General features: G+C 47.0%; 44 protein-coding genes and 2 pseudogenes (1 of these 46 running past the window's edge). 22 read left to right on the forward strand and 24 right to left on the reverse strand.

Annotated elements, in window-relative coordinates:
* A pseudogene (locus H579_RS29405) lies at positions 1 to 188 on the forward strand (IS110 family RNA-guided transposase); the annotation flags it as partial.
* Positions 189 to 354: 166 nt separating this feature from the next.
* Here the strand turns inward: H579_RS29405 and H579_RS0109450 are convergent.
* The 7 genes from H579_RS0109450 to H579_RS0109480 form a co-directional block, all read right to left on the reverse strand.
* Positions 355 to 1,710, reverse strand: coding sequence for an HlyD family type I secretion periplasmic adaptor subunit (locus tag H579_RS0109450; RefSeq protein ID WP_028300471.1), 1,356 nt, complete (start codon positions 1,708 to 1,710; stop codon positions 355 to 357).
* Positions 1,710 to 5,597 (reverse strand): ATP-binding cassette domain-containing protein, encoded by a 3,888-nt coding sequence (locus H579_RS0109455; RefSeq protein WP_028300472.1) that lies wholly within the window; start codon positions 5,595 to 5,597, stop codon positions 1,710 to 1,712. Before H579_RS0109455 ends, H579_RS0109450 begins: the two co-directional genes overlap by 1 nt.
* 4 nt (positions 5,598 to 5,601) lie before the next feature.
* Complete coding sequence (locus H579_RS27815; protein WP_028300473.1) at positions 5,602 to 7,233, reverse strand: LuxR C-terminal-related transcriptional regulator; 1,632 nt, start codon at positions 7,231 to 7,233, stop codon at positions 5,602 to 5,604.
* Between the two features lie 19 nt (positions 7,234 to 7,252).
* Positions 7,253 to 9,667 (reverse strand): TolC family protein, encoded by a 2,415-nt coding sequence (locus H579_RS0109465; RefSeq protein WP_169449701.1) that lies wholly within the window; start codon positions 9,665 to 9,667, stop codon positions 7,253 to 7,255.
* 268 nt (positions 9,668 to 9,935) lie between these two features.
* Positions 9,936 to 10,388, reverse strand: coding sequence for a PaaI family thioesterase (locus H579_RS0109470; RefSeq protein ID WP_028300475.1), 453 nt, complete (start codon positions 10,386 to 10,388; stop codon positions 9,936 to 9,938).
* A complete protein-coding gene (locus tag H579_RS25070; protein WP_051227496.1) occupies positions 10,385 to 10,861 on the reverse strand; it encodes a PaaI family thioesterase in 477 nt (158 codons plus the stop codon). Before H579_RS25070 ends, H579_RS0109470 begins: the two co-directional genes overlap by 4 nt.
* Before the next feature lie 82 nt (positions 10,862 to 10,943).
* Positions 10,944 to 11,999, reverse strand: coding sequence for a coiled-coil domain-containing protein (locus H579_RS0109480; RefSeq protein WP_028300476.1), 1,056 nt, complete (start codon positions 11,997 to 11,999; stop codon positions 10,944 to 10,946).
* 453 nt (positions 12,000 to 12,452) lie between these two features.
* Between H579_RS0109480 and H579_RS0109485 the strand changes: the two genes are divergently transcribed.
* From H579_RS0109485 to H579_RS0109505, 5 genes are all read left to right on the forward strand, one after another.
* Positions 12,453 to 13,037, forward strand: a complete 585-nt coding sequence (locus H579_RS0109485) for a superoxide dismutase (protein WP_028300477.1) — start codon at positions 12,453 to 12,455, stop codon at positions 13,035 to 13,037.
* 182 nt (positions 13,038 to 13,219) lie between these two features.
* A complete protein-coding gene (locus H579_RS0109490) occupies positions 13,220 to 13,729 on the forward strand; it encodes a putative pterin-binding protein (RefSeq protein ID WP_051227497.1) in 510 nt (169 codons plus the stop codon).
* A gap of 6 nt (positions 13,730 to 13,735) precedes the next feature.
* Positions 13,736 to 15,649: an ATP-binding protein gene (locus H579_RS25075; RefSeq protein ID WP_028300479.1), complete on the forward strand. Its 1,914-nt coding sequence runs from the start codon at positions 13,736 to 13,738 to the stop codon at positions 15,647 to 15,649.
* Between the two features lie 150 nt (positions 15,650 to 15,799).
* Positions 15,800 to 16,417, forward strand: coding sequence for a peptide-methionine (S)-S-oxide reductase MsrA (gene msrA / locus H579_RS0109500; RefSeq protein ID WP_028300480.1), 618 nt, complete (start codon positions 15,800 to 15,802; stop codon positions 16,415 to 16,417).
* Positions 16,418 to 16,495: 78 nt separating this feature from the next.
* Positions 16,496 to 17,770: an NAD(P)/FAD-dependent oxidoreductase gene (locus H579_RS0109505; protein ID WP_028300481.1), complete on the forward strand. Its 1,275-nt coding sequence runs from the start codon at positions 16,496 to 16,498 to the stop codon at positions 17,768 to 17,770.
* A gap of 219 nt (positions 17,771 to 17,989) precedes the next feature.
* Here H579_RS0109505 and H579_RS25080 read toward each other — a convergent pair whose 3' ends face one another.
* The 3 genes from H579_RS25080 to H579_RS0109525 all read right to left on the reverse strand — a co-directional run bounded on the left by H579_RS25080 (position 17,990) and on the right by H579_RS0109525 (position 21,283).
* Positions 17,990 to 20,275 (reverse strand): heavy metal translocating P-type ATPase, encoded by a 2,286-nt coding sequence (locus H579_RS25080; protein ID WP_051227498.1) that lies wholly within the window; start codon positions 20,273 to 20,275, stop codon positions 17,990 to 17,992.
* Between the two features lie 147 nt (positions 20,276 to 20,422).
* Positions 20,423 to 20,626: a cation transporter gene (locus tag H579_RS29410; RefSeq protein WP_028300482.1), complete on the reverse strand. Its 204-nt coding sequence runs from the start codon at positions 20,624 to 20,626 to the stop codon at positions 20,423 to 20,425.
* A gap of 180 nt (positions 20,627 to 20,806) precedes the next feature.
* Entirely contained in the window at positions 20,807 to 21,283 is a 477-nt protein-coding gene (locus H579_RS0109525; RefSeq protein WP_028300483.1) for a c-type cytochrome, read from the reverse strand.
* A 926-nt stretch (positions 21,284 to 22,209) separates the two neighbouring features.
* Between H579_RS0109525 and ygfZ the strand changes: the two genes are divergently transcribed.
* Positions 22,210 to 23,166, forward strand: coding sequence for a CAF17-like 4Fe-4S cluster assembly/insertion protein YgfZ (gene ygfZ, locus H579_RS0109530; protein ID WP_028300484.1), 957 nt, complete (start codon positions 22,210 to 22,212; stop codon positions 23,164 to 23,166).
* Between the two features lie 185 nt (positions 23,167 to 23,351).
* Positions 23,352 to 24,689 (forward strand): sensor histidine kinase, encoded by a 1,338-nt coding sequence (locus tag H579_RS25085; protein ID WP_051227499.1) that lies wholly within the window; start codon positions 23,352 to 23,354, stop codon positions 24,687 to 24,689.
* Positions 24,690 to 24,755: 66 nt separating this feature from the next.
* Here the strand turns inward: H579_RS25085 and ung are convergent, their stop codons facing one another.
* The 7 genes from ung to H579_RS0109570 form a co-directional block, all read right to left on the reverse strand.
* Positions 24,756 to 25,442: a uracil-DNA glycosylase gene (gene ung / locus H579_RS0109540; protein ID WP_028300485.1), complete on the reverse strand. Its 687-nt coding sequence runs from the start codon at positions 25,440 to 25,442 to the stop codon at positions 24,756 to 24,758.
* A 140-nt stretch (positions 25,443 to 25,582) separates the two neighbouring features.
* Positions 25,583 to 26,131: an adenine phosphoribosyltransferase gene (locus H579_RS0109545; RefSeq protein ID WP_028300486.1), complete on the reverse strand. Its 549-nt coding sequence runs from the start codon at positions 26,129 to 26,131 to the stop codon at positions 25,583 to 25,585.
* Between the two features lie 3 nt (positions 26,132 to 26,134).
* Positions 26,135 to 27,430, reverse strand: a complete 1,296-nt coding sequence (locus tag H579_RS0109550; RefSeq protein WP_028300487.1) for an NCS2 family permease — start codon at positions 27,428 to 27,430, stop codon at positions 26,135 to 26,137.
* 257 nt (positions 27,431 to 27,687) lie between these two features.
* Positions 27,688 to 28,299 (reverse strand): riboflavin synthase, encoded by a 612-nt coding sequence (locus tag H579_RS0109555; RefSeq protein ID WP_028300488.1) that lies wholly within the window; start codon positions 28,297 to 28,299, stop codon positions 27,688 to 27,690.
* Between the two features lie 727 nt (positions 28,300 to 29,026).
* The gene (locus H579_RS0109560) at positions 29,027 to 29,491 is read right to left on the reverse strand and encodes a YaaR family protein (RefSeq protein WP_028300489.1); all 465 of its coding nucleotides are present in this window, start codon (positions 29,489 to 29,491) and stop codon (positions 29,027 to 29,029) included.
* Between the two features lie 4 nt (positions 29,492 to 29,495).
* The gene (locus H579_RS0109565) at positions 29,496 to 29,942 is read right to left on the reverse strand and encodes a DUF2489 domain-containing protein (protein WP_028300490.1); all 447 of its coding nucleotides are present in this window, start codon (positions 29,940 to 29,942) and stop codon (positions 29,496 to 29,498) included.
* A gap of 107 nt (positions 29,943 to 30,049) precedes the next feature.
* Entirely contained in the window at positions 30,050 to 32,452 is a 2,403-nt protein-coding gene (locus H579_RS0109570) for a Lon protease family protein (RefSeq protein WP_028300491.1), read from the reverse strand.
* A gap of 363 nt (positions 32,453 to 32,815) precedes the next feature.
* Between H579_RS0109570 and H579_RS0109580 the strand changes: the two genes are divergently transcribed.
* The 3 genes from H579_RS0109580 to H579_RS0109590 all read left to right on the forward strand — a co-directional run bounded on the left by H579_RS0109580 (position 32,816) and on the right by H579_RS0109590 (position 36,993).
* A complete protein-coding gene (locus H579_RS0109580) occupies positions 32,816 to 34,453 on the forward strand; it encodes a methyl-accepting chemotaxis protein (RefSeq protein ID WP_028300493.1) in 1,638 nt (545 codons plus the stop codon).
* Positions 34,454 to 34,856: 403 nt separating this feature from the next.
* Positions 34,857 to 36,455 carry a methyl-accepting chemotaxis protein gene (locus tag H579_RS0109585; RefSeq protein WP_028300494.1) on the forward strand — a complete coding sequence of 533 codons (1,599 nt, stop codon included), beginning with the start codon at positions 34,857 to 34,859 and terminating at the stop codon, positions 36,453 to 36,455.
* Positions 36,456 to 36,723: 268 nt separating this feature from the next.
* Positions 36,724 to 36,993, forward strand: coding sequence for a hypothetical protein (locus tag H579_RS0109590; RefSeq protein ID WP_028300495.1), 270 nt, complete (start codon positions 36,724 to 36,726; stop codon positions 36,991 to 36,993).
* A 158-nt stretch (positions 36,994 to 37,151) separates the two neighbouring features.
* On the opposite strand, the pseudogene H579_RS0109595 reads toward H579_RS0109590, so the two are convergent.
* Together H579_RS0109595 and H579_RS25090 are read right to left on the reverse strand one after the other, a co-directional pair.
* Positions 37,152 to 38,043, reverse strand: a pseudogene (locus tag H579_RS0109595) (ISAs1 family transposase).
* A gap of 110 nt (positions 38,044 to 38,153) precedes the next feature.
* Positions 38,154 to 38,957 (reverse strand): DUF3360 family protein, encoded by an 804-nt coding sequence (locus H579_RS25090; RefSeq protein WP_051227500.1) that lies wholly within the window; start codon positions 38,955 to 38,957, stop codon positions 38,154 to 38,156.
* Between the two features lie 363 nt (positions 38,958 to 39,320).
* On the opposite strand from H579_RS25090, the gene H579_RS0109605 reads away from it, so the two are divergent.
* From H579_RS0109605 to H579_RS0109625, 5 genes are all read left to right on the forward strand, one after another.
* Positions 39,321 to 39,884: a Crp/Fnr family transcriptional regulator gene (locus H579_RS0109605; RefSeq protein WP_051227501.1), complete on the forward strand. Its 564-nt coding sequence runs from the start codon at positions 39,321 to 39,323 to the stop codon at positions 39,882 to 39,884.
* An 89-nt stretch (positions 39,885 to 39,973) separates the two neighbouring features.
* A complete protein-coding gene (locus H579_RS0109610) occupies positions 39,974 to 40,489 on the forward strand; it encodes a GNAT family N-acetyltransferase (RefSeq protein WP_028300498.1) in 516 nt (171 codons plus the stop codon).
* Positions 40,489 to 41,442 carry a DMT family transporter gene (locus tag H579_RS0109615; RefSeq protein WP_051227502.1) on the forward strand — a complete coding sequence of 318 codons (954 nt, stop codon included), beginning with the start codon at positions 40,489 to 40,491 and terminating at the stop codon, positions 41,440 to 41,442. Before H579_RS0109610 ends, H579_RS0109615 begins: the two co-directional genes overlap by 1 nt.
* Positions 41,443 to 41,617: 175 nt before the next feature.
* Entirely contained in the window at positions 41,618 to 42,634 is a 1,017-nt protein-coding gene (locus tag H579_RS0109620; RefSeq protein ID WP_028300500.1) for an adenosine deaminase, read from the forward strand.
* A 201-nt stretch (positions 42,635 to 42,835) separates the two neighbouring features.
* Positions 42,836 to 43,948 carry a helix-turn-helix domain-containing protein gene (locus H579_RS0109625; protein WP_028300501.1) on the forward strand — a complete coding sequence of 371 codons (1,113 nt, stop codon included), beginning with the start codon at positions 42,836 to 42,838 and terminating at the stop codon, positions 43,946 to 43,948.
* Between the two features lie 174 nt (positions 43,949 to 44,122).
* Here the strand turns inward: H579_RS0109625 and H579_RS0109630 are convergent, their stop codons facing one another.
* Positions 44,123 to 45,250, reverse strand: a complete 1,128-nt coding sequence (locus H579_RS0109630; RefSeq protein WP_028300502.1) for an alpha/beta hydrolase family protein — start codon at positions 45,248 to 45,250, stop codon at positions 44,123 to 44,125.
* Positions 45,251 to 45,892: 642 nt separating this feature from the next.
* On the opposite strand from H579_RS0109630, the gene H579_RS25095 reads away from it, so the two are divergent.
* The 5 genes from H579_RS25095 (at position 45,893) to mgtE (ending at position 54,688) form a co-directional block, all read left to right on the forward strand.
* The gene (locus tag H579_RS25095) at positions 45,893 to 49,519 is read left to right on the forward strand and encodes a Dyp-type peroxidase (protein WP_051227503.1); all 3,627 of its coding nucleotides are present in this window, start codon (positions 45,893 to 45,895) and stop codon (positions 49,517 to 49,519) included.
* A gap of 92 nt (positions 49,520 to 49,611) precedes the next feature.
* Positions 49,612 to 50,751, forward strand: a complete 1,140-nt coding sequence (locus H579_RS0109640; RefSeq protein ID WP_157834589.1) for a DUF2608 domain-containing protein — start codon at positions 49,612 to 49,614, stop codon at positions 50,749 to 50,751.
* A 352-nt stretch (positions 50,752 to 51,103) separates the two neighbouring features.
* Complete coding sequence (locus H579_RS0109645; protein ID WP_028300504.1) at positions 51,104 to 51,781, forward strand: response regulator transcription factor; 678 nt, start codon at positions 51,104 to 51,106, stop codon at positions 51,779 to 51,781.
* On the forward strand, positions 51,781 to 53,130 hold the full coding sequence (locus H579_RS25100; protein WP_245583244.1) for a sensor histidine kinase: 1,350 nt from the start codon (positions 51,781 to 51,783) through the stop codon (positions 53,128 to 53,130). Before H579_RS0109645 ends, H579_RS25100 begins: the two co-directional genes overlap by 1 nt.
* A gap of 124 nt (positions 53,131 to 53,254) precedes the next feature.
* On the forward strand, positions 53,255 to 54,688 hold the full coding sequence (gene mgtE, locus H579_RS0109655; protein WP_028300505.1) for a magnesium transporter: 1,434 nt from the start codon (positions 53,255 to 53,257) through the stop codon (positions 54,686 to 54,688).
* Between the two features lie 12 nt (positions 54,689 to 54,700).
* On the opposite strand, the gene arfB is transcribed toward mgtE, so the two are convergent.
* The 4 genes from arfB to H579_RS0109680 all read right to left on the reverse strand — a co-directional run bounded on the left by arfB (position 54,701) and on the right by H579_RS0109680 (position 57,098).
* Positions 54,701 to 55,114 carry an alternative ribosome rescue aminoacyl-tRNA hydrolase ArfB gene (gene arfB / locus H579_RS0109660; protein ID WP_028300506.1) on the reverse strand — a complete coding sequence of 138 codons (414 nt, stop codon included), beginning with the start codon at positions 55,112 to 55,114 and terminating at the stop codon, positions 54,701 to 54,703.
* Positions 55,115 to 55,523: 409 nt separating this feature from the next.
* Positions 55,524 to 55,874: a hypothetical protein gene (locus H579_RS0109670; RefSeq protein WP_028300508.1), complete on the reverse strand. Its 351-nt coding sequence runs from the start codon at positions 55,872 to 55,874 to the stop codon at positions 55,524 to 55,526.
* Between the two features lie 144 nt (positions 55,875 to 56,018).
* Positions 56,019 to 56,126, reverse strand: a complete 108-nt coding sequence (ccoM, locus tag H579_RS29870; RefSeq protein WP_028300509.1) for a cytochrome c oxidase subunit CcoM — start codon at positions 56,124 to 56,126, stop codon at positions 56,019 to 56,021.
* A gap of 282 nt (positions 56,127 to 56,408) precedes the next feature.
* Positions 56,409 to 57,098 (reverse strand): alpha/beta hydrolase, encoded by a 690-nt coding sequence (locus H579_RS0109680; protein ID WP_051227504.1) that lies wholly within the window; start codon positions 57,096 to 57,098, stop codon positions 56,409 to 56,411.
* Positions 57,099 to 57,344: 246 nt separating this feature from the next.
* Here H579_RS0109680 and H579_RS0109685 point away from each other — a divergent pair, with 246 nt between their 5' ends.
* A protein-coding gene (locus H579_RS0109685) for a M23 family metallopeptidase (RefSeq protein ID WP_169449702.1) crosses the window boundary here: on the forward strand, positions 57,345 to 57,671 show its 5' end (the start). The gene runs 498 nt beyond the window's last position; only the first 327 of its 825 coding nucleotides appear in the window; it begins with the start codon at positions 57,345 to 57,347; the stop codon falls past the right edge of the window.

Below are 57,671 nucleotides of genomic sequence, written 5' to 3' on the forward strand. Positions count from 1 at the left end.
GAGCAAAGCTCTATATGGCAGCAGTCAGTTGTTTACAACATAACCCAGATATTCGACATCAATTTAAGCGTTTAGTAGAGAAGGGTAAAAGTAAAATGCAGGCCCTGTGCGCAGGTATGCGCAAGCTTGTTCAAATTTGTTTTGGTGTTGTAAAGCATCAAAGCGAATATCACCCTCAATCAGCCTAAAAGAGCTGTTGAAGGTGATTTGGAGAGATGGTATCTACAACAACTTATCTGGAACAAAAAAGCCGCACGCTCTGATCTGTAATCAAATCAATGCGTGCGGCTTTTTAATTTCAATCTGGTTGCTAATCCATGGCTAATCCAAATGAGTGCCACTAGCCCTGATTGATTAACGCTCTCTAAAGCCTTGCGACAGGGCTTTAGTCACAGGATCAGACAGATAAGCCAGCAGAGTTTTATAACCGGTCAAAACCTCTGCGGTTACTGTCATACCCGGCAGAATCGGATAACGCTTATCGCCTTTAGTCAGATAGGTTTTTTCCAGGCTCACCCAACCTTTAAAGTAAGGGTTCCCTCTGTCATCTAACGTGCTGAAAGCCGATACCCGGACTAGCTCACCCGTTGCAAAGCCATAACGGGCAAAGTCATAACTGGTCACTTTTACATTAACTTCCTGTCCAACCTGCACATAACCGATATCTTCGGGAGGGATGCGTACTTCGGCCTCCAATTCAACATCTTCAGGTACAATCTGCATCAAAACAGAGCCTGGCTGAACAACCTGCCCCGCGTTATTCACTTCTAAATTAAACACTAAGCCATCTGCTGGTGACCTCACCCACAGATCACCCAAACGGGAGTTGATTTTCTTCAGCTCTTCTTCTGTTTCTGCAATTTCACCTTCCAGGATATCCAGTTGATCCAGAGGAGCTTGCAGGATCTGATTACGCGCTTCAAAGAAGCGACTCTTCGCTTCTGCCAATTCGCGATTGGTCAGGTCGATCTCTTTGCGAATTCTTTCCTCTTCGCCCTGTGCGGCTACAGCTGCACGCTGGGTTTCAAGTAGGGTAATACGTGTCACCAGACGTTTTTCAAACATCTTCTCACGCATTTCAAACATCTCAGAAGTCAGCTCTTTCTGCTTAATCGCTGCGGCCAGAGACTCTTCCAACTGAGCCAGACGGGATTCACGCTGCCTAATTTGCTGCCGAACCACATCAAGCGTGGACCTGCGCACAGAGAGCTGGTTCACCAGCTGCTGCTTCTGCACACTCACCATCACCGGATACTCTTGTTCAAACTCAGAAAAATCCGGTTCGCGATCAGATACAAACGCCTCCTGACGCTCAGAGCGCATTTTCAGAGATGCCAGGCGTGACTGTATCTGACGTAAGTCTGACAGGTTTCTCTCATCATCCAACTTCAGCAGCATATCGCCTTTCTTCACCGGCATACGCTCCTGAACCAAAACCTCAGACACTGTACCGCCATTCAGGTGCTGTACAATTTTGATTTGGCCAGATGGCACGATCTCACCGGGAGCAGAAGTGACCTCCGCTAACTCAGTCACCGATGCCCAGATCGCAAAACTGATCATCATTATCGCAACCAGATATAAAATCGGTCGTGCATAGACAGGAATCAGTTCGTCTTCAATCTGTACCGTCTCGGATAACAATCTGCGCTGACGTCTGCCCAGGGTGACTCCAGAGTCAGTGTTTTTATCGACTTTTTGCTTAGACATCAGCTCAAACCTGCCATAATTTTATTTTCAACATCAGCATAAGGACCTCTAGCAGTCACAGCCCCACCTTCCATATAAAGAATATGATCCGCCATTTTCAAATGACTCGGTCGAGGAGTGACGACAATCAGAGTCACTCGACCTCTGAACCAATTAATACAACGCACTAGAGCCTCTTCGCCCGCATCATCCATACCATTGCCCGGCTCATCCAGCAGCACAATAGAGGCCGGTTTTAGAATGGTTCTTGCCAGGGATAGACGCTGACGGAAACCATTCGATAGCTGATCAGCACCACTATTAGAGATCCGGGTTCTGAAACCATCTTCCAACTGTTCAATATCTTTCAGGATACCCGCCATCTCTGCAGCCCATCTCAACTCCTCATCCGTTGCCCCCGGATGAACCAAGCGCAGGTTCTGGGCCACGGTGCCGTAGAAAATGTCACACTTCTGAGGCATATAACTCACAATAGACCGTAAGTGGTTAGCCGAAATTTGACGCGTATCGATCGTATCAATTCGAATTGAACCGGCCTGAGGCGAATACAAACGACTGATCAGGGTCAATAATGTTGACTTACCAGCACCATCAGGCCCGGTAATGCCCAGAAATTTACCTGGTGGTGCATTAAAGGAGATACCCAGCAACGCCGGATCCAAATTCGCGGCATAGCGGAAAGAAACCCGTGAGAATGAAATATCACCATTGGAGACAAAACGGTTCGCCTGGCTAGTGGTGCCATCAGACTCAATACCCAGTTTCATTAACTGATTCACCTGATGGATATTGGTCGAAATTCGCGACCAACTACTCAAAGCCGTAAATAGGTTTTGTAATGGGCCGATAACTCTCCAGGTTAAAATCATTGTCGCCATGATAGTACCTGGGGTGATCTGTCCTAAAATCACCAGATAGGCCGATAAAGCCATTACCAGAATCCCGGTCATGCTACCAATTAGATGAGCAATACTGCCGACTTTCATTTGTGATTGTTGTTCATGGAAACCTGCCACAGCTGCTTCGCCACTCAAGTTTCTAAAACGACGCAACCAGACGTTTTTAGCCCCTACTGAGCGCAGCGCCTTCATTGTAGTCAAGGTTTCATCAATCAATTCAGAACGGCGGCCGACTTTGTCAGAAGAGTTATCTGAAGCACGATCTGTCAGGGGGCGCGTGATATATAGAAGAATAGCGAAGGCCACAACCGCTCCTGTCAACAATGCCCCTGCCCACGGGTTCAGGATATAGATCACGGTTAACAGAATAATACTGGCTGGCAGGTCGAAGATCAGCAGCACCAAGGGGCCTAAGAACAGGTCTCTTAAGCGCTCCAGGCTTTTAATCCGTCCAATCTGGCGACTAACCGATACTCCATTCAGAGAAGTGGTTGGCAGACGTATCACCCGATCAAAAATGCCGTTACCCAGGACATACTCAACACGCCCTCCAATATAGGCCAACAAGCGACTACGCAAAGTATTCAGGAACCAACCTAACATAATCGCTATTACTGCCCCGGCGAGGAGATGCCCACCCATCAGGGCATCCCCGGTCGGTAAGACAGAGTCAAACACGGAACGCACAAACAGGGAGGGCGCAATCGCAAGAATAGTACTGATAACGGTAGTAAAGAAAATCAGCATAATGTGCTTTCTAAACTTCCAGAATAACTCCGTTACCCATTTTTTCTTATTCTGCTGCGGATCAGCTTTGATCTCCTGGAAGACATAGATATCTCCCTTATCTTTTAAGGAGTAAAGCACCTCTTCTTCGTTCGTTTCGCTATTAAATGAGCGATAGCCACCGTCAGGTAACTGCTCAATAATAACGACAGCAGGCTTATTATCCGGCACTAGAATACACGGCAATAAGCGATTGTCGAAGTTTTTAAAGCTATTGCCAAAATAGCGCGAACGGTAACCTAAGTTTGCCAGCGTGCTGAAGTAGTAGGAAATATCGACATGGTCAGCCAGGTGCGGTAACGCCTCTGCCAGATCACGGGGTGAACCGGACCAGCCCAATTTATTCAATACAGGAACTAATGCGCGGGACAGATCAGACTTATTAAAAACACGAGTCGCAATGATCGATTCAAAGTCAGTATCAACCTCGGGCCTTTCGATGAGCACAATATCCTTGTTATCAGCAAAGTAGCGGCGATCCTGCTCATCTTCAACCAGATCACCATCCTGAATTTTGTAAACCTTATCCGCCAGACGAGTTAGGGATGGGCGGTTAGCCACCAGCACCATGGTCAGTTCACCCTTTCGGTTTTCCAGGAACTGACGCAATTTTTTATCACCTTCGAAGTCGAGGGAGTTATTGGCTTCATCAAAGAGAATCACATCCGGGTCGTGCACCAGGGCCCGAACGATCGTGATCATCTGTTTTACCCCCATAGGTAAAACTTCACTGGCGTTCTCACCCAGAGGTGTTTGATAACCCTGCTTCATGCCCGCTACAACCAGATCAAGCCCCAACTCTTCTGACAGCTCTAATGCCCGCTTTTCCAGCTCAGGCTCAAACATGGTCAGGTTATCCAGAATGGAGCCAACAAAAACCGTGCCCACTTGCGGCAATAAGGCGATTTTTCTACGAACCGAATCACCATCAAACTCAGTCAAAGGCGTACCATCAATAAGTACAACACCTTCGCTGGGTTGCTCCAAACCATTTAACAGGGATAACAAACTGCTTTTACCACTACCGCTGTCACCGCGAATCGCAATACAGGTGCCCGCAGGCAAGGACAGGTTCAGGTTACTGAATACAGCACTAAAGCCTTCATGGGTCGCATACCCCAGGGTCACATTCTTCAGGGACACAGAGTGAGAGATCGCTTCAAGCTCTGGCTTATTGCCTTCATCCACTATTGGCATATTCATAATGGATTCAACGCGCTTATTACCAGCAATAAACGACTGATAACGCAACCAGGTGCCTAAGCCTTTTCTTAAAGGTTGCAGAGAACGGACAGAGAGCAACATACAGGCAGCCAGTGCACCGGATGTAATTTCACCATCAATGGTTTTGATCGCTCCAAAGAAAATAACCAAAACGATCATCACCTGGGACATAGCACCGCCCAGGCTGTTAGCGAAAGCACTGCCAAAGAACAGGCTTTCGCCCTGCGTGGCACTGGCTTCTTTCAAACGCTCATAACGGCGTAGCATAATGCTTTCTACTGACATGGTCTTAATAGATAACACACCTGCCAACACTTCAGTTAAGAAGCTGATACGTCTCTCATCATTGATGTCTTTCTCTAAAACCTGCTTATACATCCAGCGACCAAAGAAGACGACAACGATAGAGAAGATACACAACAGCGCGATAGGCACTAATACCAGATCACCAGCAATCAGATAGATCACATAAAGGAAGAGCGCGACAAAAGGCAGGTCAAGCAGTACCAACAGAGTTTGACCTGAATAAACATCAGCGACCCGTGAGATTGATTGAACTTTCTCCGCGTAGGCCCCCGGTTCTTCTTTTGAAAAGACCCTCATAGGCACCAGGAAGAACTTTTCTAACGCCTGATTTGAAGCTTTATGTTTAAAACGGGCCCCTAACCAGTTAGTTACAGTACCATTTACATCCTTCATCAGTTCTTCCAGAATCAGAATCAGGATAACACCAAAGACAATAAAAACCAGAGTCTCAATGGACTGGTTTTTTAATACCCGGTCAAAAATCTGTAAAATACTTAATGGCATTGCTAATGCCAAAATATTAGCTATTAACGATGTAAAAATAATCATCGGTAATAGTCGTTTAAGATCTGGAGAACAGAGAATTTTCTTCAGAGAACTGAAAAGGTTATGACCTAAATCATCCGAACTCTGATCGTTTCCAGAACGTGAGCCATTGCTGTTATTTGCCATAATACTAATCTAACTTTAACTGACCAGAGAAAAGATAACCAACTACTTCTTTTACTAAGCTATTCCTGTAGCGTACACTTTTGCCATCGGTTTCCAGTACACCTATGCTGGCAGCACGTTTCACCGATTTATAAACAGCATCTGTACTATCCTGCATAATTTTACCTAATTTGTTTAACGATACTGTATCCGCCTGATCTGCCAAACAATACAAAAGCTTCCAATCCATATTAAAACGATCCAAACGGGATGCGATGGTAATCACAAGAGCGATAGATATACTATTTCCTTCTCCCCGGGCCATCTCAATAGCAAACAAAGGGACACCTCTCGAACGATTAGCGATATCCTCAACCAGCAATGCTCCCAAATCATATGGTTGCAAAAGCTCAGCTACCTGTGAGATATCCATTCGGCTTAAATGAACAAAGTTAACCTCTGCGGTATCAATGTAATCACTTTTTAATAGCTGACGACCCGACAACAGTACTTTTCTGTTTGCACCAAGATGCTGAAGGCTGATGAAAAAGGCCTCTTTCTCTTCCTTAGAAAATAGATGTACATCATCTAAAATAAGCAAACTTTTAGCCTTGGCATCTGATCTTAACTGTTCATAAAGAACCTCAACGCTATCGACCATGCAGCAGCTAATTCCATCCCAGATACCAGTGGGCGTTACATTCAGAAAAGTGAGCTGATATCCATTCTTCTCACTTTCTCTGGCTAATTGACGGCAGATACGAGACTTACCCATACCACTTTCGCCATCCAGCAACATCAGTCCGTTATCAGAACGAGGGGATAAAAAGTGAAGTAGCTCTGCCAGTTCTTGCTGACGCCCTGAAAGAGGCTTATCGCAACCAGCATCCCAAACATTTAATTGCCAGGCCTGATTAAAATTGATCTGCTCAGGTACTCTGCCATCCAAAGCGATATCATAGGCCTTCATAATCCACTGACATGAATCATCCAATAACAGATAGTCTTCATCAGCCTGGAACAGCAGCTGATGAGCACGCGCAATGACTCGACTTGCCACAGCATCCCCGGACCAACCACCAAAACGGTTTTGGCTGACCGATGCGATGCCAGCGACCAAAGCTCCATACAGTACAATTGAAGAGTCCAGCTGCTTCAACTGTTTATGAAGGTCTCCGGCAATAAAAAGAGCGGCCCTCAAATCATATTCAGAAGAGCGTTTTAAGCCGAAAACAAGCTCACCTTCGCCATCATCACGATGGACAAAGTGTGCATTATGGTCAAATGCAGCACCGGATAAAAAATCATAAAACTGTCTATTGGCTTTACGGGTTCCACCGCTAAAGCGCAGACTCAGTACAATACAGGGCCGGCGGGCATGAATACGGTTAACATCTTTCTTATGCAGCAGTTCTTTCCCCAGGGAAGCCGCCATGGTTCGATTACTGACATTAAGCTTCTTAAAAATAGCAACAACGTGCTGTTTCACTGTCCCCAGACTGATATCCAGTTCTCTGGCGATCTCTTTATTAACCTTCCCAGCCTGCATTAAGCTCAAAATCTGCTCCTGACGGGCGGTCAGCTGGACACCTGAACGTTCAGCCTGCCCTTCAACCTGCACTTGTTCACTGGCACTTTCGAGCTTATCCGCAACCATCACGATAATCCTTCAATCGCTATTGTTTTAATTCCAAGAGTATATTGTGTTCACCCCAAGATACGGTCACACCGCTTTCATCAATCGACTTGATAACGCCTCCACCATACACGCGGTCACCAACACGGTGAGAGTAAACACGTCCGGCGCGGGCACTGCCCCAACGCAAATAGGCAAGCACTGAGCCATCATCGCGCTGTTCGATCGACTCGACGACATACAGAGGCTGTAAACGTACACCACTGTTATCGAAATTCAGAATAGCCAGATCTTTTTTAAGTGCTACGATACGGCCATTAGAGTATAAGTCTGCATTGACTTGATACTTCCATACTCTAAAGGTGTTGTTACCAATCAGCCAGGCATGAGCGCCATCTGACTTCAGCAGAGAGTACAACAGCCCACGTTTATCGATGACAGAGCCCTCTTGTATCTGCTCTTCTTCCAGAGTGCCTGAAGTTTGTTCACCCGGGAGAAGCTTACTCTCTTCGTTATCCTCAATATCATCTTCAAGCAGGGCAACCAGAGACTCACTTGCATACCTCTTATCAACCAGGAAAACGCCATCTACCTCAAAGTTGTCGTCAGGTTGAAAAACAATACAACGCTGCTGATTTTTTCTGAGCATCGAACACCAATCTTCAGCCTCGTCCTTATTTTGGAAGCCTGTAATATTCAGTGCATACCAGGAAGCCTGGCGCTGTTTCTCGCTGTCTGTAAAACCAATACGCTCTGCCAATAACGCTTTCGCCGGACGAATATCCTGATAGCGACGTCTAAAATCTTTTAATACAGACTCTGTTGCAAAAGCATCAAAAACCCCGGAGAGACGTACTAACCAACGCTCTTTACCTCGATAGCGTTCGGGTTCAACCAGCCAACCCTCTTCACCCTCAACCCAGGAAGGGCCGGATAATTCATCAGCTTTCTCCTGCTCACCCGCATCTAGAGCGGCAATAGATCCTTTTACTTGGCTTGTACCGGAATAAGCACCGCGATAGGGAATACCACCACCCAGTGCACCATACAGGTCAATAAAAGATTGGTAATACTCCAGATAGAAGGTGAAAAGCTCATCTTTCCGGCGCTGGTAGGAGTGCGTTGAGTCCAGGAAAGTTAAGAAGTCGATCCCTCCAGCACGGTAAGAATCCAAGCCTAAATCCAGTGCCTCTTTAGCTGCTTCAGTAGAAGTCTTCTGCATGCTCAGACGGCGCTCAGTGAACTTGATCCCATTTAAGGCATCTCTTGCCTGCTGCAAGCCGGAATAGACATTGAATACATAAGTTTCGACCAACTCAGCTCTCACCGCCTGAGCAAACTTAATTTGTTGCTCTCTTCGACCACCGTCAAATATTGTTGCAGTCAGGTTAGAGACAAAATTCCACATCAGGGTATGTGGCTGGAATAACTGGCTGGCACTGGCAGAGCCAAAACCTATTTCTGCAGCTAATTCTAAAGAAGGCAGAAGCGCTTTACGGGCCACATCAATATCAGCGTCAGCGGCTAACATTGCAGCTTCTATGGCCTGAATATCAGGACGTCGCAAAATATAAGCAGAAGAAATACCTTGCACCTGTGAGGGGAATGTCAAAGAGTCCAGACCCAGATCAGATAACCTCAACTCACCTGGTGCAACCCCTACCAAACGTGCAATACGGTTTGCAACTTGCTCCTTACTCAATTCAAGGGTTGGTAAAACAACCCGTGAATTGTAAACAGAGGAGCGCTGTATCTGCATCTCAACAACTGTCGCATCGCCTTGTTCATACAAGTCAGCCATGGCCTTAAGCATGGAGTTCAGAGCGGTATCGCTTTCTCTGGCACTACGAATACGATCATTTAAAGCCAGGTATTCGAGATAAGCTTTGGACAGATCGGTTATCGTCTGAAGTAGACGGGCATCATATTCATAAACCGCCCGCTGAAGACGATACTGTGATGCCTGAGCAAAGCTGGCGCGCTCACCCCAGATATCAACGGTATAACGAGCATTTAAACCCACCTCGAACTCTTCATCCGAGCTTGGGCTACTGCCTTTAGGCACCGAACCCAGGCCACCCTCGGGAGCCTCTAAGGTATAACCCGCTGTTGTCGTGACTTCAGGCAGAGTCTGAGCATAATCCTGAATTGAGCGTGCTTTAGCCTGCACAACCCTCTGCGCTGAGATTTGTAACTGTTGGTTATTGACGATCATTCTGTCAATCAGCTTCTCTAGCTCAGCACTACCCAGGTGTCGCCACCAAAGACCAAAGTATTTATCATCTGGAACCGAAACCGGTGGGCTTTTATCAACTTCTGGCGCGTTATTATCCACGACAGAAGCCTGCTCACCAATCTCAGGAACTGTAACGACATCTTCATCCATCGGTTCTAACTTGGAAGAACAGCCTACTAGAAAAACTAGAAAACCAGCTAAACAGATAAGTTGCTTCACACGCAAGACTCCGGGCATTTCCTTGTTTAGTAGTCTAAAAATGTTCAGGCAACACTGATGCCAAATGACCACTACTCATTCAAGGAACAATAAGTTACAAATAAAAACACAAAAATAAAAGAAAAAACTCAAATTTTCTTCATTTTTTTGTGCAATTATCAATACATAGTGACGCTTTAAAAAATTAACCAACAAATCAATTAGTTATAAAAGAAAGTCTTAATTAAGCAGCCACACTAAAAACAGCTAAAGCAATTACTCCAGGACACTATTCGTCATCATCGAACAAAAAGTGCGCCCGAGCCGAAGCGATGGGCGTTTCGCGATTTTTCTGCCAGGCCAATACCTGAACATTAGCCACCCGTCGCCCCTGGCGATTTAAAATACAGGTTGCATAGGTATCCTTCATGGCCCCTGACCTTAAATAATCAACTGTAAGATCAATTATTTTAGGCACTTGGACCACATCCAAACGCATCATCATATTTAAAGTGGCCGCTGTTTCCATAAACCCTGCAATAACTCCGCCATGCAATGCAGGTAAAACCGGATTGCCCGTATTACTGGGCAAAGGGTCCATTTTAAAGATAATCTCATCCCCCATGGACAACACCGATATACCGATGAATTTGGCATAGGGGATTTTCTCTATCAGCTCTTGCCAATTACCCTCACGCTGGATTTTACTAACCAGCTCAACCATGGTTTTAGCCTCGTTCATTCATTTACTCCAAATACGGCCACATCCATCTCAAGCGGTGTTTTATCTTCTCCCAAACGCATAAAGTTAGCCGCTGCCCGGGCAACTGGCAGCCCTTCCTCCTGATAAACCTCGCCTTCGGTAAAAACAATCTGAGGGGTCACTTTGATCACCTTGGCCACACAATAAAGCGGAAGACCGGCAACCGCTGGCCGCAAGTGATCTATGCGCAGATCCAACGTAGGACACATTTCAAAACGTGGCAGCGCGCAGATCACCACAGACCCACAAGCCGTATCCAGCAAAGTAGTGATAACACCGCTGTGTATCAGCTGTTTTTTTGCATTCCCAATCAGGTGTTCAGCAAAAGGCACAGTAAACAGCACTCTTTTATTATTGGCTTCCAAAGCAGCCATTTTAAGAGCCTGACATTGAGGGATAACACCGATAAAACGCTCTACACCGGCAAGGTATCTCTGTTCAGAAAAACGCATAACTTTTTATACTCTCTAAAAGTAAAAGGACGGTTAACCCGTCCTTTTAGTCTTTCCTTAAAAGGGCAACCCCTTTTCTAAACTACTGACTGGCTGCTTTTAACTGACCCAGCTCCAACCGCAGTTGATTCACATCGGTAGTCAACCTGGTCACACTACTGATAAATTGTCTGCGTGAAGCATCTACAGCATCCAAGCGTTCATTGTGCTCTTCCAGGAGGATTCTCATCTCAGTTTGGTCCATATTGCCTAGCTGGGCTAATTTTTTCTCCAAACCTACCAACTGATTATTCAGCGCATCAACCTGCTTAAGTTTTTCGCTCTGCTGCTTCAGCTGAGCACTATGCTGTTCCAACTGCTTAAGCTTACCCCCCAGATCTGCAATCACTTTCTTCTGAGCTTCATCAATATTGGACAGGCTCTTACCCTCAGATGCCACCTGTTCTAGCTGCAACTGTTGTTTGGCTTGCATCTGTGTCAACTCTTTTTGATCGCTTACCAATTGAGCTTGCCCAGACTGCAGACTTTTTTGCAGGGCTTCCAGCGCCTTATCACTTTTCTCAAGTACAGCAAGCTGTTCCGACAACTGTTGCTTTTGCTTCGCAAATCCCTGCTGCTGTTCGATCAAACTTTTCTTCAGGGATGCTATATCGTCGATTGCTACTTTCAACTGCTGACTATTTTCAGCTATATCCGCTTTATTTCTTTTATTGCTTAGATCCCATAACTTCCTGATCTCATGCTCAGACGCGTTAATCCTTTTCTCCAGACTGGAACCTGCCTCCTCGATTCTCTTTTCCAGGCTGCTACCTGATTGAGACAGATCCCGCCCCGTAGCGGCCAGCTGAGACTCCAAAGACTGAATTCGTTCATCCATCACCGATAGATTAGCTTGCTGTGCAGTCATTAACTTTGACTGTGTTTCCAGCTTACTCTGATACCCCTGCAATGCAGTGTTGAGCTGTTGATTCTGGGTAAAAAGGCCACCGGCAGCCACCACTAACAGACATACACAAAACCACAACGCAATATTAGCCATGCTATGGGAGGATTTGCCTTTAGAGGCCTTGGGGCGTTTTTCCGAAGAGATATTGTCGCGCTCGGGTACAATTTTCAGATCGTCATCATCCAAGCTCATGGGTTTTATCCTGATATCAACCTGAACCAGAACATAGCTGCTCTTTTCTAACAAACAGCCAGGACACCGGGTTCAGGTACTTTGAGTTTAAGGTGCTTTGGGTTTAAGGCACTTTGGGTTTAAGGAACTTTGCCAGTTCTAACTCACAGATTTAAATCAGCTTAGCATCTGTAAGCTTATGTTTATTCAAGATATTAAAGACTATTACAATGTCCTTAAGAAATAAATCGATAAATCGGGCTAGAAAACGACCTCTTGATCTAAATTAATATCCAACTGTTTCACTCAGAAATAGAAACCACATAAACTAAGTGCTATCATTTACGCACTTAAAACACAGGTTCGGCTGATGATAAGCATTTTCTGCTGTCACAGGACCTGAAAATGATAAACGTGGCTTTACCCATAAACCCCTAAGCCACAATCACTACGTGAGTTGATGGAGATACAACCATGGCATTTGAATTACCTGCCCTGCCTTACGAAAAAACTGCACTGGAACCACACGTTTCTGCAGAAACTCTGGACTTTCACCACGGCAAACACCACAACACATATGTGGTTAAACTGAATGGACTGGTGCCTGGTTCTGAGTTTGAAGGCAAAACTCTGGAAGAGATCATCATGGCAGCTCCTGCGGGGCCTGTATTCAACAATGCAGCTCAAGTATGGAATCACACTTTCTTCTGGAACAGCCTGTCTCCAAACGGCGGCGGCGAGCCAACGGGCGCTCTGGCTGATGCAATCAATGCAAAATGGGGCTCTTTCGCAGCATTCCAGGAAGAGTTCAACGATAAAGCAGTAAATAACTTCGGTTCCAGCTGGACCTGGCTGGTTAAAAACGCTGACGGCTCCCTGGAAATCGTTAACACCAGCAACGCTGGCACACCGATGACTAACGGCCAGACTGCTCTACTGACTGTTGACCTGTGGGAACACGCTTACTACATCGACTATCGCAATGTACGTCCAGACTACCTGAACGGTTTCTGGGCGCTGGCTAACTGGGAATTCGCAGCGGCTAACTTCGCAGCTTAATTCCAAGCCAAAACCAAAAAGCCGGTTTTTACCGGCTTTTTTTATGTGTAACTTTCTCTTTCTATCTATTTTTCAACTATATACCCTAGCCTGATTAGCATCTACACTACATAGCAAAACACAATAGAAAGCATATCCTGTATATCAAGCCAGTCTGATAGATCGCTATAAGGAGAGTAACCATGCCTGTCCCTCCCCGCGTTAGTTTTATTGTCAAACAGATTCTTTCAGTGTTCACACTGCTGATCCTAAGCCTAATAACCACACTGCAAACCAGCTATGCCGCCAGCGATGTATTGACAATTACCGGCAAGGTGGAAAATGGCGCACAAAGTTTCTCTTTTAAAGAACTTGAACAACTACCCAGACTGAAAATCGTAACGGAAACCATCTGGACAGATGAGCCCCACACTTATACTGCAATCTCTGTTAAACAGCTGCTTACAAGCGTTAGCGCCCAAGGCAGCACGCTTAAGCTGATCGCTCTTAACGATTATTCGGTGGAAGTTCCTATAAATACCTTGGTTGAACATGATGCCTTTATCGCTTACGAGCAGGATGGCAAACGCATGCGCATCAGAGATAAAGGTCCACTGTGGATTCTCTACCCTTTTAGCGATAAACCCGAAATTAACATTCCCGTTTACCAGTCTCACTCTGTCTGGCAGCTAAAAAGTATCGAAGTATTCTAACTTCCTATGAAGAGTTTCTATCGCTTTCAGCCTGTTGTTCTGGCCGCCACACTGGCTGTGCTGGTTATCTCTGTAGCAGTCTCTTTACTTTATCTGGAACAGGAGACCGATGACTTTGGCTTGTTTACCAAAGATGAACGTTACTGGAACAGCACCAGGGTTGAGATGGAGTTGTTACGCTTTATTAAGCAACTGGATCGCTATAGCCAAGCGCCTGATGAAGATAAGCTTGAAGAGCTTATTTTGCGCATGGAGATCCTATGGAGCCGGGTTGATATTGTTAACAGTGGCAGCACACGTCAGCTGATAGAAGCAGTCGACAGCCAAGCACTGGAGCATGCGAAAGAGCTGGAAACCCTGTTACTGGCACTGGAAGCAGAGCTGGATAAACTCGATGCGAACAAAGCCCAACAATATAGAGCGAAGTTTGCAGGCTATGTCATTCTCTTTATGAACTCTTCGCGCAAGATAGCCTCAGCGATTTCTGATGTTGAAAGCACTTTTGCCATAAAAGTGCAGCAAAACTATCGTTTTATGGCTGCGTTATTGGTCACAGTATTAATCATCGGTAGTATTTTCACTTATATCAACTATCTGGAAATCCGCCGCAATAAACGGCTTGCCGAAAAAGCAGAAGCAGCCAACCAGGCTAAAAGTGCCTTCCTATCCAATATGAGCCATGAAATACGCACACCCCTGAACGGCATACTCGGCTCTATACAACTTTTAAAACTGGAGCAACACTCCCCAGAAGTCGACCCTCTTTTAAAAGATATCGAAGTTTGTGGTAACAACCTGCTTGAGTTGATCAACTCCATTCTCGATTTATCCAAAGCCCAACAACAGAAAATCCATCTGGAACAGGAGCCCTTCAACCTGAAAGGCGCCATCCGCAATGTGGTCTCTATTGTTAACGGCCCATTAAAAGAGAAAAATCTAAAGCTTCATCTGTCTGTGGACCCAGAGGCGCCAGCAGCTATTTATGGTGATTCTTTCCGCATACAACAAGTGTTGATTAACCTGACCAGTAACGCCATTAAATTTACCTCAGAGGGTAAAGTTGATCTTAAGGTAGAAGTGGTCGAGACAACCGCTGATAATCAGGTCAAGCTCAGGTTTGAGGTAAAAGATCAAGGCATTGGCATCGCACCTGAGATGCAGCAGCAGATCTTTCAACCCTTTACTCAAGCTGACGTGTCCACTACCCGCAACTACGGTGGCAGCGGCTTAGGTTTGGCTTTGTGTCAGGAAATCATCAATATTATGGGAGGAGAGATCGGCGTCAAAAGCGAGCAAGGAAAAGGGGCAACTTTCTGGTTCACCTTGACGACTCACATTGCTGATCTTGGCTATCTTGCAGATAGCACATCAGAGCAGAAAAAACCGGCGACACCTCAGCATAAGCCTGAAACAGAAACCGGGGCAGAGCGAACATCAGACACGATACAAGTATCAAGCAACAACACAATCGCTCTGCAAACCGTTAAAACACTTCAAGCAAAGCCCAATATCGAAACAGTGAAGGGAAGTACAACCAATACAGAAGCGACTTATCCTGCTATCGTTTTGATCGTAGAGGACAATCCAGTGAACGCCAAACTGGCAGAAGCCATGGTCAAACGCCTGGGTTACCAGACTGATCTGGCCCAGCATGGTGGCATTGCCCTTGAGAAATGCGCCCGGCATACTTATCAACTCATCCTAATGGATTGCCAAATGCCGGTTATGGATGGCATTACCTGCACCGAAAAACTGAGAGCAGAACCCGGGCCTAATCAAAACACCCCTATCCTGGCGCTGACAGCCAATGTTCAGGAACAGGATAAACAACTGTGTTTTGATGCGGGTATGCAATCCTTCCTGGCCAAACCCGTGGACTATAAAATCCTGAAACAGGAAATTGAGCGCTGGATCACATAAATTCATTCGCTCGATTGAAACCACAAAGCCGCCTGTAACGTAACTATCAATAACCAAGTGTTTACAACTGCTGAAAACCTTCATCTGTTTCAGCAGCAAAAAACTTCGAATATTGATTGAACTGTTGAGAAACGGTTGCAGGAGAGAGTTATGTTAAAACAAATTAAACAGGGTCTTGTTTTTGGTGTACTGGCAGCAGGCAGTCTGGCTTTTTTACCTACAGCCTCAGCCCAGGCAGAAACAGCCATAGCCACCTTCGCTGGCGGCTGCTTCTGGTGCATGGAACCTCCATTCGACAAACTGGATGGCGTAATATCCACCACCTCCGGCTATATTGGCGGTCATAAAGACAACCCCAACTACAAAGAAGTTTCTGCCGGTATTACCGGCCATACAGAAGCAGTTCAGATTGTCTACGATCCAGCCAAGATCAACTATCAAACTCTGTTGGATGTGTTTTGGGTCAATATCGATCCCTTTGCAGTCAACCGACAGTTCTGCGACACCGGCAGTCAGTACCGTTCCGGCATTTTTACCCATAGCGCAGAACAGCTCAAACTTGCCAAAGCCAGTAAACAACAGGTTGGGCAGACACTGGAACAAAAGATCGCTACTGAGATCACGCCAGCCACTAAATTCTATCCCGCAGAGGACTATCATCAGGATTACTACCTGAATAATCCCATTCGCTACACCTTCTATCGTCATAATTGCGGTCGGGATAAACGCCTGGAACAGGTATGGGGCGATAAATACAGCAAAAACTAATTTCATCTTTACTTATATAAGAGATAACTTATAAGATAGATCGCAGGCTAGGCAAAATAAAAACAAAGGAGGCCTGCGATGGCTCATATAGTAATTCTGGGCGCCGGTACCGGCGGCATGGCAGCAGCTTATGAGATGCGTCATAAGCTGGATAAAGAACATCAAATCACAGTGATTAATGAGCGGGATTATTTTCAGTTTGTCCCATCCAACCCCTGGGTTGCCGTCGGCTGGCGCGAAGCAGAAGAGATCAGCTTCGCCATCGAACCTCACCTGAAAAAGCACGATATCGATTTTATTGCACAACGAGTTGACCAGATTGACCCAGATCAGAAAACTTTGCTACTGGATAACCAGCAGGAAGTTTCATACGACCAACTGCTGATTATGACAGGCCCCAAGCTGGCCTTTGACGAAGTACCTGGAGCAGGTCCCGACGGCGGACACACTCAATCCGTTTGCTCCCTCCCCCACGCACTCACCTCCTACAACAACCTTGAAGCCCTGTGTGAAAACCCTGGCCCTGTGGTAGTCGGTGCTATGGCAGGCGCCAGCTGTTTTGGCCCTGCTTATGAGTATGCCTTTATTCTCAATAAGGAGCTACAAAACCGAAAAATCCGCGATCAGGTGCCTATGACGTTTGTTACCAGTGAACCTTATATTGGCCATTTGGGTTTGGGTGGTGTCGGTGACTCAAAATCGATGTTGGAATCCGACCTGCGCAATCACCATATCAAGTGGATTTGTAACGCGAAGGTCAGCCGGGTAGATGAAGAGACCATGTATGTGGATGAACACAACGAAGATGGTGAAGTGATCAAGCGACATGAACTACCGTTCAAACATGCCATGATGCTACCGGCTTTTAAAGGCGTAGATTCCGTAGCTCAGGTACCAGAGCTGTGTAATCCACGGGGCTTTGTTATTGTTGATAAACACCAGCGCAGTCCTATTTATCCTGAGATTTGGTCCGCTGGTGTGTGCATCGCTATCCCACCCACTGAGGCTACCCCAGTGCCTACTGGCGTTCCGAAAACAGGCTATATGATCGAGTCCATGGTCACCGCTATCGTAGAAAATGTGGCAGCAGTGTTAAAGGGTGAAGAACCTCACGCCTTAGCAACCTGGAATGCGATCTGCCTGGCAGATATGGGGGACACTGGCGCGGCTTTTGTAGCAATTCCACAGATCCCACCGCGCAATGTCAGCTGGTTTAAAAAAGGCAAGTGGGTACACTTGGCCAAGGTTGCTTTTGAGAAATATTTTATTCGCAAGATGAAGACCGGTAACCCTGAGCCTTTCTATGAGCGCCAAATCCTGAAAATGATCGGCGTAGAACGCTTAAAAGAGTAAAAGCATACTCAGCTGTAGCCCTTCAAACGACTTGAGCGCAACAGATTCCCTGCCATTTGGAAGAGTTGCGCTCTTTTTTATACCTCTCTATCCCTGCTTTTCTGCCAACGATATTCAACACAGATCTTTTCCAGTTGCTATTGGGGGCGCTTAATCCAGAACCACCAGATAATCAGCCCAATCAGAATCAAGCCCAGGGTATTAACTAAGAACCCCATCTCACACAACCTCCTGCTTAGCTAACACTTCCGCTTGTTTTTTAACCGACTTATCAGAATCCAGACGCTGCAGCCTTAATCGATTCGCATTGCTTACTACGGTCACTGAAGACAGAGCCATCGCTGCCCCGGCAAAAGCGGGATTCAATAGCCACCCGGTCAACGGGAAGAGCGCCCCCGCTGCCAGCGGAATACCGATACTGTTGTAGATAAAAGCACCCAGCAGGTTCTGCTTAATATTACTCACAGTTAAGCGGGACACCTGCATCGCATCGGCAATCCCGTGTAAAGAGCCACCCATCAAAGTCAGATCAGCACTTTCAATGGCAATATCGGTTCCAGTACCAATCGCAATACCCACATCAGCCTGAGCCAGCGCCGGGGCATCATTGATACCATCACCCACCATGGCCACCTGTTGACCGCCAGACTGCAGCTGCCTGATCGCATCGGCTTTACCATTGGGTAATACCTCTGCAACTACTTCATCGATACCCACTTTTTGCGCCACTACCTGAGCCGTTGAACGATGATCACCCGTCAGCATGACGACCCGGACGCCCTGAGCTTTAAGTCTGGCGATAGCAGAAGCAGCGTCTTCTTTAATTGGATCGGAAATACCCAGCACAGCCACCAGCTGTTTATTTACCGCCAACATCACAGGCGTACAGGCCTGGTTGGCCAGCTGCGCCATAACAGCCCTACCCTGAGCAGAATCCACCTGATTGGCCGTCATCAAGGCCTGGTTGCCTAATAACAACTGATGATTATCCAGCACACCTTGAATACCTAAACCCGGCTGCGGCTGCACTTGTTCTGCCGCAACGGGTTTTAACTCACAAGCTGCAGTCTTAGCCAAAATAGCCTGTCCCAAGGGGTGCTCTGAAGCTAATTCCAAGGCACTGGCCCACAACAGCACATCAGACTCTGAGTGACCGCCTAAACAAACGATATCCGTCAGTTCCGGCTTACCCTGGGTCACAGTACCCGTTTTATCCAATACCACCACATCCAACTCAGAGGTTTGCTGCAAAGCATCACCACGGCGCAACAGAATACCGCGTTCGGCCGCTTTACCTACTCCCACCATAATCGACATGGGTGTTGCCAAACCCAGGGCACAGGGGCACGCAATAACCAGCACTGTCATAGTAGTCACTAACATATAGGCCGACACAGGCTCAGGGCCAAAGTTATACCAAGCCAATGCGGTTAACACGGCTATTACTAACACGACAGGAACAAACACAGCAGCGATCTTGTCCGCCAAGCGCCCCAAAGCTGGCTTGGCATTTTGTGCCTGCCGCACCTGATCAATAATCTTGGCCAGCGCCGTATCCTGACCCACACGCAGGGTTTTAATCTTGATGCTGCCACTTTGGTTGATGGTGCCCGCAGTGACCTCATCCCCCTTGTTCTTAGCAATCGGCAACGGCTCACCAGTGAGCATGGATTCATCGACCAGAGTCTCACCGCTCATCACCTTGCCATCCACAGGAATTCGCTCCCCCGGACGCACACGAATCATATCCCGCTTTTGGATCGATTCGATGCGCATATCCACCTCTTCACCGTCTTCACGACGGATCAAGCGGGCAGTAGAGGCCTGTAGATTAAGTAACTTACGAATCGCCTGCGAAGCCTGCCCGCGGGCACGGCTCTCCAGCGCCTGACCCAGATTAACCAAACCGATAATAAAGACCGCAGCCTCAAAGTAGACATGACGCGCCTGCTCTGGCACTAATTCCGGCCAGATTGAGATCAACATGGAGTAAAACCAGGCGGTGCCAGTACCCAGAGCGATCAGGGTATCCATATTGGCGTAGTGGCGCTTAAATGCCAGCCAGGCACCCTGGTAAAAATGCCCGCCGGAGTAAATCATCACCCCCAAAGTCAGCAGGCCAGTAACCAACCAAAATACCTGCCCAAACAGACTATTCAGCATTGGCATCACAGGCAGAAACATCAATAGCATGAGAGGAATGCCCAGCGCTAAAGCGACTGCTGTTTTTTTCAATTGCTGATAATAATGCTGTTTTTCCTCATCCTGGCGCTGAGTTTCACCATACTCACTATTCAGTACTGTAGCACCAAACCCAGCTTGCTCAATGGCCTGGATGACCTCTTCAGGGGGTAAAGAAGTACTCACCTGGGCAGAGCGATCCGGCAGATTCACCTCGGCTCGTTCAACTTTCTCCAGCTGATCCAGGGCACTCTGCACCTGCTGTACACAGCTGGCACAGTGCATCCCCCGTAAAGCCAGACGAAATTCCTGAGTCTGCGACATAACATCTCCTGCGTACGTTTGTTGGCAAAGCTGGCAGCAAGGTTAGTGGTAATAATAGACGGTAAGCATAGGTGACAATAATGGATGGTAAGGCTAGCCTTGCCAGCCTTTGCCTTACCTAATGCTTTGCGCTGTAAATAAAAACGCCTACTTCTTCTCTTCTGCATCAAAACCCGCTTCTTCAACGGCATCGATCAATACCTGGGGATCGACATCTCCGGTAACAATAGCCTCGTACAAGGTAACATCTGCCTGTTCAACGCCATCCACCATAATCAGAGCTTCAGTTACAGAGTTCACACAACCGTTGCAAGACAGGCCTTCCAGAGTCAACACAACCTCTTTACTCATTTAATTCACCACTTTGTTGAAAATATATCCAATAAAACAGACCACTCTTGAGGCCTGTCATGATTTAAGCAACTGCGATTACAGCCAGTTTAAACCCTGAAGTGTACTCCAGGGTCAAGCTTATTTAACAGCAAGGAAGGATTATAAAATCAAGCACTGAACAGAACAGAACATAACAGATCAATGCTTAGGCCGATTCCAGGCTTGATAGATAGGTTCAGGCCAGCGGGACTGGAACCAGGCAATCGTTGCATCAATTTCCTGATCTGACAGCTTATCGTCCCAGGCAGGCATATCGCTCGGGATATCCGGGCCTTGACCATATTTAATCACCTGTCGCAGCTGATCCAATGGATGATGCCAGGCATGTCCTGAGCCATTTAACGGCGGAGGCAGGTAACGCCCATCCGCCTTGGGTTGACGCCAATCAGGGTTCCCTTGTGCAAAACCACCATGACATTGAGCACAATTCTGCTGAAATATGACCTTCCCCTGCTCAACCATAGCAGCACTATACCAACGCTCAGCCTCTGATACCTGAAGCCCCGTGCTAACAGCGCTTGATTGCTTATGTTGTTCATCCGTTGCGGAAGGCTCACTGCAGGCCGTTATCAGGCCAATGGCCAGCAGAAGAGAGAAGATAATATGTCTTTTCATTCTTTTAATTCCAAAAACTCTTTGAGCATGCTTATTCAGAACATGGGAACGGCATCAAGATAAAACAATCTGCTTGCTGCCCCAAAACCACATTCATCAATGACTTGCTTTATTTATGAGACAAGCGCTGCTTCAAACCACAGCACATAATCAATAATCAGGATAAAAGTCTGGAATTAACCTAATGACGCCAACAGCAGAACAGACGCTGGCGATTAACAATACGAGAAACTGAACGCCTGAAAGATAAGCCATAAGCGCTTAGCCTGAGTAAGCGCAGGCAGAATATAACGAGCAAACACAGAGAAAAGATTTCAAATGGCAGGACCGACAAACCATCCTGCTCACAGCAGCTTATCTCAGGCCAATCTCCGGTTGAAGTCGTGCTAACAAGTGTATTAGTGCTTGATGCTGTTCGGATTGATATAACACCGGATCTTTGTATTATGGTGCTGGCCTCAATCAAGTCATGGTATCGGTCAGGTGAAGCCTTAGCCACATGAAGTATCGGTTGAGCCTGGACCTGGGTCGATATCTGAGAAAAGTGAGCACCACCATATGGCGCCTGCATCAACCCCTTAACGCAATGCAGAACAATCAACAGAATCAGAGCGATAGGTAACAATACGGGCAAGCTGACTCTCGTCACAACCGCCAGCGCTTTCACAAAACGAGAATGGAACCGTGTAAACAACCGTGTAAACCTTGTGCCCTGAAACAGGGTCTGAAAAAAATCTACTGCCATCAAAGTAAAAGCAAAGAGCGCTATCCCACGATAAAATGCGTATAAAAAATAACACAACACTTGAAATTCGGGCTATTGGAAACCAATTATCTACCTGAGTTCCAAGAAAATATCTAAACCAATTTACTGCTTACTAAAACAATACCCTGGATCTGATCAACTTCTGATCAGAAAGGATTATATGAGTCAGACAGCCATGCCTAATAACGCCTCTATAGAAAACAGCGCTCCAGCCACTGCTACACATCACCACGCCACACAGGATAACTGTGTTATCGCACTGAATTCTCTAGGCGTTATTTGTATTGAAGGCGATAACGCGGCAAAACTGCTACACGGTCAGGCCACCAATCATATTGAGAGCATGCAACCTGGTGATATTAAACCAGCGGCTCTGTGCTCACCCAAAGGGCGTATCTATGCCTCTTTCTATGCCTTGCATCAAGGCGATCATTTTAAACTGATTATGCCCCGCTCCACTATTGAGCATACACTAATAACCTTAGGGAAATTTACACCACTGTACCGCTGCCAACTGAGAGATACCTCAGAGCAATACCAGGCTGTCGGCTTCACCTCTGACACCATTACACTGGACGGTCTGGAACTCAGCCCTATCGCCCTGCCCGAAGAAAACAGAAGTTTGCTTTTACTACCAAAAGAGCAAGCAGCAGCGACTCTTGAAGTCCTCTCCCAACAGTTTACAGCAGAAACAGAAAACTACTGGAACCTGCTTAGCACTCGTCTGGCCCGGGTATTAATCGAACAAGACCATAGTGACCAGTTTATCCCTCAGATGCTGAACTATCAGGCTACGGGCATGATCAGTTTTAAAAAAGGCTGTTACACCGGGCAGGAAATTATTGCACGTGCGCAATACCGCGGCGGTGTTAAAAAGCGCGTTCAGCGCGTAACTCTGGCTCAGGGCACAGAAGCACAGCGAGGTAACATTATCGTCAGCGCTGAAGGTGATGCTGGCGAAGTATTACTGACTGCCTATAATCCTCAGGGTGAACAGGAGTGTCTGGCTGTAGTGAAAGATAATGCACTGGATCAAACGCTACACCTGAATAAAATGGATGGCCCGGTACTGCAGCTGCAACCTCTGCCTTATGAGCTGGATAAGCGGGATATCTAATCCAAGACAGCTTGCCCCTTTATCATGCAAACCCAATCCTCAAACAGCCCAGCAAAAACATCATGCCTGGGCTGTTTCAAACTGGTGGCTGGCTTCTGATTCTTGATCAGAAAAATAACTGCGCTAGTGCAATAGCCTCACCTGATCTAAGATTAAGCTAACTCTTCCCATCCAAGAGGCTGTCCATGTTTGATCAATACTTACGCACCGTGCTGGAGTGCGTGGATAATCGCTATGGCGATGATTTCTTCAGCTCTATTACCTTGCAGCTGGATAGGATCATAGCGGCAGACTACACCTTTATCGCCCGCTTAAATACGCATACCCATAGTGCCAGAACCATCGCTCTAGTAGCGAAGGGAGAGTTGACTGACAATATTGAATACGACCTGAAACACACTCCCTGTGAAAATGTGGCAGACGACTCAGTTTGCTGCTATCCCGCAGACGTCTGCCAGGCCTTTCCCAATGATCAACTGCTGGTTGATATGAAGATAGATGCCTATCTAGGTACACCGTTAAAGGACTCAAATGGTCAGGTAATAGGGCTAATTGTTGCTCTTTATGAAACCCCTATCAAAGAGGAAGAACTCACCCAGGCCCTGTTTGAGGTTTTTTCCGGGCGCATCGCTGCCGAGATTGAACGTCAGGAGTATGAGACAGCACTGGAAAAACTGAACCAAAGCCTGGAAGAGAAAGTCGATCAACGTACCAAGGAGTTACAGAAAGCCTTACTAACACTGAATAAAGCCCAACAACAGTTGATCGAGTCAGAAAAGATGGCCGCACTGGGCAATCTGGTAGCCGGTATTGCCCATGAGGTGAATACCCCCTTAGGCGTCGCCATTACTTCACAAAGCTACTTGGCAGATCAGTTTAAAGAGCTTTGCCAACAGATGGATCAGGAAACTCTGACCAAAGAAGGCTTACTGCAATTCAGAGAAGATATGGCCGAAGCCCTGCCTTTACTCTATAGCAACCTGACACGAGCTGCAGAACTGATCCAAAACTTTAAACGCATTGCCGCTGATCAACATGAGGATCGGGCAGATACCATCACGCTGGATAAATACTATAAGCAGGTGGTATCAACACTACACCCTCTGCTAAAAGAACAAGCCGTTGATATTACGCTGGATATTCCAGGTATCAATATATACACATATCCCAGTGCCCACGCACAGATTCTCAGCAACCTGATTAAAAACAGCGTAATGCATGGCTTTGCAGATACCCCAGGAGAGCATCTGATTCAGCTACACGGGCAGTTAACAGACCATGGTAAAGGGGTAAAAATAACTTACCGCGACAACGGTGCAGGCATAAACGAGGATACCCGTAAACGTATCTTCGAACCCTTTTATACCACTGCGCGTCATAAAGGTGCTGTAGGTCTGGGGATGTCGATTGTGTACAACCTGATTAAGCAGAATCTTAATGGCGAGCTTGAACTGTTAAACTCTGAAGCGGGACTAATGCTGGAATACAGCTTCCCGGTTTCTGGGATACCGTCGGATTTATGACCTATCCAAGTTCCATTTATCACCTGGATTCATCAACTGAATAGATCATAAATAAGCGCAGAGGTGTCAGGCTGGCTCAGAGGGTAACTGCCAATCAACTGGCATTTTGCCTCGCTGCTGCAAAAACTGATTGGTTTGGCTGAACTGATGATTACCAAAGAAACCGCGATGGGCTGACAAAGGTGATGGATGTACCGACTTCAGCACCAGGTGTTTCTGCTGATCCACAAAGGCCGCTTTTTTCTGGGCATAACTTCCCCAAAGCAGGAATACCACGCCATCCAGCTGCTCATTGATAATATGAATCACCTTATCGGTAAACTGCTCCCAGCCCTTTTTCTGATGCGAACCGGCTTTACTTTGCTCGACGGTCAACACACTGTTGAGCAACAGTACACCTTGCTGAGCCCAATGAGTTAAATAACCATGATTCACAGGCTGAAAACCCACGTCTGCCTGCAACTCTTTATAAATATTCACCAGTGATGGTGGTGTTTTCACACCAGGACGCACAGAGAAACACAGACCATGAGCCTGATCAGGGCCATGATAAGGGTCTTGCCCTAGTATCACCACTTTCACCTGATTTAACGGTGTATATTTAAAGGCATTAAACCAATCTGATGAGTGAGGATAAATCACCTTCTTTTGCTGTTTTTCCTGAGCCAAAAAGGCTTTTAACTGCTTCATATAAGGCTGTTCAAATTCACTGCCAAGTGCAACAAGCCAATCTTCGGGCAGATCAATCGCCACATCTCTGTATCCTGATATCCGACAAAAATTTGCCGTAAGTCTATCAGATGCGACCCGCACTTGCAGAAACAGTCAACCATAAAAAAACCTGAAGCTTACACTTCAGGTTTTTCAGAGCAAGACAGCCTCAAGGAGCTGAGTTACTGGCCTTCAAACTCACAGATTGAGAAGACATCAATACCCAGCTCAGCCAACTTTTTCGAACCGCCCAGATCTGGCAGATCGATAATGGCACCGGCTTCTACCACCTCAGCACCTAAACGCTGAATCAGATTAGCTGCAGCAATCATAGTACCGCCAGTCGCGATCAGATCATCAATCAGCAATACACGATCACCCGGATTAAAGGCATCGGTATGCAGCTCAACGGTGGCCGAACCGTATTCCAGCTCATAACTCTCTTCCACCGTTTCAAAAGGCAGCTTGCCCTTTTTACGAACCGGAATAAAGCTGGTATTCAGCTCATACGCAATCGGTGCGCCCAAAATAAAGCCGCGGGCATCCACACCAGCCACCGCATCAATCTGATGATCGTGATAACGGTGAATAAAGGCATCAATCAGAAAACGAAACGCCTTTTTATCCTTAAACAGCGTTGTGACATCACGGAACATAATGCCCGGCTCTGGCCAATCCGGCACAGTACGGATAACAGAGCGCAGATAATCACTGTAGTATGCATCAGTCATTGTTTAGCCCTGCAGGAAAACAAATTTCAGCACAAACAGAGCCGCCAGCACCATCACACTGATAGAGACATCATCACGACGACCGGACATCAGCTTGATACCTGCATAGGTGATAAAGCCAAACGCAATACCGTTAGCAATAGAGAAGGTCAGCGGCATCGCAATCGCAGCCACAAACACAGGGGCCGCTTCGGTCAAATCGGTCCAATCCACTTCAGCCAGACCACTGGTCATCAGTACCGCCACGTAGAACAGCGCCCCAGCCGTCGCATAAGCTGGTACAGAGCCCGCCAGCGGCGAGAAAAACAGACACAGCAGGAAAAGTATACCCACAACAACAGCAGTCAAACCGGTACGACCACCGGCAGAGATACCCGCCGTACTCTCAATATAACTGGTCGTTGTGGAAGTACCCAGTGCAGCACCAGCCATAGTAGCCGTACTATCAGCCATCAGCGCACGTCCCAGACGTGGCAGACGCTTGTCTTTATCCAGCAGCTTGCCCTGTTGCGCTACGGCAACCAGAGTACCTGAGGTATCAAACAGATCCACAAACAAGAAGGCGAAGATAATGCTCAGCATACCCACTTCTAAGGCACCGGCCAGGTCCATCTTCATAAAGGTCGGAGCCAGACTTGGTGGCACAGACATCACACCTTTCAGCTCATTCAGGCCCATCACCATGGACAGTACCGTAACCACCAGAATACCGATCATTACGGAACCCAGTACGCGACGGTAGGACAGGGAAACAATGATAAAGAAGCCCAGAATGGCCAACATCACCTTAGGGTCGGACAAGTCACCCAGAGTTACCAAAGTCGCAGGGCTGTCGACCACGATACCTGCACTTTTCAGTGCAATCATCGCCAGGAACAGGCCGATACCTGCCGCAATGCCTAAACGCAGCGACAGTGGAATACTGTTAATAATCCACTCACGAACCTTAAAGATACTCAGAACGGTAAAAATCACACCGGAGAAGAAAACCGCCCCCAGAGCCGACTCCCAGCTGTACCCCAGCTCCAGCACCACGGTAAAGGTGAAGAAAGCATTCAGTCCCATGCCCGGAGCCAGAGCAATAGGATAATTCGCCCACACACCCATGATCAGAGAACCGATAGCCGCAGCCAAACAGGTGGCAACAAATACCGCACCGTAATCCATACCAGCCATGGCCAGTAGAGAAGGGTTCACAAAAATGATGTAAGCCATGGTCAGGAAGGTCGTCACACCTGCCACAACTTCTGTTTTAACGTTTGTATTGTGCTCTTTGAGCTTAAATAATTTTTCCAGCATTGGCTTGTCCAGAACAGGTCCAGAAACAACAAAACCCGGAAAGGTCGTTTCCAGGTTTCATATGAGAATTACAACATAAGCTGCATATCGTGGCGACATCTTAGCCAAAAGTCTCACAAAAAGCGAGAATTCAGAGTAAAAACTCCAGCACCTCTTAAAAAGATTACTTACTCAACGATAGCCTATTAAGTAAATCTTAAGTAAAAAAGACCTGGATCAATCAAAGCCAATAAATACCACAAATAATATGCTTCGGTTTATTTAGCCTGCTGAGCCAGTACTCGCTCAACGGTATCGACTATCGCCTGAGTCTGCGGATCAATTTCGATATTGACATAGCTACCTAGCATTCTGTGACTAATGACCGTGCGTTGCAGTGTTTCTGGAATCAGATTAACGCAAAAATTACTCTTATCACGCTGACCAACCGTCAGACTGATACCATCAATACCGATATAGCCTTTTTCAAAAATATATTTTTCGTAACCTGCAGGCAGGGCAAGCCAAAGTTGATAATTATTTTCAGATTCAATGATATTGACCACATCCGTGGTACACATAATATGGCCAGACATCGCGTGACCACCAATCTCATCACCAAACTTGGCTGCACGCTCAATATTTACCTCATCACCTACTTCCAGAGCGCCCAGATTAGTTAACCGCAAAGTCTCCTGCATCAGATCAAAGCACACAGTTCTGTTATGTATATCAGTAACCGTCAAACAACAACCATTATGCGCAACGCTGGCGCCAATTTCTAAACCTTCTACCAAATCAGACGGCATCTCAACAATGTGAGTACGAAAGCCTTCCTTAACAATAATTTCTGAGATAACGCCAGTGCCCTGAACAATACCGGTAAACATAATTAATCCTTCTATCCCAGCCGACGGCAAGGAGTTACAATTTATTTCAAAAACTTACAATCCAAATATACTACGGACTTAACTACAGTATTCTTATCACTATCTCAAGCAGATTACCCAAGATTATTGTATTGACCACCTGGAGTAAGGATAAATGTCGAAAAATTTGTATGCAGGCGCTTATCTAGCGAATCGACAGCCCCCCGACCCAAAACTCTTAGTCGCAATAACACTGACAGAATATCAATCATGCAAAAAAATCTAACATTGTGACAATATTCAATAAAATATTCTAAAATTAAATAGCGCTATAGAAGATATGCAACACGTAAATCTTTTTTTACACTATATCTATCTAAGTCAAATTGACGTGTTTATTGTTAGCCTTTAGTATTAGCGCCATAGGGTCGCGCTACATTTTCCTGTGTTTGCAGGCGCGTTACAAAAGTGCAAACGGGTTTGTCCAGCGTTTTGCCACCTCTATGGGGTGGCTTTTTCTCTGAACGCTTTCTCTGATAGGTCAAAGGAAGCCTCTCTCTGAGAGAAACCTCTGTTAGCTCTTGCATATGACTTCAGCCTCACACACAGTGCGAGGCTTTTTTTTGCCTGAAATCCAGCACAGCCACACCTGGAGATAACCAACACAAATAACTTACACAATAAGCTCTTACGATGAAAAGAGCTTATCCTGAAAAACGACGAGCAAAAGTGTCTCACCACAGGGAGACTAGGACAACAGATCGACCACCAGCCCTTTAATATGAACTAATTTGGTGGCAATCTTGATTTTATCTTTCTGCTCAGACAGCACCAGCTGCAGTAGCTCTTCCGCCTCATGGTCGATCAACTTAACCACATGGTGTTTTTCCGCAGCAGACCAGCCTGCACCAATACCCTCGACCTGATACGCGCCCTTGGTCGCGGTTGAGATCAGATTACTTAACAGCGCTTTAAATACTTCAAGATTGCCTAATGAAGGATTACGCTCCAGATTAGCCCCCGCATCATCAAGCGCCAGACGCAGATGATCCAACTGTTGATTCAGCGAAGGCTTAGCCACCTCATCGACCTGTTGAACCAGATGATCGGTAAAACTGCGCCCTAATGCTGCCGTTCCTGCTGCGCGCGTTTTCCCCTTGCGCCCATTAACACCTGTGCGAAAAGACTTAAGTTTGTCATTTACGTTAATCATGCCATTAAGCCTTTTGTGTTAATAACCAGCGCGCGCCATCCAAAGCGGCATCCTGATACTCAGCTTCCAGCGCCATACGCTCAACATCCTGCCTCATACGCTCCTGCTTAGGCAGATCTTTACGCGCCTGATGAGCGGCCAGATGATCACCGCGACGGGAAATTTCACTAAACACCTTAGCTTCTGGCAGTTCAAACCACTCGGGCTCAATAATATCGATCAGGACCCGGATTCTCAGACAGGCTTCCATCACATCAACCTGCTCTTCCAGTAATGCCCGTGCAATAAAATGGATATTTTCCAATGTTTTCACTCGGGCCTGATCAACAACCGCTTGCTGCTCTTGCTCACGGGCTTTCACCTTAAGCCTTAGGGTGTGGGCATAGTAGGCCAAACCGGCAACAATCAATAGACCAACCACCAGTAAAGCCAATGCAGCTTGTGTAGACACTAAAATCTCCTCAACTTTTTAAATCGCATGCCAATAGGTTTCGCAGCAGGATCTGCGCCAACTGCCTTAAGAGTTGGTACAATCATTTCTATCCCGATAAACGCGACTTATCGCGTTTTCTTTTTCTTACCACCATGGGCCTTTTTTCTCAGCTTGTTTAAGCGCTGCTGAATTTTACCGTAAAGTGTATTTTTGGCATAACATCCTTTGTCATTAGCCTGCCCGGCTGGAATATTGGTCATTAGTTTTATTGCCTGACTCACATGTTCAACCGCATAAATAGCAAATTGCCCCTCTTTACACGCCTGCACCACCTCATCTTTAAGCATCAGGTTATCAACGTTCTGCACAGGAATCACCACCCCTTGATCTCCAGTGAGACCTCGGCTGGCACAGGTATCAAAGAACCCTTCGATCTTTTCATTCACACCACCGATGGGCTGTACATCACCAAACTGATTAATCGAACCTGTCACCGCAATGCCTTGATTCACTGGAATTTCCGCCATAGCAGACAGCAAGCAAACCAGCTCTCCCAGAGAAGCACTGTCGCCATCCACACCATGATAGGATTGCTCAAATACCAGGCTGGCAGCCATCGGAAGTGTATCGCTATGACCAAATAATGCATTCAGGAAAGAGGTCAGAATCATAATGCCTTTGGAATGCAACGCACCGCCTAATTGGACACTGCGCTCAATATCCAGCACCTCACCGTTACCATAATGCACAGTGGCTGTAATACGGCTGGGCTGACCAAAATCACTTTCTCCGATGCGTAATACGGTAAGACCATTGACCTGACCGATCTTCTCACCATCACAGTCGATCAGAATCACACCATCCTTAATGGAGTCGAACATCCGCTCTTTGACGTGACCGGAACGATATTGCCGACTGGCGATGGCCTGCCTGACCGCCTCATCATCAATAATGTCTTTATTTTCACTTCTGGCCCAGTAATCGGACTCTCGCAGCAGGTGATTAAGATCAGCGGCATTAAGTGATAAACGCGCCTGATGATCTGCTTCGCGGGCTCCCTGCTCAATCACCGTCATAATAGCATCCTGATTCAGGTGCAGCAGACCATCCTGATGCACCATAGAACTGATCAGACGCGCATACAGCCATTGATTCTCTTTTGAACGCGGCATATCACCTTCAAACTCCGCCAGCACCTTAAATAGCTCAGCAAAGTCAGGGTCATACTGCTGTAACAGATAGTACTGCTCAGCATCACCCAGCACAGCGACGGTCACGTTCAGCTCAATCGGCTCAGGCTCCAGACTGACACTACCGGACAATGTCAGCTGTTTTTCCAAAGTATCAATACGCAGACAACCGGTTCTTAATGCCAGTTTCAGGCCATCCCAAGCATAAGGCTGTTGCAGCAACTTGCCCGCATCCAGAATCAGAAACCCCCCGTTAGCCTTATGTAACGCCCCCGGACGGATCAGAGAAAAGTCGGTAGCTACTGTGCCCATATAGGTAATGTTTTCCACATTACCCACCAGATTATTATGGGTCGGCAGATCCTCAATAATCAGTGGCGCTCCGGTATCCGGGTTGCAGGAACTCATCACATTGACCTGATAACGCGCTGGAATTTTATGATCCGGCGATGCACGGGTCACCGCATCGGCATTTTCATCTTCTTCCAGGAAAATTTCGACATTCTCAACCAGGTCTTTCTGTACCGCTTCCAGATAAGCATGCACTCGCTCCTGAGCCTGATACTTATCTTTTAACTCCACCAACCAATGCTGGATCGCTGTCAGAGTAATTTGCTCATTTAATGCCTGCTGTTTTTCACGACTGTCTTTTTCCAGATGGGCCAGCTCTCTTAAAGCCGCACGCAACTCCTTCTCCATCTGTTCAATGCCGTTTTTAAACGTCTCCCGTTCCTCATCAGGTAAGCAATTAAACTCCTTGACAGCATAGGGCTCACCCTCAGCATCTACAGGCATAAAGGAGTAGCCACCAGGATTCTGCAGTACCAGTTTCAGCTGATATTCTTCCGCCTTCGCAGCCACCTCTTTCAGCATATGCTCCTGAACGTCGGAGAAATCCTCCCGAATCAGCTCCGCCTTTTCAACAAAGGCCTCTTGCTCAAACGCAGAGGGAATGGCATGGCGCAGCTCTTTGATCAGCGCCTCCATATCCTTTTTCAACTCAGCAGCCATTCCCGATGGGAGTTTCAGCGCCCAGGGCTTACGAGGGGAGTCAAAGTTGTTGACATAGCACCAATCGGCTGGGGCAGGCATCTGCGCTGCATGAGCGGATAGAAAACGTTTAAGCATGGTACGTTTGCCCAGGCCATTTTCACCCACAGCAAACAGGTTGTAGCCTTTTTTAGGTACTGCAATCGCAAAACGCACCGCTTGCTCTGCCCGTTGCTGGCCGATAAAGCGATCCAGAGGTTTGATCTGCCCTGTATGATCGCAGGGAAAGTTCTTTTTGATGCACCGTTTCTTCAGTCGAGAAACAGCTAAAGGCTTGGGTGCCTGCATTGAATTCTCCTAAAAAGCAAGCTGTATCAATGTATTATGCACCAAGCCAGTGAATTCAGCATCCATTTGTCGACACCATTTCCTCTCCTTTCGCTCAGACATCACCTTAATCCTTAAGCACACACTTACATAGCACTTACGAAGTATTTACTTAACATTACAAAACCCTTCGCCTTTTGGCGGATATAGACTAATACGACTTTTTGGTAGATTAAGACTATAAATATTAAAAAAGTCACCTTCTGAGTTAAGCCCCTTTTGAATACTACTCTCCCATCCAAACAGAAGCGGAGCGCCTTATTCAAAAGCACTCAAACGAAGCGTATGACAGCAAATCTCCCTTGAGCCTGATGTGGTACTCCAATGACTCAAACACTCCGTTCTATCGGTATTAAATCCCGCATGGTACTTGTCCTGCTGGTTACCGTGCTTAGCATTGTCGCCTTGATGAGCTTTTCCCTGAAAACCAGCTATGAGATGCAGATCCGCGAGAAACAGCAAAAAACCCAGCATATGGTGGAATCCGTGATATCCATGGTTCAACACCAACATCAACTGTTTAAAGATGGTAAAAAAACGGAACAGGAAGCCAAGGACTCCGCTCTCAAAGCCATTGAAAAGCTACGCTATAACAAAACAGATTACTTCTGGGTGAACGACCTGGATGCCATCATGGTGATGCACCCGATCAAGCCTGCTCTGAATGGTAAAAACCTGTACGGTTTGAAAGACAAGCAAGGCAAACAGTTCTTCAAAAATTTTGTTGATATTGTAAAAGCCAAGGGCGCAGGCAACGAAAGCTACCTATGGCCTAAACCAGGCTTTGAAGAGCCGGTTGAGAAAGTATCCTACGTGGAAGGCTTTAAACCCTGGGGCTGGGTAATAGGAACCGGCATCTATGTAGATGATGTTAAAGCGGAGTTCTGGAGTAACGCATCTTCTCAAATCATTATCGCCGCCATCGGGTTAGGCCTCACTATTCTGGTGCTGTTCCTCATTGCCAGCAGTATTATCAACCCAATGGAGGCAGCCAACCGTGCCATGCACAACATCAGCCAAGGCGACGGCGATCTGACCCAGCGCCTGGATACCTCTGGTAATGATGAGATGAGCCAACTGGCCCGGGCCTTTAATCTGTTTGTCGACCAGATCCAGAGTGTCATCAAAGAAGTGGACAACTCAACCCAAAGAGTTGCAGCAGCAGCATCACAGCTCTCTTCAACCACGGAACAAACCACTCAGGTGATTACACGCCAAACCTCTGAAACCGACCACGTAGCCACAGCCATTAATGAGATGGCAGCCACTATTCATCAGGTAGCCCAAAGTGCACTCCAGGCAGCCAGCACGACCCGCGAAGCAGATGCACAGGCTCAAGATGGTAAACAGAACATCCATGAGACCGCTCATACTGTAAGCTCACTGTCTGACGAGGTTGGTCGAGCCACTGAAGTAATTCAACAACTGGAAGCACAGGCGGAAAATATCTCCTCTGTTCTGGATGTCATCGGTGGTATTGCCGAACAAACCAACTTGCTGGCATTGAACGCTGCAATTGAAGCGGCCCGCGCCGGTGAACAGGGCCGGGGCTTTGCTGTGGTCGCTGACGAAGTACGCACCCTAGCAAGCCGGACGCAGGAAAGCACCCATGAAATCGAGCAGATGATTGAGCAACTGCAGGCCGGTGCCAAACAAGCCGTAACCGTAATGGAAAACAGCCGCACCAGCACTCAGCTGACGGCTGAAAAAGCGATGGCAACTCAGGGAGCACTGGATACCATTTCGGCATCCATTCAGGGTGTCAATGATATGATTAACCAGATTGCCAGCGCAGCAGAACAACAATCTTCAGTGGCAGAAGAGATCAACCGCAACGTGGTTAATATCGTTGATCTATCTAATGATACCGCTCAGGCGTCTGAACAGACCAGCCAGGCCAGCGCTGAACTACACACACTGGCAGAACAACTCAAACAACTGGTACATCGATTCAAAATCTAAAACATCAGCACGAGCAATAACCATCTAATACATACATTATCTGCCGGCCTCAACCCTTTTGAGGCCGGTAACCATACTGAACAAATACGACTAATCTGATTCCAAACCAATAAACCATGGCCGTAAACCTAGACTCGACTGTTGAATAACAAAAAGCCACACAAAGATTCAGTCAAATCAATCATCTGCGTGATAGAATTTTAATTAATCAATTTATATTAACGTCAAAATATAGCTGTACGGAACAAAATGCCAATACTAAGCACTGTTTTCCCATCTTTCAGGTGAAAAATAGAAATAGTTCTGTTTCGTCAGACACTATCTATACTTAGGCAAAGAACACAAGCCCCCATAAACTGTTTGCTTAAGTGTATGACCGTTTTTTTATCAAGCAGGGCCAAGTATGCTGAACTCTATTGCCAATTTTATTGATTTTCTTCTACGCTTATGTGGCGCAAGAAGCCTCAACTCCCAATTTCTACTTTCTTACGCACTTATATTCATTCTGGCAATAGCCTCAGGTGTTTCCCTCTATCTTAGTATGGCCATCAACCCTCAAACGATTAACATTGCTGGCCGTCAACGCATGCTCAGCCAGAAGATTGCCAAAGAGGCATTGCTGGTCGCAGCACAGGTAGAAAACCAAAATACCTTACAGAAAACCATGCAGCTGTTTGAGCGCTCTCACAAAGATATCATTCATGGAAATACAGAATTGGGCATGAACCCAATTAATGACAAAGCGATTCTGGCTCAAATGCAGAAAGTAGAAGGATTATGGCAAAGCTACAAAGGGATGATTAATCGCTATGCCAGCACCCCGACCCCTGAGCTGACACAAGAGATCCAAAAGCAATCACCTATCGTGTTAAAAGAGATGAACCAAGCGGTCGTAATGATGACTCAGGCCGCAAACAGCACGATGAAAAGCATGCTAATGACAGCTTTTATCTGCGTTATCGTTATTGTATTTATGGTGATTATGGGACGTATCTTTGGCTTAAGACAGCTGATGGATAATATCTCACGATTGCAAAGGCGCCTCTCTCATGTGGGACAGGGTGATTTCACCCATCGCTTTAACGTTACTCATACTGATAATGAAGTAGGCAAAATGTTTTCGGCCTATAACGATATGGCTGATCAGGTCAGCTCTCTGGTTAACAACGCTCGCCAGGCGGCGGAAAGAACCAGTCGTCATAGCAAAAATGTAGTAAAAGCAACCAATGACGCTGAAGCGGGTGTTGCTCAGCAATATAACGACATCGATCAGGTCGCTACCGCCATGAATGAGATGAGCGCCACCGTTAGCGAAGTGGCTCAAAACGCAATTCAGGCCGCAGAGGCTGCTCGCAGCGCTGACGACCAAGCCCGCAACGGTATGCAGGTGGTTCGGTCAGCGGTGAACCAAATCCAGAAAATGGTCAGTCAATTAAACGACACTTCCAATGTATTGGATAAACTGGAGGCCGAATCAGAAGAGATTGGTAAGGTATTAGAAGTGATTACCGGAATTGCCGAACAAACAAACCTTCTGGCCTTAAATGCCGCCATTGAGGCAGCCCGCGCGGGTGAACAGGGCCGCGGCTTTGCAGTAGTCGCGGATGAGGTGCGCACCCTGGCCCAACGTACCCAGGAATCGACAGAAGAGATCAAGCAGATTATCGAACGCCTGCAGAGCCAGGCACGCAATGCCGTTAGCTCTATGGAGCAAAGCTCACAGCTGGCCAGTACCAGTGTCTCACAAGCAGAAGAAGCTGCCGGGGCGTTGGAGCATATTGCCATGGCAGTAGACAGCATCAACTCAATGAACACCATGATTGCAACCGCTGCCGAGGAACAGAGCCAGGTCGCCGAAGATATTGATCAGCGGATTGTCAGTATTGCGGATGTAGCAGAGAAAACACGTAACGACACCACTGAAGTAGTACAAGCTACGGAACAAATTGAGGGTGAAGTTAAAGAACTGGAAAAACTGATCAAGCAGTTCAAAACCCATTAAAAATAGCACCTGACTTCAGACAGATATTTTCACAGCCCGCTTTCAACTTATTGTTATAGCGGGCTTTTTATTTTGATTTATGCACATGCGAACCGCACTTTGCGTCTCGCCTGTGCAACACGAAAGACTTTAAATCAGACCTTAGCTATGCTTGAAAATTTCTCTTAAAAAACCTCCTGCAGCTCCAAACACAACGACTACACTCAAGTGTGTACACCCGGACGCTATAACAAAAAACATACTGTACATTAAGCAGGAGAGACACCCTATGCTGACTTTTGAAGATACCGTAGGCCTGAGTGATTTATCGGAAGGCGAAGTACTTGCGATTGCCGAGCATGAACACACCGCCCCTATCATCGCCTCTGGTATTGGCTCATTTTTGATGCAACACCACGGCGAACAGGTTATAGGCCAATATATACTGGAAGACCTGACCCGCGCCCAGCGTCATGGTGACTACCAGCATCAAGCTGATCTAGTGAAAGTGCTGACCCACTTTCTGGAAGAACACCCAATTCAAGGTCACGCCCATTAATAAAATGGCATAAGCAACCAATAAAAAAGATCAAAACTAGAACTCAGCTACTATATCCTCCAATTCGTTGCGTTGTTTAAGCCGACCATACTGTCGGCTTTTTTTATCCATTTATTTTGCTTATAAGAGACTCTCCGAAGGGTAAACGCATCTAAATTTTAGGTCGTCTTAAATAGGATGCTTTCCAGATATCTATCATCTACTCCCGCTAATTTAAGCTTTCTTGCTATACCACCCTTAATCGTTTCATCCTGTTTGATTAAGTGAAGTGCTATATGCCTCAGTATTGCCAGATTTTCTGCTGAGTAGCCCGAGTGGATCAGGCAATCATCCTCCCTAAACCCCACATCAAGGCTCCAGTGCAAACCGTTCTCTATACCCCAATGCCTTCGTATAATACCACTCAGTTGCTCTGCAACTGGAGGTAAACTACTGATAAAGTGTCGAACTTCTCCATACTTCTCCCCATCAACCAAATGATTGCTATAGACCGCTACCGCACTTTGAATACCAGGCCAGCGTGAACTCGCATCAATAGAAATAACGGTGTCTTTGATAACCAGTTGCTCCAGTAATTTAGGGATAGCCGTTATTTCATTCGATTTCTCCTCAGTCTTTTGTTGTCCAATGACCAGATTATGTTCACCAATCCAGGCACTCACCATGTGTATCGCTTGCTTCCCTTTGGCTTTTGACCTTGAGCCTCGTAATGTTTTGCCATCAATGGCAATTTGATGACCTTCCAGCGAAATGCCAAGACTGGCGACCCAATCAGCAAAACATTGGCGAAAAGCCTCTGGATCAACATGCATGAAAATACGTCAAATAGTGTCGTGATAAGGAGGTGCCATTAGGTAGGTCCAGGAAACGTCGAAGCCAGGACTCTTTACTTTTGGCAAAGAGCTCAATTTCTTCCCTGCCATCAAACCCACAAATCGTGGCATACAGGCCGATAAAAACGGCATCAATAAGTTTGTGGCGGCGGGTTCTTTCTACCCGAAATTCAGGGAGTTTGTCGAAGCAAGCTGCAATTGTATTTTCTTCAAGCATAATGGAACTCAGGGAAGGTTGGTCAGACCAAAGAGTAATCGGTTACGGTCAGGATGAAAAATTTAGATGCGTTTACCCTGTCAGGTGACTTCCACCTTTTGAGAACAAATCTAGCACTCTATGTTTTCATGATGACTGACTACTAGGTTATCCAGCAGCATAGTAAAGGACCAACCAAATACCGGATTCACAAATGCAGAAGCAAACATCACAATACCGGCGGACTGAGACGTTTTGGAATCACGGGTCATCTGCATACCGGCCTCCAGCAACGGAAGAAATACACCCACTAACAACGCAACACGCAGCACCGGCGGCCATACAGCCAGATCCATACCATTAGCCCAGTCAAACAGTGCCTTGACCTGGCTGATCATGCCGACAGCCCCGAGATAGATCAGCAGACCTCCCCGCCCCCCTTCGCCTGTAAGCACCATCAACTTACTGCCGCCTTTGGTAATACTGAGGAACAGACCAAACAGCCCCACCATAATCCCGAGCGCCATCGGATGACCACCTGAAGCCACAATTAGGGGAATCATGGGGATCATGGGCCCGTGTGTACCAGCCAGGTTGGCATTCGGATTAAAAATGCCAGAGAACAAAATCACAAACAGTAATGCCGCGATCAGCATCTCAAAACGTACATTTTCGATTACAAACTCACTGGACAAACCCAGAGGCGAGGCAAAAGCCGCCACAACAGCTGCAACCATAACAATCTTACCAATCGTTGCGGCCAGCGCAGGCACAAAATCCTCCATCTCGAAGTGATAATCACGAAACGGCAGGTTAACCCCCCAGCGCTTGGGGTTCATGATGGTCAGCTCGTGCTCCAGATACTCTGCACGCGAGTTAAAACTCTTACTCGGCTTACGCTGAGAGCGATAGCAGCCATTATTTTGTTGCGTCATACGAATCTACTTTGTTGCGTTTATCGGGAAACTTTGACGTAGCACTTGTTGTAATAACGACCTAAGCAGAACATCTAAACGGACAGTTTCAACTCACTCGTCACGATACTTTCCAGCTCAAGTACAAATCTACCAATCAGTAGGCCAAAGAATGGTAAAATATATGACCAACCAGTCTCCATTCGACGTAGGCATTTGATACATAAGTCAAATTTTTAACCTACATATAAAGAAGCAGTTATTAACACTTCATTCTCACGACACTATTTAGTAACAAATACCTGTCTTTTTTGCGCTATGGAGACACTAAAGACAAAAAGGCGATAAAATTCTGAGAAGATAACCCAGCCTGAAAGGTAATACGTGATTTACGACGATTTGAACCTGCCACCACCACCGCACCCTGAGTTTAACCTACAGGATCAAACGCTATTGGAGCTTGAAGCCCAGCAAGCGCTGATTCGTCAGGGTGATATCAGTCATAGTATCTACTGGCTGGAAAAGGGGTTGGTTCGAGCAGTGTTTAGCGATGACACAGGCAAGGAGTTCACCAAGGAGTTTTTCTGGGAGGGCGATATTATCTTTCAGCCCCGTAGCCTGCTGACTGATGAGCCTTTACCCTACAGCATGCTGGCACTGGAGGCTTGCCGTTATCGACAGCTCAGTATTGAGCGTTATCTGGAATTTGTGCGAACCGATCCGCAATGGCAACAATACCATCAACGCATATTGACGCTGCACCTGATTAACAGAGAAAGAAAAGAAGAGTTCCTGCTGCTTAACAGCCCGGAAAAACGAGTGATACGTTTTAATCAAAATTTTGCCTGGCTAATCAAACGGGTGCCCGATTATATTCTGGCGTCTTATCTGGGTATGACGCCTATAAGTTATAGCCGGATCAAAAAGCGCCTGGGTCTTTCCTCTTAACAATTGTTAATGCACTCAGGTGACATGCCTACTACAGTAATTGCCAGTTACCAATCAACCGTTTATACAACAAGTAAGAAGTCACACCCATGAACTGGCAACTCAAAACCTTTAAACAACTCTCCGCTGATCAACTGTATCAACTACTGAAACTGCGCAGCGATATCTTTGTTGTGGAGCAAGACTGCGCCTATAGCGATATGGATGGATTGGATCGCCATAGCCAGTGCTTGCATCTGATGGCATATGGCGAAGTAACCACTATGTATGATAACGACACCAGCAACAGCCCAGAAGATCAACAGGAAGTCCCTCTGATTGCCTATGCCCGTCTACTTCCACCCGGTGCATCTTACCCAGGCATGAGTAGCATTGGCCGCGTTATCGTTAACCCGGATTACCGCATTAAGGGTATGGGACACCAGCTGATAGAGATAGCTAAAGAGCATACACTGCAATACTGGCCTGGATTGGATATCAAGATTGGCGCTCAGGCTCATCTGGAAAACTTCTACGCTCAACATGGCTTTAAGGTCATCTCTGAGCCGTATCTGGAAGATGGCATTCCTCATATCCATATGCTGTTTAGCCCTGATGCTCAGTAATGGCAGCTAAATCTTTGAATACATCAAATGCTCCTGCCCACCAATCTCAACCCTCTCAATCTAGACCCACTCAGGTAGCACCTACCGCCTTGGTGGCGATTATCGGGTTGTTAGTAGGTAACCTGATCCTGACACTGGGTGATATCGCCATTAAAAGTCTGGGCGCCAGCGTAGGCTTGTTTCAATACCTGGCCATTCGCTATCTGCTGACTCTAATGCTGATTTGGCCGATTTGGCGACGCTTATCAGCAAAACAGCGAGCCCCCAGTGGTTTTAAGATCCATCTATTAAGAGGCCACCTGTCTCTATTAGGTGCAGTCTGTGCTTTTTATTCGTTACTACACCTGAGTTTAGCCACTGCCAATGTGATCTTTTACGCAGCTCCTCTAGTGACACTGCTACTGGCCAGAATCTGGTTAAAACAAGCGCTCACTTATGTACAGGTGACTCAGGTTTGTCTGGGCTTTATCGGCGTGATGATCGCCTTACGGCCCGATGAACTGCATTGGACCGTACTGACCGCTATAACCGTCGCTTTTACCGTGGCCCTGTTTAATCTGTTGAGCTGCAAGATGCCCAAAAACCAGGCGATGCCCAGCATGGTGCTTTGGGGTAACCTCAGTGCACTTCCCCTATCTGTGGTCTTAGCCATTATCTTCTGGCAACCATTGCAGATTGAGATGCTGATACTGGCGGCTATCGTAGCGATTACGACCACCCTATATCAAGTGATTGCGGCTAAAGCCTATCGCAACAGTAGTGCCGGTGAGATTGTTATCGCAGAATATTCCGGCCTGCTATTTGCCTTGCTGATTGGTATCTTCAGTTTTGATGAACCCGCCCATTGGTACACACTGACTGGCATCAGCCTGATTATTCTACCCATGGCCTGGCAGAGTGCTCATCTCTATCGAAAACGCGCCTCGACCATGCAAACACCCAGCGCCTCCTGATTGAATACCGCCGGAGTATCTGTTAAAAAACGCGGCTTTTTCCCTATGCTTCAGCTATTTCCCCTATGATTTAGCTAAGGCTATCGATTAGCCAACAACCTTATTACCCTGCAACACCGGTGCTCTATGCAATATAGAGCACTGGATTTTTGTACAAGCCGTGATGGAGAGCCCTATGTCCAACTTATCCCAATTTATCGCCGCCCTGCCAAAAGCAGAGCTGCATCTGCATATCGAAGGCTCTTTTGAACCCGAGCTGATGTTTAATATCGCCGAACGTAATGGTATTACCCTGCCATTTGACAGTGTTGAAGCACTGAAAAAAGCCTATGAGTTTAATAACCTGCAGGAATTTCTGGATATCTATTATCAGGGTATGAATGTGCTGCAAACGGAACAGGACTACTATGATCTGACCATGGCTTATCTGCAGCGTGTAAAAACCGATAATGTGCGTCATGTGGAGATATTTTGGGATCCTCAGGGCCATCTGGAACGTAATATTGCCTTTTCTACTCAGATCAATGGCATCCTAAAAGCTTTGGAAGAGGGTGAGCAGCTACTGGATATCAGTTATCGCCTGATTATGTCTTTCCTACGTCATCTGCCGGAAGAGAGTGCTTTTGAAACCCTGACTCAGGCCGAACCCTATCTGGATCATATTTATGGTGTGGGTCTGGACTCTTCTGAAGTAGGACACCCACCCGAGAAATTCGCCCGGGTGTTTGCCGCCTGTAAGGAGAAGGGCTTAAAAGTAACCGTCCATGCAGGAGAAGAGGGTCCGGCAGAATACGTCTGGCAAGCATTGGACCTGATACAGGTGGACCGTGTCGACCACGGCAACCGCTCGTTGGAAGATGACAAACTGGTACAACGCTTAGTCGCTGATCAGCAAGTACTCACTGTATGTCCATTATCTAACCTGAAACTGCAAGTAGTGACAGATCTCAGCCAGCACCCTATCCCAAACATGCTGGAAGCAGGTCTAAAAGCCACCGTAAATTCCGATGATCCCGCTTACTTCGGCGGTTATATGAATGACAACCTCAATGCCCTGCAACAAGCGGTTGGTCTGGATAAAGCTCAATTGGCTACTCTGACTCGTAACGCCATTGAGGGTAGCTGGGCAGAAGCAGAACGCAAAAAGCTATTATTAGCCGAACTGGATCAGGTCATCGCCGAATTTACTTAATAAATGAAGAGTTCGCTGAATAAATGCTGCTGAAGGAATAAGCACTCACACAAAAGTTTCTCTTTAGCAGATGGCCGAAAATACCGAAATACTTTTGTGTAAGTGTGTACCGCTATATTCTCTGCTCAGAATGCCAGAGAATATAGCCTCTCCTGCTCCAACAATTTTTGTTTCAGCATTTAAGATAAAAAGGACCTTGACTTGCTCAGCATTCCATTGCCTTTTGTAATTACCCTGCTACTGACTATACTGGCTATTACACTGTATCAACGTCAGCGGCACGTTCCCCACTCCCTACAACCTAGCACATTAAAACCTGCCATTGGCTTTATTGGCTTATGTGCGGTGATGATCACCCTGGTAGGCATACGTTGGAGCTGGGATATCGCATTTATTCGTTTCTTACAACCGATAGTCGCTGCTACGGTGCCCTCAGCGGCCTGGTATTGTTTTAGCCAGAGCCAAAGTCAGAAACGATTGTCTTGGCCCCACTGGTTATCCCCTATCGTTATCGCTGGACTGTCTTATAGCTACCCTATTTGGCAGCCACCAGTTGATGCTTTATTAGTGCTACTCTACGTCGGCTATGGCGCGGTGATGATTCGCACTGCTATGCGAATATCTCAAACAACTGAGACACCGCCTGCCCGTATTAGGCTCTCCCAGATTGATCAGGTATCCAGAGCAGAATTCATAGCGGGCTGCGCACTACTCTTTTCTGCTTGTGTTGATCTTTTGCTGACTTTGGATTTTGCGCTCTATCAGGGTCAACATGCGACCATGCTGGTGAGTACAGCTCAATCCCTACTGATTCCGCTACTGGTTTGGGCTGTTGTCACGGTTGGTCAGAGTATTGCCGATGACAGCCCTGAGCAGCAAGAAGCGGAAAACTCGAAACCGACAACGACTGACAGTGCACAGGACCAAGTCAACTACTCCAAAACAATCCCAGATATAAGCCAGATAGACCATGAAACCCGCCAGACCGCAGTCGCTATCAAACAGTTAATCACTGATAGGCAACTATTTTTAGACCCGGACCTTACGTTAAACCGGCTGGCTCGAAAAGCGGGCATTCCTTCCCGACTGATTTCGGAGGCGATTAATCAAGTTGAGCAACAGAGTATCTCCCAACTGCTGAATCACTACCGGATAGAGCACGCCAAGCATTTGCTACTGACCACCGATGACACCATTACTCAGATCTATCTCAGTTCTGGCTATCAGACCAAATCCAACTTCAACCGGGCTTTCTCTAATATCACGGGTACAACCCCCAGCCAGTTTCGTCGCCAGGCTGCCAACTCCGATTAAACACCGGCACAGAAGCTTTTTTACACTTAGACCTTATCGCCTCCGGCCATTGGCCGGAGACGATAAAAGTATTCATGCTGTAGCGCTTAAGTCTACAAAGAGACAAATATGGTAAGAATGGCTTCGCTCCCCCCCTTACCATAAGACCATATGCGATTATCAGAACTCATATCATTAGTGGTTACTGGGCTCAAAACCATACTGCTTTAAAAAAGATTGAATATCGGTAAATATCTTCTGATGCAACTTGATCCGATCTTGTCCCTTACCGTCCTTGCAGATAATACCGTCACCGGGAAACTCCTGTTCCAAAATCTCAACAGCTCCCGGTTTACACGGTTGCATAAAGCTAAAATGAGTCGCGCCCCGATACACCCGGTAACTTTGCTTTTTCAATGGCATATGTTCAGCCAGATAGCCAGACTCAAACTGCTGCGGCAGATCGCCAATATCCACACCCGCAGCCAAAATGAGGCTTGGAATATCAACCTGACTTAAGCTGGCAGGAGAAAAACTTCTGGCCAAGCCTAAATCCAAAGAGATCACCGCCTTGATTCGAGGATCTTTTAGGCTTGTACTTGTACTCGCTTGCGAACTCTCACTTTGGCCATTCGGAGCTGGCTCTCCAGGTTGCACTTGCGCTAAACCCAATTCTACGGCCAAACCACAGGTACGAGGATTGGGTAACAATACACACTCTTGCTTAAAGTACTTACGATCAAATTTGGCACCAGCCAGATTTATCACCGTCCAGCCACCCAGAGAGTGCCCCATTGCAATCACCTTATTGCGATCAATTAACGGATTCCAACGGGACTGTGCGGTTAACCAATCCAATAAGCGACTGATATCCCGAGGTCGTTGCCACCACTGTGCCGCTGCTTTAGGCGATTGATTAAAGGTCGTCGTACCAGGGTGATCAACCGCCGCCACCAGATAACCTGCCTGTACTAAACGCGCCGCCAGCCAATTAAGATTACGCCAACTTCCCCGATAGCCATGGGACAGAACAACAAGGGGATATAAACCTTTTTTAGGCTCCGCTTTTTTAATCACCTCAGTTCCAATAAAAGCAATATTGTCACCCACTTTTTCTATGCTGATAGACTGATGATTCTTCCCATCCTCCCCATTACTATCTGCGACATTATTATTTGCTGCATACCATAATGTAATATTTAAAGGTCGTTTACTTTGCTGAGCTATTTCCTGTTGATAAAAGCCTATGTTGTGAGCGTAAACAGGTAAGCCAATAGTGATAAATAAAGCGATGAATAATAACCGGGTAAGATACGCCTTCATAACACGCTCCTGATAATCCTTAGCAGTTGAACAAATTAACGGTCGAACAACGTAGCGGCCAAACAAACTCCCTATCAGACTTTGCCAACCGCAGTTAATGATCACCAGAATCGCTATAAGCCGGTTACCATGCGACCTAAAACGCGTTTTAGGACGTCCTATTTCAGGCTTTACATCTGTTTATGTACCTTGTCAGGAAGCAAATCAGATAACTGTCTAGCACCCACACAAAAGTTTCTCTTTGATAGACGGCTTCACTCTTCAGCCGCTGGCCGAAGAATATCGAAACACTTTTGTGTCAGTGAAATTGTGTAAGTGTGAGTCGAAACATTTTTATGTCAGTGGGTATAAATAACACCTTATTACACGCCCCTTACCACAAGACACGTAATGTCAGGTAATACTTCCTCTACACCTTTCTCCTTATGATTTCTGTACTTATTACTCTGAATAAAGAAAGACAGGGCCGATGTGAAGCTACGACAGGGAAATAAAAACACCCCGCTCACTTTCACATCAGATCCCACTTACACAAAAGTATTTCGACATTCTTCGGCTATCGGCTGAAGAATGAAGCATTTTGCTATAAAGAAACTTTTGTGTGAGTGCTTATTTACTTATAAACCGTGAAGGGTGTCATCGATGAACGTTCATCAGGAAACCAAACTGAGCCGACAGCAGCTGAATGCCAACTTTGCCCAACAGGGCATCGCCTTTTTCCCTGCCTTTGGTCACTTTACGACCATTTATCTGAAAGATGATCAAAAGAACATTAAGCAGCAATGGCTGAAAGTGGTTAAGGAGATCGATACCCTGTGCGCACAACAGAAAGAAAAAACCGTGTGTGTATTTGGTGTCGATTATGAGCTTTGGCAACAGTGGTGTGATCAGGACAAAATGCCAGCACCACAAGGCACTACCGATTTTGTCCGTCTGGATGACAAGCCTTTTGCCAATACCCGCGGTGACCTCTGGTTCCATATCAAGGGAACCAGCGCTGAGAGCTGTGCACTGATTTATCACACTATTCTCAAAAAACTGAAATCCGTTACCCGCACCCATACCCACACGCCTGCTCATAAACAACAGGGTGGTAAGGTCTTTGGTGGCCGCTTTATTGATGCCATGATCAATCCTGTGGATCAGGTCAACCTGTCCGAACGGGTGATCGTTGGTGAGGAGGATCTGTTCTATCGCGGCTCCGCCTATGTACTGCAGCAGAAATTTGTCCATAACTGGGCGGCGCTGGACAATATGAGCATGGTCGAGAAGGAGGATATGATAGGCCGCAACCATAACCAGGCCATCATCCCGATGCACGATGAGCGCAGCCATATCAAGTGTGTGCGCCAGCTGAACGGTGAACGGGTGACACAACGTATTCTGCGTCAGGCCCTGCCTTTTGGTCATTCCGATAGCGGTGCAGGTAAAGAAGAAGGCGTCTACTTTGTCGCTTACGGTAACGACGGCAATGTGTTTGAGCAGCTGATCAAAAATATCGTCGGCTCGGACAAAGGCTTTGTTAAAGACAAGATGCTGAGCAACAGCCAAGCCATTACCGGTAACTTCTGGTTTGTACCGGCAGCAGAGCTGATTGGCCTGTCTGGTCCTGAAGCCGATATCCCTGTGCCACTGAATGACTATTACAATGTGCGCAGCGACAACGGTCTGATGTTCTACAACAACCGGGACTTCCTCAATAAAGCGCAATCGGCCAATGCTAACGACATCCCGATCAGCGATCGTATTATGCTGCTGTTAGGTCAAACCTTCAGCGAATGGAACGATACCTGGGAGAAGAAAAAGGTGATGCCTCCTTTGGGCCACCTGAAGGATCATGTCAAAGCTGAGCGCTGGCAGGGCTACAAAAAGGTCGCCAAGAGTAAATCCGCCGCCTTGCGTAAAGGTTTAGCGATCAAGATCAGCCTGTCCGATACCTTGCTACGACCTGAATATCGTGAAAAAGCGGGCCTGTACAATATCAAACCCAACGAGATCATTATCGGTAATATGCCACCGCTGACGTTGGGTACGGGTACTCAGGTGATGGAATATCTGACCGCCGATGAGAAGATTGAACACTTTTTTGGCAATCTGAACGAGTACTCCGCCACCGGCCATAATATTCCGAATTACCACAAGGTTATCCGCCTGGGTATCGGCGGTATGATCGAGGAAGCTCAGCTCAACCTTGATGCTTCCAAAGGCGAGAAAAAAGCCTTCTATCAATCCGTACTCTGGGCACTGGAAGGTCTACAGGCGTTTATCCTGGCCCATGCCAAACTGGCCGAAGAAAAAGTACAGGCATGCACGGATACCGATCTTCATAATAAAGAGCACTATGCGGCAATTGCGGCTCGTATGGAGAAGCTGGCTTACGAGGCACCACAAGGCCTGTTGGAAAGCCTGCAGCTGATCTTTATCGTCAACTGTGCCTTGCACCAATCCGGCGAACCTATGTCCATCGGTCGTCTGGATCAATACCTGATCGAACCTTACGAGCAGGATATTGCCGCGGGCCGCCTGACTCAGCCTCAAGCTCAGGAGATTATCGACGCCTTCTGGTTGAAGATGGATGAAACCGTACTCTACAACCGCCAGCATATGGAAGACTACCTGAACTATGGTACCGGTGCGGTGTTCTATTCTGCCGGTAACTTCCCTCAGGGTTCCGCGCTAAACCAGTGGGTGCAGCAGGTCACTATTGGCGGTTATCTGCCGACCAATAGCAAAAAACCAAAAGACGGCTGTAATGATATTACACTGATGTGTCTGCGTTCCGCCCGTCGTCTGCCATTGAATGCCCCTTGTCTATCTCTGCGTGTCCACCAGGCGATGAAGACACCGCTGCATGAAGAGATTCTGCAGGAAGCCGCCATGTCCATTATGTCTGGCGGTGCCGATCCTATCCTGATGAATGACGACAAACTGGTTAAAGGCCTGATGGCCAGTGGCCCGCTGCAACTGGCCGACGCCCGTGATTATGTCTGTGACGGCTGTTACGAGCCGATTATTGGCGGTAAGAGTGAATGGGCGTTCAGCTATGTACCGATCCTGCCGGTCGTGGGCATGGCGATGAACCAAGGCGCTACCATCGCGGGTGCCGGTTGGCAGCATCTGCGCGGTATCAAAACCGGCTGGAACTCCCCAGCACCGGAGCAGATCACAAGCTTTGACCACTTCATGGAGATTTTCTTTACCCAATATAAATGGCAGATCAGCAAGTTCTATAACACCCTGATGAACAGCTATGGTGCCCTGTGGGATGTGCGCCCAAGCCCACTGTTCTCTGCCATGACCGACGGTTGCATGGAAAGCGGTAAGGATATGACCAACGGCGGTGCCGAATATCATATTGTCGCACCGATGATGTGCGGTATTACCGATACCATCAACGCCCTGTATGCCATTAAGAAGATGGTATTTGACCAGGAGACTGCCGTTACTACCCTGCCGGAACTGCTGCAAGCCCTGTGGAATAACTGGGGTGAAGATATGCAGGAGCCTTTCCACAATGTGATGGCCGGAAATGGTCGTACGGAAGAGGCTGCTCTGCGCTATAAGCAGCTGCGCCAAGCAGCGTTAGCCCTGCCTAAGTTTGGTGAAGGTAACTCCGAAGATGTGAAGGCATTGGCTCAGCAGGTCGTACAGGGTTGTGTCGATATTATCCATGATGGCATTAATAAACCGGTTAAATCGGTGAAAAAAGCCTACAAGCAACTGCAGAAGCAATATGACCTGCCAGAGCGTAAGTTTGAGTTTGTGGTGACTCCGGGTGTCGGTACCTTTGAAGATAACCTGGGTCTGGGCTCCGGTATGGGGGCATCGCCGGATGGACGCCTGGCCGGTGACCCGATTGCCGATGATTTCTGTGCCGCACCAAGTCCTGCAGATCAGCCTCCAAAAACTGAAGCCTACGATATCTACCAGTGCCTACAGGACTGGAATATCGAAGCAATCAATGTCGGCCTGTCTAACGCCGCCCCGATTGATCTGAATATCAAAGAGGACTTCCCGGTGGATGAGCTGACCGAAGTGATTCGTCAGTTTGCCGACAGCAAGCTGGGCTCTAACCTGCTGACCTTTACTACTGCGGATCCTGAAACCTACAAACAGGCGGAAACCTTCCCTGAGAAATACGACCTGGTTCGCGTACGCCAGGGTGGCTGGAGTGAGTTCTATATCGCCATGTTCCCAGAGCATCAAAAGTATATCTCACGCCGTCGGTTTTATGAGGTGAAGTCACCGGGCAAAACCGCTAGATCCTGATAGTCAGCATTTAACTTAAGCTCACAGGAAATCAGTCGAACCAGGGGACCTACAGACCATCAGTAGGTTTCCTGAACAAGATGGAAAAGATTATGATGAAACTTAAACTGAACGCCATGTTTCTGCTGTTAGGTGGTTTACTGTTTCAAGCCCATGCCTACGGCGCTGCAGAGAAGAAACAAGAATCTCTGGTACAAATGATTACTGTAAACAGCTTTAGCCAACTACAACAAGCAGTACTGGAACTGAAAGAAGAGAGCAAACAGAAGAATCTGTCTAATACCCTGATTGTAATGGATGATGACGACACACTAACCATGATGGAGTGTGAGGATCGCAGCAAGCCAATAAGCTGTCAGTTCCTCGGTGGTCCGGCCTGGTTCAGCTGGCAGGAAAATCTGTTAAAGCAGTATCAAAGCAATCATCCAGTCCCTCAAGATCTAAACCTGCTGCAACAGCTGGAAGCCAAAAATGGCAAGCTGACCAAGCAGGAAAAAGAGCTGAAACACGAGCTGGAGAAACTGGCAAAGGAAAGTGCTAATACGGTTAAACCGCCGTTGGTAGCCAACAATATGGGCGACTTGTTGGATATCGCCGCCCTGCTGCTGGCGATCAACAATATGCCCTATACCGAAGAGAAGGAAGTGCCTTCCGTACTGAAAACACTGACCAAAGATCAGGCCAAACTGCTGGTACTGACTGCCCGAGGCACCAGCAACCTGTCAGCCACTGAAAGCCAGTTTGCTGCCCTGACAGCTACAAAAGCGGATCAAAAGAAAGGAATCACAGCCGTGAGTTTTCAGGAGCTGATTCATAACAATGCACTGAATGGGCAAAAGAGTGGCATCGCCAGTATCGCCGGCCCATTTGCTCCCTGTACCCAGTCAACAAACGCCAGAAGCGTGAGCTATCAGGAAGGTGTGATGTATGTCGCCGGTCAGAATAAAGGTGAGATGCTGAAATGCCTGCTAAGCAAAACGGACTCGGGGCAGATCCAAAATATCTTCTTTATCGATGATACCCTGCAAAACGTAGTTGATGTGTTCTCTGCCTTTGAAGGTCAGGATCAGTACAAGGTGACCGCCATGCACTACACCTACCTGAAAAAGCATAAAGACGCCTTTATGAATGAAAAAGCGCTGCAGGATAAAGCCAATCAGCGCTGGGAGGATGTTAAAGCAAGCCTGGCGAGTCATCTGAAAAATCCAACAGCAATTTCTAAAGTTCAGTAAACAGCACTCCAATTACCCAAGAAATGACTCAGAGTATGGCTGGTGTTGTAATTATACAAATAAACTGACATCAGCCTTGTTTCTTTGAATCTACAACCCTCTCTTTAAACCTCAGCTCTTTAAGCGCCAGTTCAGAATTTTCTCGGCATCTATATCATTACCCTCTCTGGCCGGAGAGGGTAAAAGTGTTACTCTGCTTATCAACCTTTTTTTCACTCAGAATAGACTTTAATATCAGGCTATAGATAACCGGTTTCACACATAAACAACCCTGATATCACCTGATTGATACCGTGCGGATCGGTATCGCATCAGAGTCGGAAGTAAAACATTTCAAGAGAAACTCAAACCTATGAAACTACTACTTGTTGAAGATCATCAGGATATCGCCGGTATCATCTTTGATTTTTTTGAGCTTAAGGGCTACGTGCTGGACTACGCCTGCAATGGCCAACAGGGTTTTGATCTGGCCAGAGACAATCACTACGATCTGATTATTCTCGATGTGATGCTGCCACGTATGGATGGCTATACCGTGTGCAAGAAGCTGAGAGAGCAAGGAATCGATACACCGATTCTAATGTTAACCGCGCGGGATACCCGGGAAGATACCCTGGCCGGCTTTGAGCAAGGCGCTGATGATTATCTGGTCAAACCCTTTGACCTGGAAATTCTGGAAGCCCGCATCAAAGCCTTGACACGACGCAGGCTCGGCCAAACTGCCACTAAAGCCATTCGCTTTGAACAACTAACGCTGGACATCAACACCCATTCCCTGAACCGGGGCGATTGCCGTCTCTCTCTCAATCCCACCCAGTTTACTATCCTGAAACTGCTGATCATGCGCGCACCGGAAGTGGTGAGCAAAGAAGAGATTGTCCACACGCTATGGGGCGAGGATGAACCGGAAGGTAACGTGCTCAGAAGCCATATCTATCAACTGCGCAACCAGATTGATAAACCCTTTAGCCATCACTACCTGAAAACAGTTCCCAAGGTAGGCTATCAATTGATCGGAGAAGACAGCTAGTGCCCCCATCACAGCCTGATCATGTCATCCTGAAGGTATTCCGTAGCGTAAAAAGCGCTAAACAACTCACCTTCACCTATTTCTCTATTGTGGCCTTCGCCATTATTACCTTTCACTTTGCACTCTTTGATATCACTCTGGATAAACTGGAGCGACTGACTACCCAAAATCGACTGCTGCATGATAAGCAGCAGGCCGAGGAGCTGTTGCGGAGCCACTTTCAAACACAGTTTGAAATCCCACCATTCAGCAAGGCTTATCTCAACCGTCAGGATATTCCTGACAATCTCACTCTACCGAAAAAAATGAAACTCGACCAAGCCTATGAGATTGAACGAGGTGACGGCAGTCTGGAAGATGAATATTACCTGATGTACTCCAAGATACAGGTCAATGGGCAAGAGCATTCACTTTACCTGCTGCACTTTGATGCTATATACGAACAAAGTGAAGCGGAGGCGTTTCAGGCCCAGAGTAAGCAGCTATTACTGTCGTTTTCTTTGCTCTGCATCAGTCTGTGGGTAGTGTTAAGTATCTCCAAACACCTGACTTCACCGCTGGCGCAGCTGACGAAGACACTGCAACATCGCACGCCTCAGGATCTTTCGCCTATCCCCGTCCCCGAAGGAGTTTCGACCCGGGAGGTGCTGCAATTGGTGGAACAGCTTAATCAATATCAGAATCAGATCCATGAACTACTGGAACGGGAGCGAGCATTTAACCGGTATGCCAGCCATGAACTGAGAACCCCTCTGATGGTAATTAAAGGGGCCGTATCCTTACTGGGCCAATCAAACGATGCACAGTTCATCGAAAAACAACGCCAGCGCTTGCGACAAGCCAGTACAGAGATGAACGATTTTGTCAGCACCCTGCTATCACTGACCCGCGAGGAAGATATCAGTCGATTGAGCTATCGTACTCTCACACCGCAAGAAGTCGAAGATTGCGTCGAAAGTCACCAACACCTGTTAACCGGTAAACAGGTGCAATGCCAGATCAAAATGACCGATAGCGTTCATATCAAAATGCCTGAAACCAGTTTTAAAATTCTGCTCGGCAATCTGATCAAAAACGCATTTGCCTGTACAGAACACGGGCAGGTCTCTGTAAAAGTAGATTCTCAGCAGATCCAGGTCATCGACACCGGTATAGGCCTGGGCAGCACCCCTCGCGGGGTCGAAGGGTTTGGTTTAGGCCTGTTGATAGCTCATGATATCTGTCGCAAATATGACTGGCAGCTGGAGCTGATCAATAATGATCATGGAGGCTGTACCGCCAATATCACTTTGCAAAAACCCATAAGCATCAACCCTCCCAGAGTAAAAGTGGGTACTGACGCGACTTAGGTTTAAAGCACCCGTCAACATTCAAACGAGGAAAACACCACCACAGACCTAAGCGTTGTTCGGCCGAATAAATGTCATAGAAAACAGCGACAATGCTTCTTTTCCTCTGTCCAGGAGTTCAGCCTTGTTGGAAGCACATTCACATCGACTCAACCAAGTGATTCAGCGTATTCAGGCTTTGATCAGTCGTAAGGAAGTGATCGAAGCCTGGTTGCAAAAACAGAATCAGCAACCGAAACAGCAGCTCACCGATGCCGTTACGCAACGTCAGCATCTCGCTGAGCTGGAGCTGTTGATTAATCGCCTGCACCCTGCTGATATCGCCCTGTTACTGGAACTGATCCCACCTGAGCAACGCTTACTGGTCTGGCATCAGGTACAACACTGTCATGCAGGTGCTGTGCTACTGGAACTATCCGATTCCGTGCGCTCCAAGTTACTCAACGCATACCGTACCGAAGATCTCACTGCTGTCACACAACATCTGGAAAGTGACGAAATTGCCGACCTGTTGCAGGAGCTGCCAGAAGAGATTGTACCGGACCTGCTCTCCTCTCTGCCTGGAACTGAACGAGAGGATGTACGCTCCGCACTGAGTTTCCCAGAGAACAGTGTTGGGGCTTGGATGGAATTCGATATGCCCGTTGTCGTACAGGATAATATGACACTGGATAACGTACTGGCCTACCTGAGACAAGAGGGTGAGTTGCCGGATAACTCCGGCCACATTATGGTCACCGACAGTTCCGGTATACTACAGGGCACCCTGGCACTGGAAGATCTACTCACTCATAAGGGTGATATCTCTATCTCAGCACTGATAGACAAACACCCCATCACTTTCCAGACCAAAGACTCCGCTGAGGAAGCCGCACGCAGTTTTGAGCGTTACGAGCTGATTGTTGCCCCGGTGGTAAACGCACATAACAAACTGGTCGGTGTACTCAGAGTCAGTGCCCTGATGGATCTGATTGACAAGCTGACCCAACAAAAACTGCTGGCTCAGGCGGGTCTAAGCAAAGAAGAGAACCTGTTCGACCCTATTACCAAATCCGCCAAAAACCGCTGGCCCTGGATCGCTCTCAATCTAATGATTGTTTTTGCGGCCTCACAGATTATTGATCAATTCGAAGGCGTGATCAGCCAGACCGCGGCCCTTGCCGCCCTACTGCCCATTACAGCCAATATCGGCGGCAATGCTGGCAATCAGGTGGTAGCCCTCGTTATCCGAGGGCTCGCCACCAAACAACTGGATGCCAGCAACCGCTTCCAGCTGGTGAAAAAAGAACTCTCCATCGCCATCATGAACGGTACTATATGGGGCATAATAACCGGTCTGCTCACCTTTGCCCTGTACCAAGATGCCAGCTTAGGCTTAGTGATGTTACTGGCGATGTTCTGCACCATGCTCTTCGCCGCCTGTATCGGTGTCGCCATTCCTATACTGCTCAAAGCGATGGGGCAGGATCCTGCTTTGGGCAGCAGTGTGATTATCACCGGCACTACAGACACTTTGGGTTTTTTGATTTTCCTGGGTCTGGCAACGATGATCCTGTGACAATACTGACATTTAATAATCCACCTTACCTCGCATCGACTTCACCTGGCCACGTTTGGTTTTACTATCCATACGACGCTTCTGGGAACCTCGGGTCGGTTTGGTGGCATGGCGGGTTTTCTGTACCACGGTCGCTGCCAGGATAAGAGTCTTAAGACGTTCCAGCGCATCGTCCCTGTTTTGCTCCTGGGTGCGAAACTGCTGAGCCTTAATGATGAGTACACCCTCTTTACTGATACGTTTATCTTTCAGCTCCAGTAGGCGTTGCTTATAAAACTCTGGCAGAGAGGAGTTAGGGATATCAAAACGCAGATGAATCGCTGACGAGACTTTATTGACGTTCTGCCCACCAGAACCTTGGGCACGAATGGCACTGAGTTCTAGCTCATCATCTGGAATGGAGACGGTATTGGAGATAATTAACACTTATAAAATCACTATTTAACAGTTGCCTGAGGCGATTTCCGATCGTTGGCGATAGGAGCAAAAAGCCAGAAAATCAATGGCTGTTTATCTGCCTCAATTTCTTTACGCTGTTGTAATACCTGAGTCAGTAACCGCAGTGGGTGATAAATAGACTGAATAATCGTCCGTGAAAAACACGGGGATATCAGTCTCCCAATGAGCTTTTTAAGGGGGGCAGCGAGTAGATCTACTCGATGCATAAGTTGGATTGTAATTATTACTTGAATCCAAGATATTCGCTTAGCATCCAGGCTACTCTTTATCGGTATACTCTCGAATGAAAGCATAAACCAACCATACCTTAATGCCTAAAAATAGAAAAAGGAGACTATTGCCTCCCTTTTCCGTAACAGACCAAACGGATAAGTGCTTACGCATCAATATCCAATACATTACCCAACGATTCTTGATTCGTTCGAGCTTCCGCTTGACGTCTTGCCAAATCGCTGGACTGAGTCTCAGCCAAATCGAGTTGATCTTCAATTGTATTACGTGTCGCCTGCTGTTCAGTCGTATCTGCAGTACGTGTCACTTCTGTTGCAGGCTGAGAACTAATTGCAACCCTGTCAGGTGTTACACCGGCAGTGGAGGTCGGCTGAGAATCTGCCGCTTCTTCTCGACGCTGTGTACTGCTAGCGTCCAGTCTCTGCTGTGCACGATTGTCAGTACCTGCCAACTGTCTGTTGATCAAGGTCGCATTCGAAGAGCTAGCTTCAATCATAACAAACCTCCAATGCTAAAAAATAAAACCCATACGAATATCAGATATGACACCTGACATAGGTATGGGTTCAATATAGACTCTTTTTGGCATTACGGAAAGCCTATATTCTATTCCGTCTAAGCCAGCGTCTTATGCTTTTGATTAATCTTTAGGCTTATCGTGCATGATGAAGTAACCAAAGCCAACAAAAAATGCAATAGCACCACCCACAACCAGTAAACCAGCGATTACAGCATCATCTACGTACATGATCATTACCTCTCAGCACTAGGCTAGCGAATAACTCAAAAAACAATAAACTGATGTCAGGTTAGCAACCTATTCGCTTTAAAACCCTGCGCCAGATCAATTTAATTAGCGACTGCGCATTTAACTCATGATCCGGATCAAGAAAACAGAGCTTTTATTCCACAAATGCTTTAAGAGCCACGTATTCCGTGACTTGTAACTAAACTGAAAAAGAGGAAAAACTGATAAAGAGGAAAAACTGATAAAGGCATAACTATTTACTCAGCTCTCTTTGAAAGCGCCTTAAGCAGATCGCAGCTGTTTACTCAAATACTGCCCCATTGCTTCCAGCTGAGCGACACAGACTTCATGACTCATAGGATAAGGCTGCCAGTGACTTTCCTGACTAAGACTCTCCGTGTTTTCAAAAGCTTTCTTACCCATGGTAAAGGGTACGACATCATCATAAGAACCATGGGCATGCCAGAAACTCACTTGCGTCAGATCTGCCGTCTGGCCAATAGGCAATGCCTGATAAGTTGATAGCGCAAAAACCGCTTTTGGCAAAACAGCATCCTGATAACGAGCGCTATTGAGCGCTGCTTCCAACACTACAGCCCCACCCTGAGAGAAGCCTGCCCAGTAAATCTGATCAGCGGAAATTCCTGCCTCAACTTGCTGGCGGGTTAAATAATGTAATGCTTGAGCCGCCTGTTGCAGATGCTCAGGTACAATTTCACGTTCAGGTAACATACGTAAAATATCGTACCAAGCAGGCATTTCCCAACCGCTATTGATTGTGACCGGGCGTACCGGTGCCTGGGGAAAGAGAAATTTGACACCCGCCTGTTCCGGCAGTTTCAAATAAGGCACAGCAGGAATAAAGTCATCCGCTGAAGCTCCTAAGCCATGCAACCAGATGACACAGGCTTTAGGGTTTTCTGTTTCACCTGCTACTAACAATCCCTGCTCCATTGATGTCACGTTACCCATCTATTTCCCCACCTTCTCTATAAACATAAACCGAAAGCCCTATCTTCTCTTATGAGTCAGCTGATCAGATAGTTTTTTTTGCAAAATACTCAGGTTAGCAAAAACTGCTTTGGGGTAAACTCAATAGCCCAACCAGTCAACCTGACTTTACGACTGTAACGATACATAATTAATATTTTTTTGAAATCAATCCCCCTTTTCTCTATGCTGCCTGCAGCCTCTCACAGTTCATACGGTTTTCGTTTCATGCTCAAACATTTTAGCCAGATTGTTATCGTTACAAGTGTTCTTCTCCTGGCTGCCTGTGGTGGGCACTCAACTTATGGACCAGGTTCTTATGCCACTCAAAAACAGCGTCAGGGCCAGCATATTGTGCAAAAAGGCGAAACGTTTTATAGCATCGCCAAACGCTATGGCATGAACGTTAAAATGCTGTCCCGTTACAATCCCAAAGTGGTACCCAGCCGTTTACTGGCGGGTACTGTTCTGAGTATCCCTGTCGATAAAAACGAAGTCGCCAATGATCGTGTCCCCTATGTGGTTCAAAAAGGCGATACTCTAAGCCGCATTGCC

Origin of the sequence: Oceanospirillum beijerinckii DSM 7166, from assembly GCF_000422425.1 — a bacterium.
In the GTDB taxonomy this organism is placed as follows: Bacteria; Pseudomonadota; Gammaproteobacteria; order Pseudomonadales; family Halomonadaceae; genus Oceanospirillum; species Oceanospirillum beijerinckii.

Coding starts and splice junctions, on each gene's coding strand:
- H579_RS0109525 (WP_028300483.1), bottom strand. CDS start 21,283: ATGAAAAGACATATTATCTTCTCTCTTCTGCTGGCCATTGGCCTGATA.
- H579_RS25085 (WP_051227499.1), top strand. CDS start 23,352: ATGTTTGATCAATACTTACGCACCGTGCTGGAGTGCGTGGATAATCGC.
- H579_RS0109585 (WP_028300494.1), top strand. CDS start 34,857: ATGCTGAACTCTATTGCCAATTTTATTGATTTTCTTCTACGCTTATGT.
- H579_RS0109450 (WP_028300471.1), bottom strand. CDS start 1,710: ATGTCTAAGCAAAAAGTCGATAAAAACACTGACTCTGGAGTCACCCTG.
- H579_RS0109580 (WP_028300493.1), top strand. CDS start 32,816: ATGACTCAAACACTCCGTTCTATCGGTATTAAATCCCGCATGGTACTT.
- H579_RS0109670 (WP_028300508.1), bottom strand. CDS start 55,874: ATGATTGAAGCTAGCTCTTCGAATGCGACCTTGATCAACAGACAGTTG.
- H579_RS0109470 (WP_028300475.1), bottom strand. CDS start 10,388: ATGAACGAGGCTAAAACCATGGTTGAGCTGGTTAGTAAAATCCAGCGT.
- H579_RS25095 (WP_051227503.1), top strand. CDS start 45,893: ATGAACGTTCATCAGGAAACCAAACTGAGCCGACAGCAGCTGAATGCC.
- H579_RS0109490 (WP_051227497.1), top strand. CDS start 13,220: ATGCCTGTCCCTCCCCGCGTTAGTTTTATTGTCAAACAGATTCTTTCA.
- H579_RS25080 (WP_051227498.1), bottom strand. CDS start 20,275: ATGTCGCAGACTCAGGAATTTCGTCTGGCTTTACGGGGGATGCACTGT.
- H579_RS0109485 (WP_028300477.1), top strand. CDS start 12,453: ATGGCATTTGAATTACCTGCCCTGCCTTACGAAAAAACTGCACTGGAA.
- H579_RS0109560 (WP_028300489.1), bottom strand. CDS start 29,491: ATGATTAACGTAAATGACAAACTTAAGTCTTTTCGCACAGGTGTTAAT.
- H579_RS0109620 (WP_028300500.1), top strand. CDS start 41,618: ATGTCCAACTTATCCCAATTTATCGCCGCCCTGCCAAAAGCAGAGCTG.
- H579_RS25070 (WP_051227496.1), bottom strand. CDS start 10,861: ATGCGTTTTTCTGAACAGAGATACCTTGCCGGTGTAGAGCGTTTTATC.
- H579_RS0109480 (WP_028300476.1), bottom strand. CDS start 11,999: ATGAGCTTGGATGATGACGATCTGAAAATTGTACCCGAGCGCGACAAT.
- H579_RS0109505 (WP_028300481.1), top strand. CDS start 16,496: ATGGCTCATATAGTAATTCTGGGCGCCGGTACCGGCGGCATGGCAGCA.
- H579_RS29410 (WP_028300482.1), bottom strand. CDS start 20,626: ATGAGTAAAGAGGTTGTGTTGACTCTGGAAGGCCTGTCTTGCAACGGT.
- H579_RS0109545 (WP_028300486.1), bottom strand. CDS start 26,131: ATGACTGATGCATACTACAGTGATTATCTGCGCTCTGTTATCCGTACT.
- H579_RS0109555 (WP_028300488.1), bottom strand. CDS start 28,299: ATGTTTACCGGTATTGTTCAGGGCACTGGCGTTATCTCAGAAATTATT.
- H579_RS0109455 (WP_028300472.1), bottom strand. CDS start 5,597: ATGGCAAATAACAGCAATGGCTCACGTTCTGGAAACGATCAGAGTTCG.
- H579_RS0109645 (WP_028300504.1), top strand. CDS start 51,104: ATGAAACTACTACTTGTTGAAGATCATCAGGATATCGCCGGTATCATC.
- H579_RS27815 (WP_028300473.1), bottom strand. CDS start 7,233: ATGGTTGCGGATAAGCTCGAAAGTGCCAGTGAACAAGTGCAGGTTGAA.
- H579_RS25075 (WP_028300479.1), top strand. CDS start 13,736: ATGAAGAGTTTCTATCGCTTTCAGCCTGTTGTTCTGGCCGCCACACTG.
- H579_RS0109550 (WP_028300487.1), bottom strand. CDS start 27,430: ATGCTGGAAAAATTATTTAAGCTCAAAGAGCACAATACAAACGTTAAA.
- msrA (WP_028300480.1), top strand. CDS start 15,800: ATGTTAAAACAAATTAAACAGGGTCTTGTTTTTGGTGTACTGGCAGCA.
- H579_RS0109610 (WP_028300498.1), top strand. CDS start 39,974: ATGAACTGGCAACTCAAAACCTTTAAACAACTCTCCGCTGATCAACTG.
- H579_RS0109615 (WP_051227502.1), top strand. CDS start 40,489: ATGGCAGCTAAATCTTTGAATACATCAAATGCTCCTGCCCACCAATCT.
- H579_RS25090 (WP_051227500.1), bottom strand. CDS start 38,957: ATGACGCAACAAAATAATGGCTGCTATCGCTCTCAGCGTAAGCCGAGT.
- H579_RS0109590 (WP_028300495.1), top strand. CDS start 36,724: ATGCTGACTTTTGAAGATACCGTAGGCCTGAGTGATTTATCGGAAGGC.
- H579_RS0109640 (WP_157834589.1), top strand. CDS start 49,612: ATGATGAAACTTAAACTGAACGCCATGTTTCTGCTGTTAGGTGGTTTA.
- H579_RS0109680 (WP_051227504.1), bottom strand. CDS start 57,098: ATGGGTAACGTGACATCAATGGAGCAGGGATTGTTAGTAGCAGGTGAA.
- ccoM (WP_028300509.1), bottom strand. CDS start 56,126: ATGTACGTAGATGATGCTGTAATCGCTGGTTTACTGGTTGTGGGTGGT.
- H579_RS0109570 (WP_028300491.1), bottom strand. CDS start 32,452: ATGCAGGCACCCAAGCCTTTAGCTGTTTCTCGACTGAAGAAACGGTGC.
- H579_RS0109630 (WP_028300502.1), bottom strand. CDS start 45,250: ATGAAGGCGTATCTTACCCGGTTATTATTCATCGCTTTATTTATCACT.
- ygfZ (WP_028300484.1), top strand. CDS start 22,210: ATGAGTCAGACAGCCATGCCTAATAACGCCTCTATAGAAAACAGCGCT.